The sequence below is a fragment of the Pseudomonas sp. MWU12-2020 genome, assembly GCF_023100605.1.
In the GTDB taxonomy this organism is placed as follows: Bacteria; Pseudomonadota; Gammaproteobacteria; order Pseudomonadales; family Pseudomonadaceae; genus Aquipseudomonas; species Aquipseudomonas fluorescens_H.
In genome coordinates this window covers 169,714-227,384 of record NZ_JALMEX010000007.1, presented here as the reverse complement: position 1 = coordinate 227,384, position 57,671 = coordinate 169,714, and the positions used below count along the sequence as shown (strand labels likewise).

Below are 57,671 nucleotides of genomic sequence, written 5' to 3'. Positions count from 1 at the left end.
AGGAAAAAGATATCCACACCCTGGTCGGCCGTGCGCGCAAGGCCTGGCTGGAATATTCGCCGATGCGTTTGCAGGCGGCCGATGGCGGTGGACGGATCTATCGCAAGCTCAGCTACGGGCCGATGCTCGACGTGTTCGTGCTCGACATGCGCAGTTATCGCGGGGCCAACGACGACAATCTCGGCGCGGCGAAACCGTTTCTGGGGCGTGAGCAGCTGGATTGGCTCAAGCGCGGCTTGAAGCACTCCAAGGCGCAGTGGAAGGTGATCGCCGCCGACATGCCGATCGGCCTCGGTGTGCCCGACGGTGAAGTCAGCCCGGGCGTGGCGCGCTGGGAGGCGGTGGCCAACGGCGATCCCGGCCCGGCTCAGGGGCGGGAGCTGGAAGTCGCCGAGTTGCTGGGTTTCCTGCGTGCGCAACAGGTGCGCAATTTCGTGTTTCTGACCGCCGATGTGCATTACTGCGCGGCGCATCACTATCACCCGGAGCGCGCGGCGTTTCAGGATTTCGAGCCGTTCTGGGAGTTTGTCGCCGGGCCGCTGAATGCCGGGAGCTTCGGGCCTAATCCGCTGGACAAGACCTTCGGCCCGGAAGTGGTATTCCAGAAGGCACCGCCGACGCAGAACGCTTCACCATTTGCCGGGTTTCAGTTCTTTGGCGAGGTGAATATCGAAGGGCAGAGCGGGGAGATGAGTGTGGTATTGCGGGATTTGAATGGGGTGGCGGTGTTTGAGCAGAAGCTGCAGCCCGTCTAGACGCTGCGGAACCTGTGGGAGCGGGCTTGCTCGCGAAGACGGTGTGTCAGCGAAGTTGATATCGACTGGCACGCTGCCTTCGCGAGCAAGCCCGCTCCCACAGGGGAATGATGGGTGTCAGTACACGTCGCGGCGGTAACGGCCCTGTTCGATCAGGCGCTCGACTTCGGCTGCACCCAACACGTCGTTGAGCACTTGATCGACGCCAGAGGCCATACCCTGCAGGCTGCCGCAGATGTAGATCACCGCACCGTCAGCCAGCCACTTTTTCAGCTCGTCAGCGGATTCGCGCAGGCGATCCTGGACGTAAATCTTTTGCGCCTGATCCCGTGAAAACGCCAGGTCCAGGCGCGCCAGATCGCCATTGATCAGCCACTCTTCCAGCTCCGCCCGGCAGAGGAAATCATGCTCGCGATTGCGCTCGCCAAACAGCAGCCAGTGGCGCTGCTGACCGTCGGCGATGCGCGCCTTGAGCAGGCTGCGCAGCCCGGCGAGGCCGGTGCCGTTGCCCAGCAGAATCATCGGCAGCGGTTCATTCGGCAGATGGAACCCGCTGTTGCGCCGCACGCGCAGGCTGATGCTGCCGCCAACCGGCGCATGCTCGGTCAGCCAGCCGGAAGCGATGCCCAGGCTGCCATCGGCGTGTTGTTCCTGACGCACGATCAGTTCCAGCACGCCGTCGGCGGCAATCGAGGCGATCGAGTATTCGCGCATCGCCAGCGGCACCATCGCATCCACCAGCGCCTGCGCATGCAGGCCGACCAGATGCGCACGATGTTCCGGCAACTGGCGGCTGGCGAGGGCGACTTCCAGCGGTTCTTCGAGGCCGTTGATCTTCACGGGTGTTTCGCCACGAATGCCGAGGCCGTCGAGGAAGTGCTCGATCGCCCACGCACAGTTGCGCGGCAGCACTTCCACCAGATCGCCGGCCAGCCAGCTGCTGGTGCTCGGCGCCTTCAGGCCCAACAGGTACACCGGCGAACCGCTGCTGTCCGGGTTCATCAGTTCGCGGCGCAGCAGTGTCCAGTTGTCGTAGCTCGGCGCTTGCCAGGTGTCGACCGGCGCTTGTCCGGTGATCAGGCCGAGTTGAGTCTGCCAGTGACGCAGGGCGTACGGATCGCCGTTGTCGACTTCGACCGGGGCGAACAGGGTCTTGCCGCCGTGTTCGCCGAGCCACTGATGCAGGCGTCGGGCGAAGCCGCAGAAGTGCGCGTACTGACGGTCGCCGAGTCCCAGCACCGCGTAGTTCAGGCCATCGATGTGCGCGGCGTTGCGCAGCACTTTGCGCTCGAAACCGCGCGCGCTGTCCGGTGCTTCGCCGTCGCCGAAGGTGCTGACCACGAACAGCGCGTGGTTCGATTCGCGCAGATCCTCTGCGCTGACATTCGCCAGCGGCTGCACCTTCACCGGCAACCCGGCGGCTTGCAGTTGCCCGGCGGTCTGCCAGGCCAGTTGTTCGGCAAAACCACTTTGGCTGGCAAAACCGATCAGCCATCCAGAGGCATTGCCGGTTGGTTGTTCAAGACCTTTGCGCGCGTCCTGAATCTGCTTTTTCTTGCGTCGGCGATCCAGATACAGCAGCCAGCCAGTGATGAAAAACAGCGGCATGCACACGGCGGCGAGGGTGATGATGATACGTCCGACGAGGCCGAAATAGCTGCCGACGTGCAGCGCGTAAATGCTGGTCAACAGCTGCGCCTTGAAGCTCTTGTCGGCGTAGCGATCAACGCGTTTGACGATGCCGGTGGCCGGGTCGAGGGTGATCTGGTTCAGCGCGCGATCATGCGGCGAGCTGTCGAGCAGATAGAACACGGTCGCCGGTTGCCCGGCCACTGGCGGCATGCGGATGTTGTAGGCCGACAAACCCGGGCCCGCGGCGCTGTAGATGCTGCTCCACATTGCCGCGTAATCGGCGGTCGGAGCCGGACCTTCCGGCGCCGGGCCGCGACCACCGCGCACGCGCTCGTTTTGCGGCGCGTCGGAAAGCAGTTTGGTCAGGCCCTTGTTGTACCACTCGTAGGACCACGACAACCCGGTCAAGGCCAGCAGCAGATACACCAGCAAACACCAGGTGCCGGCCACCGAGTGCAGGTCCCAGTTGAAGCTGCGGCCCTTTTTCTTCCAGTCGAGGGTCAGCCACACGCGCCAGCTGTTCCACTGTCGCGGCCAGCGCAGGTACAGCCCGGACAGGCAGAAGAACAACAGGATCAGGGTGCAGGCGCCGGTGATGTTGCGTCCAGTATCGCCCATGGCGAGGAAACGGTGCAGTTGCAGCATCAGGCCGAAGAAGTCCTGGCCCACCGCGTCGCCCATGAACTCGCCGGTGTAGGGATCGAAGTAGCGCATCTCGCCACGGCGTTCGCCTTTGGGCGGGGTGAAGTAGACGCGCGCCGCGTTGCCGCTGTCGGTCTCGACCCAGAGCATCCCGACTTTCTTGCCGGAGTTCGCTTCGATGTGCTCCACCAACTCGACCGGAGGCAGGACGCCAGCGACCTGTTTTTCCACCTGCAACACCGACGGGTTCAGCGCCCGCAGGATTTCGTCCTGGAACGAATAGGCGGCACCGGTAATGCCCATCAGGGCCAGCACCAGCCCGGCAGTGATGCCGAAAAACCAGTGCAACTGGAACAGGGTTTTCTTCAACACGTCGCTCGCCTTGTCCGTTCGAAAAATTGTCATCACGGCGCGCATTATGCCGTGGGTTGTCGAGAAGCGTTCTTCATTACGCACAAAGGCCCCGTTCAATGGAATGAACGGGGCCATGATCTTGTGGCGCATACCTTTGCAGGAGTGAGCCTGCTCGCGATAGCGGTGGATCAGTCAATCCATTCGCTGGCAGACACGACCTCATCGCGAGCAGGCGCACTCCTACAGGTTCTCCCACATTTACAGCGTTGGTCAGAAGTGGAAGTTGGCACTCAGCAATGCTGTCCGACCCGCCGCCACGTGGGCGTAGTGGGTCTGGAACACCTGGTCGAAATAACGCTTGTCGGTCAGGTTCTGCACGTTGAGTTGCAGGTCGACGTTCTTGGTCAGGGCATAGCTGGCCATGGCGTCGTAGCGCCAGTAGGACGGGATCTCCACCGAGTTGGCGACGTTGCCGAACTGCGAGTCGACGAAGGTGGCGCCGCCGCCAATGGTCAGTTTTTCCGGGATCAGGTCATAGGTCGACCACAGCGTGAAGTTGTTTCGCGGTGTGCTCGGCATGTGGTTGCCTTTGTCGGCGGCGAGCGTGGTCTTGACCACTTCGCTGTCCATGTAGGTGTAGCCGCCGAAGACTTTCCAGTTGCGTGTCAGCTTGCCGCTGTAGGTCAGTTCCAGACCATTGACGACCTGCTCGCCGTCGAGCACCTGGGTGGTGGCGCCGTCCGGATCGTCGATGCGTGCGTTGGTTTTCTCGGTGCGGAACAGCGCAGCGGTCAGCGACAGGTCGTCACCGAAGAAGTCCCACTTGGTGCCGATCTCGTAGTTGCGGTTTTTTTCCGGGTCCAGGTCGCTGTTGTTCGCCGCCAGTTCCAGGCTGCCGTTGCCGCTGGTTTCGCCGGCCGGGTTGCTGGAGGTGGAGTAGGCCGCGTAGACACTGCCATTAGGCAGCGGGTTGTAGACCACGCCGATCTGGTAGTTGAGCAGGTCGCTGGTGTTCTCGCGGGAGAAGTTGCCCGCCACCGCGCCGCGACCGCCGGTGCTGTAACCGCTGGATTCGGTCTGATAGTTGTCGTAGCGCAGGCCCAGGTTCAACGACCATTGCTCGTTGAACTTCAGGGTGTCGAACACGTAGGCCGCTGCGGTTTTGGTGTCGGTATCGGTGTATGCGGCACTGTCAGTGATTTTGCCCGCCCAATTATCCCCAGGGGTGGGCTTGTACAGGTTGGTGCAGTCGCCGGAGCGGAACAGCGCAGCGTTGCACGTGGTGCCGCTGGCGGACGAGGTCAGGACGTACGGCCGGTTGTGGGTGTCCTGATAGGAGAACTCCAGCCCGGTGACCAGACTGTGTTCGATGCCGGCCGTGTTGAATTTGGCGCTCAGGTCGGTCTGGTTGACCCAGCCGCTGGACGTCGAGTTGCGGCTCTTGGCGCCACGATAGACGCTGCCATTGGCCACGTTACCCTTGCTGTCGTCCGGGTTGCTGACGATGTAGTCCAAGGTCGAGCGCGACATGCGGAAGCTGTTGGAGACGGTCAGGTCATCGTTCAGGTCGTGTTCGATCTTGAAGGTGCCGCTGTCGTCGCTGGTCTGGCGATAGTCACGGCTGGTGAGGCCGTAGAAGTTGTCGCGGTTGACGTTGGCCGGTTTGTCGACGTGGTATTTGCTGCGATTCGAACTGGAGGTCAGCGGGATGCCGTAGTCCGGAATGTCGTCGGTTTCGTTGTGATAGTAACCGACGATTACCCGGGTATCGGTACCCAGGCCGAACGAGAAGGTCGGCGCCACGCCCCAGCGGCTGACGTCCACGCCATCACGTCCGGCAACGTTGGCTTCATGCTTCATCAGGTTCAGGCGGAAGGCCGAGGTGTCGGTCATCTGCTGGTTCAGGTCGAGCGTGGTGCGTTTGGTCTGGTCTGAACCCCAGGTGAAACCACCGTTGTAGAAACTGCCCAGTTTGGCGGTCTTGCTCACCAGGTTCAGGCTGCCACCGGTGGAGCCGGCGCCGGTGAAGGCCGAGCCTGGGCCCTTGCTGACTTCGACCGATTCCACGTCGAAGATTTCGCGACTTTGCGAGGCCGGGTCGCGCATGCCGTCGATGAACACGTCGCTTTCGGCATTGAAGCCACGAATGATTGGGCGGTCACCGGCCGGGTTGCCGCCTTCGCCGGCACCGAAGGTGATGCCGGGCGTCGTACGCAGCGCGTCGACCAGGCTGGTGGCGCCGGTGTCACGGATAACCTGCTGCGGGATGACGGTCACGCTTTTTGGCGTTTCGCGCAGCGGTGCAGTGTATTTCTTCGATTGCGATGCATCGGTTTTGTAGGAGGTGTCCTGCTGCTCGCCAACAACGCTGGTGGCATCCAGTGCAATCGCATTGCCAGAGGCTTTTTCATCGGTTAGCTGGGCTGCAAATACCATGTGCCCAGCGGAACCGGCAGTAATGGCGACACCAATGGCCGACGCCAGCAGACGTGGTGAACTGACCGGCAATTGTGCGTGTTGACGTGACATTTTTATTCCCCTCCCCAAGGATTTGAGGCGGCGGAATATAGGGTAAACAGGTATTCGTATCAATTGCGAAATATTGTTATTCGCGACGAATTTACATTCTTTACAGTTTGACCTTACGGTTTTTGCCGATTCATTCGTCACACGGGTTTTACACGGTCAATAAGAATCAATACCATTGGCACCCCTTTGCCATCAGGTACGTTCGTCATGCTGCTGCACATTCCCGGCCTGTTCGCCAAAGACGAAGTGCAGCGCATCCGCGAGGCGCTGGAGCAGGCTGACTGGGCCGATGGCAAGATCACCGCCGGTTATCAGTCGGCCAAGGCCAAGCACAATCTGCAACTGCCTGAAGGTCATCCACTGGCCAAGGAAGTCGGTGCGGCGATGCTCGAACGGCTGTGGAAAAACCCACTGTTCATGTCTGCCGCGCTGCCGCACAAAGTATTCCCGCCGTTACTCAACTGCTACACGGCGGGCGGCAGTTTCGATTTTCACATCGACAACGCTGTACGCCAGCCCAAGGGCAGCATCGAACGGGTGCGCACCGATCTCTCGGCCACGCTGTTTTTCAGCGAGCCCGAGGACTACGACGGTGGCGAGCTGGAGATCCAGGACACCTTCGGTACCCAGCGGGTGAAACTGCCCGCCGGCGACATGGTGCTGTACCCCGGCACCAGCCTGCACAAGGTCAATGCCGTCACGCGCGGTACGCGTTATGCGTCGTTCTTCTGGACGCAAAGTCTGGTACGCGAAGACAGCCAGCGCGCCTTGCTGTTCGAGATGGACGGGGCGATCCAGCAACTGACTCAAGACATGCCCGATCACCCGTCGCTGATCCGCCTCACCGGCACCTATCACAATCTGCTGCGGCGCTGGGTAGAGGTATGAGTTTTCAACTGCGGCGCGAGGAAGTGCTCGACGGTGCACAGCTCAGCGCCATGCTCGAAGAAAGTCCGGCCCGTGCCGCGCAGGCGATTCTGCTCGCGGCCGGTCAGGGCATTGTCGAAGCGCAGGCACTGCTCGGGCAGATCCTGCTCGACGGCCGTGGCATCGCTCAGGATCAACCGTTGGCGCTACGCTGGTTTGCTATCGCTGCCGGCCAGGGGCATTTAATGGCGCGCAACATGCTCGGTCGCTGCCATGAACATGGCTGGGGCTGTGCGGTGGATGCGGCGAGTGCCGCGCAGCATTATCGAATGGCCGCGGATGCCGGCCTGGACTGGGCGATGTACAACCTGGCCAATCTGCTCGCGACCGGGCGTGGTGTGGCGGTGGATCATGCTCAGGCGCTGGCGCTGTATCAGCGTGCCGCCGAAGCCGGCCACGCCAAATCGATGAACCTGCTGGGACGTTATCTGGAAGAGGGCCAGGCCTGCCAGGCCGATCCGGCAGCAGCGCACGACTGGTATCGACGTTCGGCCGAGGCCGGGGATTTTCGTGGGCAGTTCAGTCATGCCGCGATCCTGGCGGAAGCAGGGCGCCTCGATGACGCATTGCAATGGCTTGAGAAAGCCCTGGTGATCGGCAACATGAAATTCTTACAGGTCAGCAGCGAGTCGCTGCTGACGTCCGCGCATCCGCAGATGCGCGCCATGGGCGAGGCGTACCGCCAGCGTTTGTCGGTCCTCGCTGGCGGAGCGCCTGCCCTTCATCAGGCGTGAAAGGCAGGCGCGATCAATCAGCCACGCAACCAGCGTCCCTGCAGCGGATACAGATAATTGCGCAGGGCCTGGCTGTGCTCGAGCACTCGCTCGCCGCGCAGCAGGATATTGTCGTTGGGTGAAGCAGTGACAGCACTGAGAAACGCTGACAGCGCTTCGGTCAATTTGCCGGTTTCGCTGACATAGGTTTGCCGGTGGGGCAGGACCTTCTGAGTGTCAGTCAACTGACGGCTCTTGTCATCGTTGTCCCGCAGCTGTTTGGCCAGCGAGGCCACACGCTCCTCGCGCTGGTCGAGGCGCGTCTGCAGGATCTGTCGCGCTCTGAGCAGGTCCTTGTATTTGATCAACTCGTTGCCTTCGTCAAGAAACTTGGTGGCGACGAGCAGTCCAGCTTCCAGCGCCAGGGCTTCGGGGCTTTTGGGTTTGCCGCTGAACATCGCCTTGAGTTGCTCGAACAGCGGTTTGATTCGGTCGATGACTGTCAGTTTTTCAAACTCCGCAATGGCCAGATTCAGAACCGCCTCATCGTCTTTCAATTGAGCCAGCGGGATTTTCTCGGCGATGTATTCACGGTCCAGATCGACTTTGGCGGTGGCCAGTTCCTCGAGTCGGAAACGGTTGTTGCTGATGGCGATGCTCTGCACACCGAATACACCGTTGTGCAGTGACAAGTGCAGCGTGGTCATTTGATCGATACACAGCCTGATCAATCCTGTAACAGCCTGCGAATAAAGCTTGCGTGCGTTTGCAGCCTGAGGGGTGGATTCAGCCTCGCCGAGGCTGGCCAGGGCCTGCAGGTTCTCGCTCAGTTCGTCTGTCTCCAGTACAGAGATTGCCGTGGTGATGGCGTTGGCAGCCACGAGATCCAGATCGCTGATGGCGGTATTCAAGCTGAGCAATTCATCGCTCAGGGCTTTGATGTACAGATTGGCGGAGCCGATGATCGCCTGGTAACGAATCGCCTCGCGGCTTTCGTTAAGGCGGCCAAGATCGGGCAGGGCGTAAGCAATGGTTGTCATGGGAAATTATTCTCGCTTGGATGGATGGCGTTAGTCGAAAGCGCTGATAAGCAGGTTCGAGTTGTTCTGGACGGTTTTCCAGTTCTTGAGAACAACCTTGAAACTCGCGACAAAAGTTCTGAGGGTCAGGAATTCATGCATGCCCATTACTGTGTTTTGCGAGGCGTTGATGTACTGAGTAATTTCGCTCCACAGCTGCTCAAGTTGTGAGGTGCTATTGACGGCGCCCTCGACATAGATCGACATACTGCTCAAGCTCGACTGAAACTCCATGAGCGTGCCGGCAAGAATGTTTTTTTGCTTGACCTGCTCGGCCAGCAAATCTCGTTGCTCGATCAGCGGACGCAAGTGGATTGCCTGCTCCAGGTTGACGTGCCGATGCCAGGCGGGTCCGCCACCGGTGTAAACCACGATGGTGCCGAAGATGTAGTCGAAAAAATCAGCATTGGACTCTCTGGTCTTCTCGGCAATACGCTGCTCGGCAAGATCAATGGCGGCATTCAACTCGGTAAGCTGTCGGTTGATTTGCGCATCGCCGGCCAGTTTCAGTTTTTCGCCAATTCTGACGGCGACCTTGTCGTTGAGCTCCGCCTTGAAGTATTTCAGGCGCTCATTGATGTCCCGGCTGCTGAGCTTTTTGTCCTCGATCGACCGTGCAATGAACGCCAGTGATTCCTGGATGGAACCGAATCGGTTCTTTTCTTCCCGACCGATTTCCAGCGGCGGCAGACTGTTTATCTCTTCTTCACTCAGCGAGTTGATAGTGCCAATGAAGTTGATGTAGCCCGGCATGGTCACGATCGCGTCGATAATGTCCTGACCGAAACTTTCCAGGTCTTCCGAGAAGGTAGCGAGGCTGCCGGCCACGTGCCTCATCGAATATTCGATATCTGTCCAGGAATTGGCATTGTTAATCATCGTGTGATTGAGTTCGACAATGTCGGTTAACTCCAGACCGATGATGTCGGTGCGTTTTGTTTTCAATTGCCTTTCGACATCTTCGATATCGCGCGGCAATGCCTTGGCGGCGGAAATGTAGTTTTTTATTTTTCGAATGTCATCTTTGGTGATGAGCGGTTTTGAGATGGGTTGCACTTTCAATTCCTTTGAAGTGTTGTTTGAGTCCTTAGGTTAAATCCGGATTTGCTGTTGAGTACATGTATTGATTGTGACTTGTTGTTGGTTATGATTTGTCGTTTTTTGTAATTTTTTGCATGGGTGGCTGGTTGTCAGTCGCAAGACGATGTTTGTGTATTCAATTTTAATATTTGATTGGTTGCATGCGCTGGTTTTGTCGATCTAAGTTGAGGGGTGGCGTTGATTTGATTGCGCTCCGGATGAGCGCGCCAACGCTATAAGTGAATAATCAATATTAATATCCGAAGAAGACAAGGAGTCTCCGATGGAACAGAATTTAAATGACAAGATGGTTGAGGCCGCCGCGAAAGCCCCATTGCTTTTTGTGAACGCTTCGTTGGGTGAGGGCGAAGAATACAATCGGGACACCGGTCTCCATGTGACCAAAGAGCAAATAAACAATTTGAGGAGGTATGAGGCGCTAGGCTTGTCCCTGCCGATTCAATTGGACGACGTCATTGCCTATCTTAACTATGGATCCGGTGATGACGGTGGTGTGGGACGCACTGCTCGGGATTTTTTGCGAACTTTTACCACGACCTATCAGCATGCTCGACGCTGGTCGCCTCTGCGCGAGAAAATAATGCTGACGGGAAATGATCTGAAGATATTTGCTGGCAGCATCATCGGAACGGGTGATGCCATTGTTGAAGTGTATAACGATCTGAGGGCTTCTAAATATCTGGAAGAGCATGATATTACTACTGTTGAACAATATCTGAAGCTTCAACGGCAAATGCCAGGGCTACCAGATCTTGATCTTGCCCCTGGCGATATCGCCGATATTCGAAGTTATTTGAATGACTTGCTGTCAGCAATCAGGCTTTGTCATCAAAAAGCCGAACACGTACGCGGGGAACTGGATCGTTTCGGCACCGATATGCGAGAGTCTGTTCTGCCGGAAATCAAGCTGCGACTGGAGTTCGTTTCCAGGAATACGTACGCATCTGATATCAAAGAGTTGCAAGGTCAAATGGATCAGCGTTCCGCTGAGATTGATGAGCTGAACAAACAATATGAAAAGTTGGTTCAAGATGCGATCAGAGATGCGGCGGGTCTTAACATTGGTGGACTGGTCATGGCTATCTATCAGGGTGTCAAAGCTGAAAAAATACGCCGTGAACGTAATGCGTTGAAGCAACTGCAGCAGGCCGATAATCAAAAAATGGCCAGCAAGAACCAGACGCTGAGTTCGCTGAATAAAGTTCGTGATGATGTGCAAAACCTTAGTTACGTTGCGATCGAGGCCGATGTAGCAACCCAAAACCTCATGCTGGTTTGGAACGCGCTCGGTGATTATGTCATTGCCTCTATTAATAAAGTCAATGAAATCGACGAGTCCGTGACGTTGCGCGCTTTCAAGAATCAGATAATTCAAATCATCGCTCCGTGGGAGCAAATACAATCCAAGGCCGATCAGTTGTTGGCGGTGTTTGCGGAAGCCGATAAAGAATACCAAAACAATAATGTCGCGATTCGGAGTAGAGCTGCAATGCAAAATTTTTCGATCAATGCTGCAGAACCAGCGTTCAATATGCAAAAACTGCGCGAACACAATGCGTCCGTGCAGCAACTGAACACTACTGCGCAAATGCTCTTTGAGCAATTCGATTACATGCCCGGCACTGTCGGGGCCATGAACGGTGTGGCACTGGCTTTGAATAAGGCAACTTTTGAATTGCGCGATAAGGCGCAGAGACTAAGCATCAGTCTGGTGCTGTCCGAGAGGAATTTAAAATCCTATCAGGAAGAATTGAGTTCTCCGGAGGATGCGGAAGAGGTGCGCGAGGACATGGAGGTGGAGCTGAAAGATATTTTCGCTAAAGTCTCTGCGCAAACTCGAGACTTGAAAAATATCCACAACAGCATTGGCGCAGTCTATGACCGCAAGGCGTCGGCGGAGTGGATCGTCAAGCTGGAAGAAGAGCGTGTCAGTAACGAGGAACTCAAGACCCAATCCGAAGAGAAAATTGCAGCCTTCACTGCTGAGATAAAGTCTATTTCCGATGCGATTGATCTGATCACCAAGGCGGGTATCGAAAAAATTGGCCAGGAAGCCCAGTTATCGCTTGAAAATCTGAAGGCGTTGGGTCTGGCGCCTCCGCAAGTTCAAATCGCCATGTTAGCTATTGATACCCTGAAAAAATTGATTTCTGGTATTGGTGAGGCGATTTCTTATCTCAACATGCTGGCTGCGTACCGTCGACTCAGCGACAAAGCAGCTGAAATGCGCGCTCAGTTGCGCAGGCACCTCAACGATGGCACTCGGATTGTTGGGCGTATCGAACTGGTCACTACGCTGGACGAGCAGGACGACGAACGTTCGAAGTACGCCAATGAGTTTGCCAGCCTGATCAACTACTTTGATCTGCTCTCTACTGAGTTTACCCAGGACACTTCGGTGCCGGTGGACGGCCGCGCAGACTCTGCAATTGCCCGGATTGCCGAAGCCGTTAACGTTCTGAAATCAATTTCCCAATAACAAGGAGGTGAGGAAGTGGGCGAACCCTCGCCCACTTCCTGCACAGGAAATATGAATTCAGTGAGTTATGAGTTTTCGGCGCCGCAGCGCGAGGTGCTGAATCGCTATACCCGTTGGCTGGGTCTGTTGATACCGACCTACGACAGCACGCCAGTTGTATTTGAGGCGCGACGAAAAAGTGGTCATCAACGCGCAGACCTGTCCTGGGATACGCGCCTGAACCGCGTTAACTTTTATGAACAATATCTGCAAGGTAGCTGGGAGCGAATTAGAGACCTGCGGAGTTTGACCAGTCGGTATTTGAGTGACCTGGATACGTTTGGAGGTGAATCTTTGGAAATAACACAGAGAACATCGAAACGCGCACCTGTCAGTCAGGTTGACGTAACAAGTTACAGTCTGTATCGCTCGACGGACTGGGGACGGTCTCCACCGACCAGCCCCAGAGGATTGGTTCACCAGTTGGGTAATTGTTTCTGGAGCTTGAGCGGAGTAATCAATCCGATTGAGGGCCAGATTGACATGCTGGGCGAGGCATCATTTGGATTGAACGCGGCATTTATCAAGATAATGGGTTGGCAGTCGTGTGCCTGTCATCCACAACCGACTGTCGCGCAAGAGTTGTTCAGGAATTCTGCGACAACGCCTCCCTGGGACATTGCTTACTCTTCTTCAGACCCCACGATCAGGGCTGCCGAGTTTCAGGCCGATATCGCTAAACTCTTCAATGAGTTCGTACCGCTGAATATTCAGATGGGCGTGTTCCTCAGAAACGTATCTGAGCGTGCGAGAGGCTTGGGCACTGCCCTCACACAAACCGAAAATATGACCACCATGGGGCTGCTGAATTTCAAGATCGAATCGGCTCTGGAGGGCGCTGATGAGATTTTGCAGATGTTGACGCACTTCGAAAACTGGCTGAAAAAATAAAAAAGGCCCATTCAATGGGCCTTTTTTACTCTGAGGTGTCGATTACACGTAGAACGATTTCAGCGGCGGGAAGCCGTTGAATTCGACGGCGCTGTAACTGGTGGTGTACGCACCGGTCGACAGCCAGTACAGACGATCACCGATGGCCAGGTTCAGCGGCAGACCGTACTTGTAGTTCTCGTACATGATGTCGGCGCTGTCGCAGGTTGGGCCGGCGATGACAACTTCTTCCATCTCGCCTTTCTTCTCGGTCCAGATCGGGAACTTGATCGCTTCATCCATGGTTTCGATAAGGCCGGAGAACTTGCCCACATCGGTATACACCCAACGCTCGACGGCGGTGCGGGATTTACGTGCAACCAGTACCACTTCGCTGACCAGAATACCGGCGTTGGCAATCAGCGAACGGCCCGGTTCCAGAATGATTTCCGGCAGATCGTCACCGAAGTCTTCCTTGAGGAAACGGATGATCTCTTCGGCGTAGGTTTCCAGGCTGTTGGTGCGGGTGATGTAGTTGGCCGGGAAGCCACCGCCCATGTTGATCAGCTTCAGATGAATGCCGTCTTCTTCTTTCAGGCGTTCGAAGATCACTTTGACCTTGGCGATGGCCGCGTCCCAGACGCTGATATCACGCTGCTGCGAGCCCACGTGGAACGAGATGCCGTAAGGCACCAGGCCCAGGTCACGGGCGAGGATCAGCAGGTCCATGGCCATGTCGGTCTGGCAGCCGAACTTGCGCGACAGTGGCCAGTCTGCGGTGGTCGAGCCTTCGGTGAGGATACGCACATAGACTTTCGAACCCGGCGCAGCCTTGGCGATGTTGCGCAGGTCGGCTTCGGAGTCGGTGGCGTACAGGCGCACGCCCTTCTCGAAGAAGTAGCGGATGTCCTTGGATTTCTTGATGGTGTTGCCGTAGCTGATCTGGTCCGGGCTGACGCCACGGCTCAGCACTTTGTCCAGCTCATAGATGGAGGCGATGTCGAAGCTCGAGCCTTTCTCTTTGAGCAGGTCGATGATCTCGACGGCCGGGTTGGCCTTGACCGCGTAGTAGACCTTGGCAAATTCGAAACCGGCGCGCAGGTCATCGTAGGCCTGGCTGATCATCGCGGTGTCGATCACCACGAACGGGGTTTCCTGTTTGTCGGCGAACGCCTTCATTTTCTGAAAGGTTTCGCGCGCGAAATAGTCTTCGACCTGGATCGACATGCTGGGAACTCCTACTGGCAAACTAAGTTAATCAATGGGTGCAAATGAACGCCCTCCGTATCCCCACTTTGGTTCGCCTACTTCCCAAGGCATGTCGCCGAAAGCAAAAAGGCCATGGGCGTAACTGCCCTTGGCCTTGCTGTCTCGTCGTCAGTACTTGAGCCGGATGGATCGTTTCCAGCATGGACGTTCGGCGCGAACTTTAGGGCGTGAGGGGCCTGAGATCAACTAAAAATGTCGCGTTTTTGCACGCTTCTGACGTACGTCGCGGATATCACTCTTTGTAGCCGACCGAGATGACGGACAGATGTTCCCCGAGAATTTTCATGTGTTAAAAATACCTGCACGTTCGATGCTTTTGTCGGCTAAGTCGTGGGTAAGTGCGATAGGCGCAACATCGGCGACGTTGGCGGCGAGAGGAGGGTGTGAGGGGGATTTTGATAAAGGTGGCGGGTGGTTTAGCAGTGTCAGAACCCACCTCGGTGTTGATATTTTTTTCCAGCCTTTGCAAACACAGAAAAACCTGTGGTGAGGGAGCTTGCTCCCGCTGGACTGCGAAGCAGTCCCCCGCTTTTTTTGAAAAGAGGGGCCGCTGCGCGACCCAGCGGGAGCAAGCTCCCTCGCCACAGGTTAGATGTGCGACCTTTTAATCGATCAGGCGACCACGGCCTCAGCCGGCGAGACGATATTGGTCTTCATCCCGCGCGAACGCCCCGAGCTCAGGTAAGCCGCAATCGACTCCTGCGTCACCTCTCCCAGGAACACCCGCTCGGCATCCATCACCGGTAGCCACGAACGGTTGAACTCGTACATGCGCGACAACAGGATGCGCAGATGCTCGTCGTACGCCGCGGTGGCGTTGAACTCGCGCAGATACTGCGCGCAGGTGCCGGTCTGGCGATGCAGGTCGCGACGACGCACATAACCCAGCGCCTTGTTCTCGGCACAGGTGACCACCACGTAGCGGCGGTCATGTTCGTCCATCAATTCCAGCGCATCGGCCACCGGGGTTTCCGGACTGACCGATGGCGCGTTGTCGGCTGCATCTTCAGCCTTCACCAGCAGCAGACGCTTGAGGGTGCTGTCCTGGCCAACGAAGTTGCTGACAAAATCGTCTGCCGGATGCGCGAGCAGGGTGTCCGGATGGTCGATCTGCAGCAGTTTGCCGGCGCGGAAAATCGCGATCTTGTCGCCGAGTTTGATCGCTTCATCGATGTCGTGGCTGACCATGATCACGGTCTTGTTCAGCGCCCGCTGCATCTCGAAAAACTCGTTCTGGATCATCTCGCGGTTGATCGGGTCGACCGCACCGAACGGTTCGTCCATCAGCAACAGCGGCGCATCGGCGGCCAATGCGCGGATCACACCGATGCGCTGTTGCTGGCCACCGGACAGTTCACGCGGATAGCGGTGCAGATACTGTTTGGGTTCCAGTTTGATCATGCTCATCAGTTCGCGGGCGCGGTCGTGGCATTTCTGTTTGTCCCAGCCGAGCAGTTTCGGTACCACGACGATGTTCTCTTCGATGGTCATGTTGGGGAACAGGCCGATCTGCTGGATCACGTAGCCGATGTTGCGGCGCAGGGTCACTTCGTCGAGGTCGGTGGTGTCTTCGCCGTTGATCAGGATCTTGCCCGAGGTCGGCTTGATCAGGCGGTTGATCATTTTCAGCGTGGTGCTTTTGCCGCAACCCGATGGCCCGAGGAACACACAGATTTCGCCTTCATTGACGGTCAGGCTCACCGAGTCCACGGCTTTGACATCTTTGCCGTTGCTCTGGAAGGTCTTGCTGAGGTTTTGAAGTTCGATCATTTGAGGAGTCCTTTTGGAGTCAGCGTACGTTGCAGCCACTGCAGGAGAAGGTCGGCGAAGATCGCCAGAAGACTGACCAGCAGCGCGCCGACGATCAGCATCGACATGTCGCTGCGGCTGATGGAGGCGAGGATCAGCACACCGAGGCCACCGGCGCCGATGGTCGCGGCGATGGTCATCACACCGATGTTCATCACCACCGCGGTGCGCACCCCGGCGAGGATCACCGGCACCGCAATTGGCAGCTCGACCATGCGCAGGCGCTGGCCGAAGGTCATGCCGATGCCGCGTGCGGCTTCACGGATGCCCGGCTCGACGCCGGTCAGGGCGAGGTAGGTGTTACGCATGATCGGCAGCAGCGAATAAAGGAACACCGCGGTGATCGCTGGCATCGGCCCGAGGCCCTGGCCGAACTTGGAGTAGAACGGCAGCAGCAGGCCGAACAGCGCAATCGACGGCACGGTCAGCAGCACTGTGGCGCTGGCCTGCAAGGGACCGGCGAGGCTCGGGAAGCGCGTCATCAGAATGCCCAGCGGCACACCAATGAAAATCGCCAGCGTTACCGCGATGCCAACCAGGGTGATGTGCTGCCAGGTCAGGTGCATCACCTGCTGCCAGTCGAGGTGGGAAAAGGCGTTCAGAAATTCCATGACTTTTCCTCCTTAGTTGAGTGGGTGCTGGCGCAGAAAGTCGGCGGCCACTTTCGATGGGCTTTCGTGATCGACGTCGACCCGCGCGTTGAGCTGGCGCATGGTTTCGTCATCGAACAGTTCTGCCAGCGGCTTGAGTTGCTCGGCCAGTTGCGGGTGCGCATCAAGGTAGGCCTGACGCACCACCGGCGCGGCGGTGTAGTCGGGGAAGTAGTGCTTGTCGTCTTCCAGCAACTTCAGGCCGAAGGCATTCAGGCGGCCGTCGGTGGTGTAGACCAGACCGGCAAACACCTGGCCGTTGCGCAGCGCGGTGTAGACCAGCCCCGCGTCCATCTGCCGGATGTTCTTACGGGTGAGGTTCATGTCGTAGAGCTTGACCATGCCGTCGAGACCGTCGGAGCGGTTGGCGAACTCGGTGTCCAGCGCCACCAGATGATTAGTCTTGGCTTCATCGCGCAACACCTTGTTCAGGTCGCTGATGGTGTTGATCTGCGGGTACTCCTCGGCGACTTTTTTCGGCAGGGCGAGGGCGTAGGTGTTGCTGAATTTCGACGGGGTAAGCCAGACCAGGCCTTTTTTCGCGTCGAGTTCTTTGACTCGGGCGTAGGACTGTTCGCTGTCGAGTTTTTCGGTGACATGGTTGTAGGCCACCAGCGATACGCCGGTGTATTCCCAGAGCATGTCCAGTTGCCCGCTTTCGTGAGCGCTGCGGGCGAGGTTGCTGCCCAGACCGCCGGTGATCTGCGCGTCGTAACCTTTGCTGCGCAGGTATTGCGCGGTGATTTCCGCGAGCAGGGTCTGCTCGGTGAACACCCGGGCGCCGAGGCGAATCACCGGTTTTTCGGCGGCTTGGGCCAATCCTGCAAACAGCAGGAGGCAGCTCAAGATCAAGCTAAATCGTTTCATAAATATTCCTTCGCAAGAGCCTTAAGACGGGCGCAAACCGCGTTCCAGCCAGAGACGGCTGGCGAGGGTGACCACGCCATCGAGCAGCAATGCCAGCAGCGCGGTGCACGCGGCGCCGAGCAGCAGTTGCGGCTGATTGTTCAGGGCGATGCCGGGAAAGATCAGGCTGCCGAGGCTGTTGGCGCCGATCAGGAATGCCAGCGGCGCGGTGCCGACGTTGATCGCCAGGGCCACGCGCACGCCACCGATGATGATCGGCACGGCGTTGGGCAATTCAACTTTCCACAGCACCTGGCGCGGGGTCATGCCGATGCCGACGGCGGCTTCTTTCAGCGAACCCTGGACGTTTTTCAGGCCTTCGTAGGTGTTGCGCACAATCGGCAACAGGGAGGCGAGGAACAAAGCGAAGATTGCCGGGCCACTGCCGATGCCGAGAATCCCCAGGGCAATCGCCAGTACGGCCAGCGGTGGCACGGTGTTGCCGATATTGAAGATCTGCATGAAGCGTTCAGCGCGGCCGACCATGGTCGGGCGACTGAGGAAGATACCGGCGGGGATGCCCACGACAAGGGCGGCCAGCATTGAAGCGAGGACGAGAATCAGATGAGCTTGCAGGTAAAACAACAAATCGTCGCGGTAGTGTTCGATCGTGTTGATGCCGATCCAGTGGACCAGCAGGGCCAGGAGCGCGATAACCACCGCACCTCCCATCAGCCCTTTGCCATAGCGGATAGCCACAGGCGGACTCCTTTTCTTGTAGTCGGCGAACGCCGTCCCGAGTGGCATGCCATGCCTGGCTGCCGGGAATAAACGTTCGCGAGAAGCAGCTCCCTCAGCACCGGCAAAAAGCGGTCTGAAAGCGAGCCATGAGCGCAGCCTCGTCAGGCTAACTTGCTGATTTTTCAGCCCCTGACGAAATGTCGTAACAGGGGATGGACGTCTCCGTGCTTTAAAAGGTTCCCATCCGGGGCAGCATTTGGCCACCCTTAATGTGCTCAACGGTTCGGTTATTGCATCGAGTTGGGCTATAATCGCGGCCCTTTTTTGAATCACCGCCAGGCGATTTCCCATGACCAACCAGGCCGCCGAAGTCGCGAAACGCCGCACTTTCGCCATTATTTCCCACCCCGATGCCGGTAAAACCACGATCACCGAAAAGCTCCTGTTGATGGGCAAGGCGATTGCAGTGGCCGGCACGGTGAAATCCCGTAAATCCGATCGCCATGCGACATCCGACTGGATGGAGATGGAGAAGCAACGGGGTATTTCCATTACCACGTCGGTCATGCAGTTCCCGTATCGCGAACACATGATCAACCTGCTCGACACCCCGGGCCACGAAGACTTCTCCGAAGACACCTACCGCACCCTGACGGCGGTCGACTCGGCGCTGATGGTGCTCGACGGCGGTAAAGGCGTTGAGCCACGGACCATCGCGCTGATGGACGTCTGCCGTCTGCGTGACACGCCGATCGTCAGCTTCATCAACAAACTCGACCGCGACATCCGCGACCCGATCGAACTGCTCGACGAGATCGAAGCCGTCCTCAAGATCAAGGCTGCGCCGATCACTTGGCCGATCGGTTGCTACCGCGACTTCAAGGGCGTGTACCACCTCGCCGACGACTACATCATTGTCTACACCGCCGGTCACGGTCACGAACGCACCGAAACCAAGATCATCGAGAAACTCGACTCCGACGAGGCGCGCGCGCACCTGGGCGACGAGTACGATCGCTTCCTCGAACAGCTGGAATTGGTCCAGGGCGCCTGCCACGAGTTCAACCAGCAGGAGTTCCTCGACGGTCAACTGACCCCGGTGTTCTTCGGTACTGCATTGGGCAACTTTGGTGTCGACCACGTGCTTGATGCTGTGGTTGATTGGGCACCGCGTCCGCTGGCCCGTGTCGCCAACGAGCGCACCGTCGAGCCGGTGGAAGAGAAGTTCTCGGGCTTCATCTTCAAGATCCAGGCGAACATGGACCCGAAACACCGTGACCGCATCGCCTTCATGCGTATCTGCTCCGGCAAGTACGAGAAAGGCATGAAGATGCGCCACGTGCGTACCGGCAAGGACGTGCGCATCGGCGACGCCCTGACGTTCTTCTCCTCCGAGCGTGAACAGCTGGAAGAAGCGTACGCCGGCGACATCATCGGTCTGCATAACCACGGCACCATCCAGATCGGCGACACCTTCAGCGAAGGCGAAGTCCTTGGTTTCACCGGCATCCCGCACTTCGCCCCGGAACTGTTCCGTCGCGTGCGTTTGCGTGATCCGTTGAAGTCCAAGCAGTTGCGTCAGGGCCTGCAACAGCTGGCTGAAGAGGGCGCGACTCAGGTGTTCTTCCCGGAGCGTAGCAACGACATCATTCTTGGCGCCGTCGGTGTGCTGCAGTTTGATGTGGTCGCCAGCCGCTTGAAGGAGGAATACAAGGTTGAGTGCTCGTATGAGCCGATCACCGTTTACTCCGCGCGCTGGATTGAATGCAGCGACAAGAAGAAGCTTGAGGAGTTTTCCAACAAGGCTGTGGAGAACCTCGCACTGGATGGCGGTGGGCACCTGACCTACCTGGCGCCGACGCGGGTTAACCTGGCGTTGATGGAAGAGCGGTGGCCGGATGTGAAATTCCGTGCGACGCGTGAGCATCATTAAGCGTTGAGCTGAGTTGTCTGGAGCCCCTGAGGTGTAGGCCTTGGGGGCTTTTTTTTGGGCTTTGTCTTGGCGGCCTTTGGGCCGACCAGGCTTCGGGTGGTTTGGGTGTATATCCGTTTTTTTGGTGATGGCGGATTAGGGGTCCGCCCTTACGGCGGGTCACTTTTTCCAGACGCCGAAAAAGTAACCAAAAAGGCTTGCTCCTGCGTTCGGCCCGCTCGCTGGGGCTCGGGGTTCCTTCGCTCCGGGACCGATCCGGGGGCAGCGCCTACGGTTTGCTTCGCTGCACCTCCTCTCGCTGTGTTTGGCTGCGCCAAACGGTCGCTACGCTCCCACCCCCTGATCAATCCCTCCACTCAGCCTTCCGACGTCGCCCGTGGATCAAGATCAAGATCAAGAGCTTTCGGCGAGCTGACACTCGGCCATTTGAGTGGTGAAGAGCATGCGCTAGGCTTTTGCTTTCCTGTAGGAGCCAGCCTGCTGGCGATGGCGGCCTGACAGCCGACCAATCTCCAAAAGACCACACCCATCCCAATGTGGGAGCTGGCTTGCCAGCGATGGCGGCCTCCGAGCCGACCAATCTCCAACAGACCACACCCAATCTCACTGTGGGAGCGGGCTTGCTCGCGAAGGCGGTTTCACAACCGACCATTCTCCAACTGCCTGCACCCAATCCCACTGTAGGAGCCAGCCTGCTGGCGATGGCGGCCTGACAGCCGACCAATCTCCAACAGACCACACCCATCCCAATGTGGGAGCTGGCTTGCCAGCGATGGCGACCTGACAGCCGACCAATCTCCAACTGCCTGCACTCAATCCCACTGTAGGAGCCAGCCTGCTGGCGATGGCGGCCTCCGAGCCGACCAATCTCCAACAGACCACACCCAATCCCACTGTGGGAGCGGGCTTGCTCGCGAAGGCGGTTTCACAGCCGACCATTCTCCAACTGCCTGCACCCAATCCCACTGTAGGAGCTAGCCTGCTGGCGATGGCGGCCTGACAGCCGACCAATCTCCAACAGACCACACCCAATCCCACTGTGGGAGCGGGCTTGCTCGCGAAGGCGGTTTTACAACCGACTATTTTCTAATCGAACTGAGCGCCCGAAGGCTGCGATCTTTTGGACTCAAAAAAGCGAAGTCAAAAGATCGCAGCCTACGGCAGCTCCTGCAGGGATTGTAGGGCGACTCCGTATTTTGAGATCTCGATGTTCTTGAGCGCGACAAGCGGCGTGCTGACCGTTGGTGTTTCTGTCGACGGTGATCTGGACATTGGGTGAAGCTTTTTTCATGCCGCCGATGAATGTGCTGGTCATGCGGCACGCGCAGGGTGGCAAAAACGGCCAGTATTTTGGTCTGTTTTTCATGAGCTGGAGCGCCAGTGCATTGCTGTCCCCGGTATTCAGTGGGCAGTTGTATGGTCGCTTCGGCGGCCACAGGGTATGGCTTTCGAGCGCGACGCTGGCGCTTCTGACCCTGCCGTTGATCTGCCTTGCAACACGCTCATTGACCCAGGCCAAGGCGCTGGTCGCCACCAGGCATGCCACCTCGCTTAGCTGATTCGGTTATAGAGGTTATTCAGAAGTGATCTGCCAAACCGGGGCATTTCCGAGGTCTCGTTAGCGTCCTATCTGGTGAACCGGACTGATCGGAACTAGATTTCATTCAGCGCCGGATTGGCACCCCAGGCTTCAACCACGAAAGGATGGAAATGGCTATGAGCATTTTTCAACGCGTTGTGCTGTTGCTTAAGGTTTTGGTGATGTTGACGCTTGGCACCACGGCAGCGTGGGCGAGTTCCGCCACGCCACAACAAGGTTTTAATGCAGCCCACGGACAAGCCGGTGTGGTCATGCTGGCCAAGTCGGAATCCGAACCGGGTGATCAGGACCAGGGCGGCAGCAAGGACGATGACGACTCGACCACTGACGAGCCGGACACTGACGATGATGACGGCGACAGCCAGTCGTAAATCGCCGGCAAAAGAAAACCCCTTCTTCCCCGACTGATGCGCAATCGGAGGAGAAGGGGTTTGGTTAACACGTTATCTCCGGATAAACACGATCCCTGTAGGAGCTGCGGCACGCTGCGATCTTTTGATCTTGATGCTGAAAATCAACAGATCGCAGCCTCGTTTCACTCGACAGCTCCTACAGGTTTTGTGTCGGTCTTCGGTTTTGCTTACGCGGCGCCGTCGAGGAACTGCTCGGCGTAGTGGCAAGCCACCTGCCGATTGTCGAGCTGGCGCAAGGCCGGCTCTTCGCTGCTGCAACGTTCGGTCGCGTACGGGCAGCGCTTGTGGAACGCGCAGCCCGGTGGCGGGTTCAGCGGGTTGGGCAGTTCGCCGACGATCTTGATTTTCGGCTTGTCCGGATCCGGGTGGATCGTTGGCGTCGCCGACAACAAGGCTTGGGTGTACGGGTGCAGAGGACGGGTGTAGATGTCCTCTTTCGGGCCCATTTCCACCGGCCGGCCGAGGTACATCACCAGCACCGAATCAGCGACGTGACGCACCACTGCCAGGTTGTGCGAGATGAACACGTAGGCGGTGTTGAATTCCTGCTGCAGATCCATGAACAGGTTCAGCACCTGCGCCTGAATCGACACGTCCAGCGCCGAGGTCGGTTCATCCGCCACCAGCACTTTCGGTTGCAGCATCATCGCCCGTGCGAGGGCGATCCGCTGGCGCTGACCGCCGGAGAACATGTGCGGATAACGCTGGTAGTGCTCTGGACGCAAGCCGACCTGCTTCATCATCGCCTGGACTTTCTCGCGACGTTCGGTGGCCGACAGGTTGGTGTTGATCAGCAGCGGCTCGGCCAGTTGATCACCGATTTTCTGCCGTGGGTTCAACGACGCGTACGGGCTCTGGAACACCATCTGCACGTCTTTGCGCAGTTGCTTGCGCTGGGCCTTGTCGGCGCCGGCGACTTCCTGGCCGGCGATTTTCAGCGAGCCGGACGACGGCTCTTCGATCAGGGTCAGGGCACGGGCCAGGGTTGATTTGCCGCAGCCCGATTCGCCCACCACGGCGAGGGTCTTGCCGGCTTCCAGTTCGAACGACACACCGTTGAGGGCGCGCACGGTCGCGTGGCCCTTGAACAGGCCACGGGAGACTTCGTAGTGACGGGTCAGGTCGCGGGCGGTAAGTACGACGGCCATTACGCCACCTCCTGGTTCAGCGGGAAGAAGCAGCGCGCGAGGCTGTTGCTTTTCGGATCAAGGGCCGGACGCTGCGCGCGGCAGCTGTCCTGCACGTACGGGCAGCGCGGCGACAGCAGGCAACCCTGCGGACGGTCGTAGCGGCCCGGAACGATACCCGGCAGGGTCGACAGGCGTGAGGCGCCGAGGCTGTGTTCGGGAATCGCTTTGAGCAGCGCTTCGCTGTACGGGTGCGCCGGGATGTCGAACAGTTGCGGCACCTGACCGACTTCAACCGCTTGGCCGGCGTACATCACGCACACGCGCTGGGCGGTTTCAGCCACGACCGCGAGGTCGTGGGTGATCAGCACCAGGCCCATGTTCTGTTCTTTCTGCAACGCCAGCAGCAGATCCATGATCTGTGCCTGAATCGTCACGTCGAGTGCGGTGGTCGGCTCGTCGGCGATCAGCAGTTTTGGCTCGCCGGCAATCGCCATGGCAATCGCGACACGCTGGCTCATACCGCCGGACAGTTGGTGCGGGTAGGCGTCCATACGGCTGGCGGCGCCCGGGATTTCAACTTTTTCCAGCAGTTCGATGGCACGTTTGCGCGCTTGCTTGCCGGACATTTTCAGGTGCAGGCGCAGCACTTCTTCGATCTGGAAACCGACGGTGTAGCTCGGGTTGAGCGCGGTCATCGGGTCCTGGAACACCATCGCCAGGTCTTTGCCGACGATTTGCCGACGCTGACGATTGCTCAGCTTGAGCATGTCTTTGCCGTCAAAGCTCAGGGCATCGGCAGTGACGATCCCGGGGTGCTCGATCAGGCCCATCAGCGCCATCATGGTCACGGATTTACCCGAACCCGATTCGCCAACGATCGCCAGGACTTCGCCCTTGTCGACTTTCAGGTCGAGGCCGTCGACTACTGGAACGGCGTTCTTGTCGCCGAAGCGAACGTTGAGATTCTTGATTTCTAGCAGTGACATGGGAATCTCCTCAGGCGGCGTTCTTGAGTTTCGGGTCCAGCGCATCGCGCAGGCCGTCGCCCATCAAGTTGATTGCCAGCACGCTGAGCAAAATGGTCAAACCAGGCAGACTGACGACCCACCAGGCGCGTTCGATGTAGTCGCGGGCCGAGGCCAGCATGGTGCCCCATTCGGGGGTTGGCGGTTGTACGCCAAGGCCAAGGAAGCCCAGTGCCGCAGCATCGAGAATCGCAGAAGAGAAACTCAGGGTCGCCTGCACGATCAGTGGCGCCATGCAGTTGGGCAGCACGGTGATGAACATCAGGCGTGGCAGACCGGCACCGGCCAGGCGCGCGGCGGTCACGTAGTCGCGGTTCAGTTCGCCCATCACCGCAGCACGGGTCAGACGCACGTAGGACGGCAAGGACACCACAGCGATAGCGATCACGGTGTTGATCAGGCCAGGGCCGAGGATGGCGACGATCGCCACAGCCAGCAGCAGCGACGGCAGGGCCAGCATGATGTCCATCAGACGCATGATGGTCGGGCCGATCATTTTCGGGAAGAAACCGGCGAACAGACCCAGCAGGATTCCCGGGATCAGCGACATCACCACCGACGACAGACCGATCAGCAGCGACAGGCGCGAACCCTGGATCAGGCGCGACAGCAGGTCACGCCCCAGTTCATCGGTACCGAGCAGGAACTGCATCTGCCCGCCTTCAAGCCAGGCCGGTGGCGTCAGCAGGAAGTCACGGTATTGCTCGCTCGGGTTATGCGGCGCGACCCACGGCGCGAAGATCGCGCAGAAAATCACCAGCAGCATGAACAGCAGGCCGGCAACCGCGCCCTTGTTCTTGGAGAAGGCTTGCCAGAATTCTTTGTACGGCGACGGGTACAGCAGGCTTTGATCCGCGCTTGGGGCGGCATTGGCTACTGAGGATGTTGGAGTGCTCATGGTATGGACCTCAGCGCTGATGACGGATGCGTGGGTTGGCAAAGCCGTAGAGGATGTCCACTACGAAGTTGACCAGAATCACCAGGCAGGCGATTAACAGGATGCCGTTTTGCACAACCGGGTAGTCCCGGGCGCCGATGGCTTCGATCAGCCATTTACCGATGCCGGGCCAGGAGAAGATGGTTTCGGTCAGGACTGCACCGGCCAGCAGGGTGCCGACTTGCAGACCGACCACGGTCAGCACCGGAATCAGCGCGTTGCGCAGGCCGTGCACGAACACCACGCGCGCCGGCGACAGGCCTTTGGCCCGGGCGGTACGGATGTAGTCTTCGCGCAGCACTTCCAGCATCGACGAACGGGTCATCCGCGCGATCACCGCCAGCGGAATGGTGCCGAGCACGATGGCCGGCAGGATCAGGTGATGCAGGGCATCGAGGAACGCGCCCATGTCATCGGCCAGCAGCGTGTCGATCAGCATGAAACCGGTGCGCGGCTCGATGTCGTAGAGCAGGTCGATCCGTCCGGAGACCGGGGTCCAGCCCAGGCTCACCGAGAAAAACATGATCAGGATCAGGCCCCACCAGAAGATCGGCATCGAATACCCCGCCAGGGAGATGCCCATCACCCCGTGGTCGAACAGGGATCCTCGCTTGAGGGCCGCAATCACCCCGGCCAGCAGGCCCAGGATGCCGGCGAACAGCAGGGCGGCCATGGACAGTTCCAGGGTCGCCGGGAAGAGAGAGGTGAACTCGGTCCATACGCTTTCACGCGTACGCAGGGATTCGCCGAGATCGCCGTGGGCCAGTTTGCCGATGTAGTCCAGATACTGGGCATACAGCGGTTTGTTCAGACCTAGGCGTTCCATTGCCTGAGCGTGCATTTCGGGGTCGACCCGACGTTCGCCCATCATCACTTCCACGGGGTCGCCAGGAATCATGCGAATCAACGCGAAAGTCAGCAGGGTGATGCCGAAAAACGTGGGGATCAACAACCCCAGTCGGCGGGCAATAAAACTAAACATCTTGTGTGGTACCTCATCAGCCGGTTAGGCGTGCCCGGCGACCCTGGGGTCAGGGAGGCCGGGAGTTTCTTATCTACTTCACCTGGGTGGTGGCGAAGTTATTAGTGGTGAGAGGGCTGATGTGATAACCCTCTACGTTGTTGCGCATTGCGGTAAACATACGGGTGTGGGCCATGCTGATCCACGGTTGGTCCTGATTAAACAGCACCTGGGCCTGCTCGTAGAGTTTGGCGCGTTCGGCCGGATCTACTTTAGCCCGTGCTTCGTCGAGCAGTGCCTGGAATTTCTCGTTGCACCAGCGAGCGTAGTTTTCGCCGTTCTTGGCCGCTTCGCAACTGAGCATAGGCGTCAGGAAGTTATCCGGGTCGCCGTTGTCGCCCGCCCATCCGGCCGACACCATGTCGTGCTCGCCGGCCTTGGCGCGTTTGAGCATTTCGCCCCACTCCATGACGCGGATGTCGATCTTGATCCCGACTTTCGCCAGGTCAGCCTGCATCATCTGCGCGCCGAGCATCGGGTTCGGGTTGGTCGGGCCACCACCGTTACGGGTAAACAGGGTAAACACGGTGCCTTCCGGAACCCCGGCTTCCTTGAGCAGGGCGCGCGCCTTGTCGAGGTCACGTGGCGGGTTCTTCAGGTCGTGGTTGTAGCCCAGCAGCGTCGGCGGGTACGGGTTGACCGCGACCGAGGCGTTGCCTTTGCCGAAGAGCGCGTTGACGTAGGCTTCCTTGTCGAAGGCGATGTCGATCGCTTTGCGCACTCGCACGTCGCTGATGTATTTGTGCTGGGTGTTCATGGCGATGTACGAGACGGTCATCGCGTCCATCTCGTCGACCTTCAGGTTGCTGTCTTTCTTGATGCTCGGGATGTCATCCGGCTTCGGATACAGCGCGATCTGGCACTCGTTGGCCTTGAGTTTCTGCAGACGCACGTTGTTGTCGGTGGCGATCGCCAGAATCAGCGCGTCGGCCGGGGCCTTGCCACGGAAGTAGTCCGGGTTGGCCTTGAAGCGTACCTGGGCGTCCTTGGCGTAGCGCTGGAAGATGAACGGTCCGGTACCGATCGGCTTGCTGTTCAGGTCGGCAGTTTTGCCAGACTTGAGCAACTGGTCGGCGTATTCGGCCGGGTAGATCGAGGAGAACGCCATGGCGATGTCGGCCAGGAACGGCGCTTCGCGGCGGGTCAGGGTGAACTTGACCGTGTTGTCGTCGATTTTCTCTACGCTTTTGAGCAGTTCCTTGAAGCCCATGCTTTCAAAGTACGGGAAGCCCACGCTCGACAGTTTGTGCCACGGGTGATTCGGGTCCAGCTGGCGCTGGAAGCTCCAGACCACGTCGTCGGCGTTCATGTCGCGGGTCGGCTTGAAATATTCGGTGGTGTGAAACTTGACGCCTTTGCGCAGGTGGAACGTGTAGGTCAGGCCGTCGTCACTGATGTCCCAGGACTCGGCGAGCGCCGGGATCACTTCGGTGGTGCCGGGCTTGAAGTCGGCCAGACGGTTGAAGATCGTTTCGGCCACCGCATCGGCAGTGACTGCAGTTGTGTACTGGACCATATCGAAGCCTTCCGGGCTGGCTTCGGTGCAGACCACCAAGGGTTTGGCCGAGACGCCGATGGCGGCGCTCAACAACGCGGCAGCGACGGCCGCACGTAGGGGAAGCATTTTCATCGATAACCCTCTGCAATCGGTTGAAGACAAAAAACCGAACGGCCGACTCGTCATGAGTCAGCCGTCGGTCGGTGGTTTTTACAGGATGTTGAATGGAATCGTGGTCACGAGACGGAACTCGTTGATGTTGCCGTCAGCCTGGTGCTCGCTCGCGCGGTGAGTGGTGTAAGTCGCGCGAATCGCGGTGGCCTTCAGAGGGCCACTCTGCACGGCGTAAGAGGCGCCGATGCCGTATTCGTAGTGGCTTTCGCCGTCCATCAGGCTCAGGTCGCCGCGCTTGGCGCCCGGATCGGTGTAGGCGGTGCCGGTGTAGTGAGTACCGTCGATGCCCCAGCCGCGAGCCTGGTAGATGTTGAACTTCAGGCCTGGGACGCCGTATTCGGCCATGTTGATGCCATAGGCGATCTGGAAGGATTTCTCGTTCGGGCCGTTGAAGTCCGACAGCAGGGAGTTGGCCAGGTAGATGCCGTTGGTTTCGTGCAGGTAGTCGAAGTACTCGTCACCGTTCACTTGCTGGTACGAGAAGGTCAGGCTGTGCGCCTGGTGGGTCAGGCCGAACGACAGCGAGTAGGTGTCGTTGTCGATTTTGCCCATCAGTTTTTTGCCTTCATCTACGGTCTTGTAGTAGTTCAGACCGGTGGTCAGGCTCAGCACCTGGCTGTCACCCAGTTCATGGGTGCCGCCGAAGTAGTACTGGTTCCAGAAGTCTTCGACGTTGGCCACGTAGAGGCTGGTTTTCAGGCTTTTGAGCGGCTGATAGTTGACGCCGGCGGTGTAGACCTTGTCGGTTTCCGCGCCGTTGGCACCGTATTCGCTGCGGAACTTCGACAGGCTTTGCTCGGTACGAGGCGAGACGCGGTCGAAACCGGCCAGGTCGAACGACAGGTTGTTGAATTCTTCGCTGTGCAGGCTGATACCTTCGAAGCTCGAAGGCAGCGGACGGTTGCCGATGACGTCGACGATCGGGGTGCTGAAATTCTGGCGGCCTGCGGTCAGCGTAGTGTTGGAAACACGGAACTTGACGTTGGCCAGACCCAGTTTGCTCCACTGGTCGACAGCGTCACCGTCGGAGTGCGCCAGGGTACGGTTGGAACCGCCGGCGATGTCCTTGCGGTCACGGTCGAGAGCGATGGCGTTGTAGGCCGCGACTTCGGTGCTGACGCCAACGGTGCCTTGGGTGAAGCCCGAGGTGTAGTTGACGATTGTGCCTTGAACCCAGTTGATACGACGTGCGGTCGGTGTTTTGACCACGGGCGAAGTGTTCTTGTCACTGTTTTTCACGTAGCTGAAGGTGTCATCGCGACGCTTCAGTTCGTTGGCATACCAGTTACGCGTGGTGCCGCCCAGACTTTGTCCATCGACAAAGCCTTTGGCCTCGCTTTGGGCGCTGCTGCCGGCCAGAGTGGTCGGTACGAATTCCTGACTAACAGGTTCCGCATACGCCGTAGCGGTGATGCTGCTGATGGCCAAAGCCAGTATCGCAGTGCTGCTCAGTTTCATGGGTGAAGCTCCTTTACTTTCTTTTTATGCCGGCTTTTTTGGGTTGGCCGGTTATTGGTTTAGAACTCATTCACACATCGCAAACGTTTGCAAAAGGCCTGATTGGCGAATTTCGGCAAAGCGCTTGCGTGAGGGGGATAGACAGCCCCCTCAGCGTTGCGGCTAATCGGTTGGGTTAATCGATACTGACGCCCGAGAACACATTGCGACCGAAGGGGCTGACCTTGAAGCCTTCAACCCTGGCGCTTAACGGCTGGTTGACCGTCGAGTGGGCGACAGGCGTGATCGGCACTTGCTGCTTGAGCAACTGCTGCGCCTGTTTGTAGAGCACGGTGCGCTGGTCGCGGTCGGTGACGACCTTGGCCTCTTTGATCAGCTTGTCGTAAGCCGGGTCGCACCACATGGAGTAGTTGTTGCCGCCAATCGCGTCGCAGCTGTACAGGGTGCCCAGCCAGTTGTCCGGGTCACCGTTGTCGCCGGTCCAGCCGATCAGGCTGATGTCGTGCTCGCCATTCTTGGTGCGCTTGATGTACTCGCCCCATTCGTAGCTGACGATCTTCACTTTCAGACCGATCTTGGCCCAGTCAGCCTGGAGCATTTCGGCCATCAATTTGGCATTCGGGTTGTACGGACGCTGTACCGGCATCGCCCACAGGGTGATCTCGGTGCCTTCCTTGACGCCGGCAGCCTTGAGCAACTCGCGGGCTTTTTCCGGGTTGTAGGCGGCGTCCTTGATGCTGTCGTCGTAGGACCACTGGGTCGGCGGCATGGCGTTGACCGCCAGCTGTCCGGCGCCTTGATAAACGGCGTTGAGAATCCCTTGTTTATTCACCGCCATGTCCAGCGCCTGCCGCACTTCGAGCTGGTCGAACGGTTTGTGACGGACGTTGTAGGCGATGTAGCCGAGGTTGAAACCGGGCTTGGAAATCAGCTGCAGTTTTGGATCGTTCTTCAGCGCTTCAACATCAGCCGGGCGCGGATGCAGGGTGATCTGGCATTCGCCGGCCTTGAGTTTCTGCACGCGTACCGAGGCGTCGGTGTTGATCGCGAAAATCAGGTTCTTCAGCTTGACCCGGCTCGGGTCCCAGTAATGCTCGTTGCCGGTGTAACGGATGTTCGAGTCTTTCTGATAGCTCTTGAACACGAACGGCCCGGTGCCGACCGGCTTCTGGTTGATGTCGCTCGGCTTGCCTTCGGCCAGCAGCTTGTCGGCGTATTCGGCGGACAGGATGGCAGCGAAGCTCATGGCGATGTTCTGGATGAACGCGGCGTCGACGCTGTTGAGCGTGAACTCCACGGTCAGCGGCCCGGCCTTTTCGACCTTGGCGATGTTCTTGTTCAGGCTCATCCCGTTGAAGTACGGGAACTCGGTCGGATAAGCCTTACGGAATGGCTGCGCGGGATCGAGCATGCGGTTAAACGTGAACAGCACGTCGTCGGCGTTGAAATCGCGCGTCGGTTTGAAGTACGGCGTTGTATGAAACTTCACACCTTCACGCAGGTGAAAGGTGTACTTGAGACCATCCTCGGAAATATCCCACTTGGTTGCCAGACCCGGTACGACGTTGGTCGCGCCTTTTTCGAACTCGACCAGACGGTTGTACAGCGGCTCGGCGGCGTCGTTATCGGTTGCCGTCGTGTATTGCGCGGTATCGAAACCCGCCGGGCTGCCTTCGGAGCAGAACACCAGACTGTCGCTGGCGGCGTAACTGGCCGACGTGACGGCCAACAGGCCGGCGCCCAGCAATGCGGAAAAAACCAAGGTATGGCGCATGACGCTCCCTCTTTTTTTAGTGTTGTTCAATGCACCGCGATCCCGTCCAGGGAAGTTGAGGTTGCATTGAGCTCAATCCAGTATGTACAGCAAGCCGGTGGCCCACACAGAAACTGGTCAGAGCCCGACGGTAGGGGCCGTGGGTCTGGCAGTAAATGCGTAATTGCCTGAAAACTCGTAGGAAAAGTCGACGCGTCCTCTGCCGCTGCAGTCATCCGCAGCGGAATTGGCTGTAGGCAAATTCCTGACTTCCCGGCAGCGAAAGCAACGGCGACGTCATGAACGCCGCCGTTGCAATGGCTTAATTGCTGACGCTGACGCCGTAGAAGGAATTCAAGCCGAATGGGCTGATCTTGAAATCCTGCACGTTGGCGCGCATGGGTTGGAACACCGTCGAGTGAGCGATAGGTGTGTATGGAACAGCATCTTTAAGGACGTGTTGCGCCTGTTTGTACAGTTCGGTGCGCTTGGCCTGGTCGGTGGTGCGTTTGGCATCCTTGACGAGACCGTCGTACTTCTTGTCGCACCACTTGGAGAAGTTGTTGCCGTTGAGCGAGTCGCAGCCGAACAGCACGTTCAGCCAGTTGTCCGGATCACCATTGTCACCGCTCCAGCCAATCAGCATGGCCTGGTTCTCGCCACCTTTGGAACGCTTGATGTACTCGCCCCACTCGTAGCTGGTGATCTTCACGTTCAGGCCGATCTTCTTCCAGTCGGACTGGAGCATTTCAGCCATCAGCTTGGCGTTCGGGTTGTACGGACGCTGAACCGGCATCGCCCACAGAACGATCTCGGTACCTTCCTTGACGCCAGCTTCCTTGAGCAGTTGCTTGGCTTTTTCAGGATCGTACTTGGCGTCCTTGATGGTGGTGTCGTAGGACCACTGGGTCGGCGGCATGGCATTGACGGCCAGTTGGCCGGCGCCCTGGTAAACCGAATCGATGATCTGCGGCTTGTTCACCGCCATGTCCAGCGCCTGACGCACACGCAGGTCAGCCAGCGGGTTAGGCTCGTTGCTGCCCTTGACCTTGTCCATCACGTTGTAGGCGATGTAGCCCAGGTTGAAACCGGCCTGGTCAGGCATCTTCAGGGTCTTGTCGGCCTTGAGCGCCGCGAGATCCGCCGGACGCGGGAACAGGGTGACCTGGCACTCGTTCTTTTTCAGCTTCTGAATACGTACCGACGGGTCGGTGGTGATGGCGAAGATCAGGTTGTCGATCTTCACGTCTTCAGGCTTCCAGTAGTCCTTGTTCCCGGTGTAGCGGATGTTGGAGTCTTTCTGGTAACTCTTGAACACGAACGGGCCGGTGCCGATCGGCTTCTGGTTGATGTCGGCAGCCTTGCCTTCCTTGAGCAGCTGGGCAGCGTACTCGGCGGACTGGATCGAGGCGAAGCTCATGGCCATGTTCTGGATGAACGCGGCGTCGACTTCTTTCAGGGTGAACTTGACGGTGTGGTCGTCGACTTTATCGATCTTGGTGATGTTGGTATCCATCCCCATGTCGGTGAAGTACGGGAATTCGGTCGGGTACGCCTTACGGAACGGATCATCCTTGTTAATCATGCGATTGAAGGTGAACAGCACGTCGTCGGCGTTGAACTCACGAGTCGGCTTGAAATACGGGGTGGTGTGGAACTTGACGCCTTCACGCAGGTGGAAGGTGTAGTTCAGGCCGTCCGGGGAAATGTCCCAACTGGTGGCCAGGCCAGGAACAACAGCGGTACCGCCGCGCTCGAACTGGCTCAGACGGTTGAACATGGTTTCTGCTGAGGCGTCGAAGTCGGTTCCGGTGGTGTACTGGCCCGGGTCGAAACCGGCCGGGCTCCCTTCGGAGCAGAACACCAGGTTAGTCGCAGCGGATGCGAATGGTGCGGAGGCTAACAAGCCTGCGCCGACTAAAAACGGAATGACCGCGTGTTTAAGCATGTTGGCCTCATGATTTGTTGTCATTTTTTAATATTGAGGTACGACCTCGTGAGTCGTGCCTGCGGATACTTATGCAGGGGCCATACCCAATGCAAGATCCAGAGCGACTGCCGGCCTCAAAGCGTGGCACGAACGTACCTTAATGTCGCATTTGTATAAGAGTTGACGCATTTGACCGTTTGCGGCCGTTTTTTACGGTGCAAACGAAGCCCCAAAACGGTGCGCTGGTCACGTTGTGTGCGCCGCTCTGGGGCTCGGTGTTACTTATTTATACCCACGCCGTAGAAGGGCGTCAGGCCGAACGGGCTGATCTTGAAGCCGGTCACTTCTTTGCGCAGCGGCTGGAACACGGTCGAGTTGGCAATCGGGGTGATCGGCACCTGCTGTTTAAGGATCAGTTGCGCCTGTTGATACAGTTTTACCCGTTGCGCCTTGTCGGTGGTCACCTTGGCCTGCTGCACCAGTTTGTCGTAGGCCGGATCGCACCACTTGGCGTAGTTACTGCCCTTGACCGCCGCGCAGCTGTAGAGCACGCCGAGCCAGTTGTCCGGGTCACCGTTGTCACCTGTCCAACCATAGATCATGGCGTCGTGTTCGCCATTTTTCGCGCGCTTGATGTACTCGCCCCATTCATAGCTGACGATGTTGGCCTTGATCCCGATCTTCTCCCAATCCTGCTGGATCATCTGCGCCGACATCCGCGCGTTCGGGTTGGAGGCGCGCTGCACGGTCATCGCCCACAGGTTGATGGTGGTGCCCGGTGCAACCCCGGCTTCTTTGAGTAGCGCCTTGGCTTTCACCGGGTCGTACGGCGCGTCCTTGATGTTCGGGTCATACGACCACTGCGCTGGCGGCAAGGCGTTCTGCGCCAGTTGGCCGGCACTCTGGTAGACGGCTTTGATGATCGCCGGTTTGTCGATGGCCATGTCCAGCGCCTGTCGCACCTTGAGCTGATCCAGTGGCGGGTGAGTGGTGTTGTAGGCGAGGAAGCCGAGGTTGAAACCGGCCTGCTTCAGTACGCGCAGGTTCGGGTCTTGTTCCATCACTTCGATGTCCGCCGGGCGCGGATAGCCGCTGACCTGGCATTCGCCGGTCTTGAGTTTTTGCAGGCGTACGGCTGCGTCGGGGGTGATCGAGAAGATCAGGTTGTCGATTTTTACGTCTTCGGGTTTCCAGTAGGCCTTGTTCGCGGCGTAGCGGATTTGTGAGTCTTTCTGGTAGCGCTTGAACACGAACGGGCCGGTGCCCACCGGTTTCTGGTTGAGGTCGGCGGCTTTGCCTTCCTTTAATAGCTGGGCAGCGTATTCGGCCGATTGCACCGAGGCGAAGCTCATGGCGAGGTTTTGCACGAACGCGGCGTCGACGTTGTTGAGGTTGAAGCGCACGGTCTGCTCGTCGAGTTTTTCCACCGATTTGATCGTGGTGTTCAGGCCCATGTCGGTGAAGTACGGGGACTCGGCGGGGTAGGCCTTGCGAAAGGCGTTGTCCGGGTCGAGCAGGCGCTGGAAGGTGAACAGCACGTCGTCGGCGTTGAAATCGCGGGTGGGTTTGAAGTAGTCGGTGGTGTGGAATTTTACGTTTTGGCGCAGGTGGAAGGTGTACTGGAGGCCGTCCGAGCTTACGTCCCAGTTTGTTGCCAGGCCGGGTTCGACTTCGGTGCCGCCGCGTTTGAATTGGGTGAGGCGGTTGAAGACGGTTTCGGCTGAGGCGTCGAAGTCGGTGCCGCTGGTGTATTGGCTGGGGTCGAAGCCTGCGGGGCTGGCTTCGGAGCAGTAGACCAGGGTGGTGGCTGCGTTGGCTATGGGGGCTATGGCTGTTAGTGCGAGGGTGATTAGTAGTGGCTTGAGGGTGAATCTTTCCATGGAGTCCCCGGGATTTGGAGGTGGTTGTTTTTTCAGGTTAGCGGGGATTTGGGTGTGTTCGGAAATATCGTTTTTTCTGTTGAGATGTCTATCTCGGTATATGTGGCGGCTTTCGTCGAGTACATATCCGTTGCTGCGGTAACGGCTGCTTAGGGTTCCGCCCTGACGGCGGGTCACTTTGGCAAAAGCCCCAAAGTAACCAAAGGGCTTTACCCTGACGTTCGGCCCTCGCCTAGGCTCGGGTTCCTTCGCTCCGGGATTCATCCGGGGGCAGCGCCTACGGTTTGCTTCGCTGCACCTCCTCTCGCTGTGTTTGGCTGCGCCAAACGGTCGCTGCGCTCCCACCCCCGGATAAACCCCTCCACTCAGCCTGCCGACGGGCCCTCAGATCAAAAGCGGTACTCGAGCTAACGCTCATCGTGTGAGTGGTGAAAAGCGGGTGCGGCGACTGGCTAAGTGATGACGGCCTGACAGCCGACCAATCTCTAACTGCCTGCACGCCATCCACTGTGGGAGCGGGCTTGCTCGCGAAGAGGCCCGTCCAGTCACCCAATAACCTTGGCCTGTTTAAAGTCGTTTCAAATAACCAGAACCTTCCCACAAGGTTTTCAGGTTGTCCCTCGGACGTCAGCTCTCTAGCCTTGAACTGTCGCTGAAAACTCAGCGATCGGGCGTGAGAACCCGGCAGTTCATAGTCATTCAGTGCCCATACCCGCATAATTGCCGCCGGCCAATACGCTGTATGCAATTACGTTATGGCGGCTCTGTGCGGGCAGACTTTTGTCTGGCCGGGTGCCTATGACCGGTTTCTCACCCCGCACATAGCTGCCACCTCTTCGTCGTGTGAGAAACGGCTTGAGGTGGTCCAACGTCATAGGTGAAATGCATGTCCAAGCCTGTCCCCGATCCACCCCCAGAAACAACCCCACTCTCCGAAGCCCTCCACGCCGAAGACCTCGCGAAAAACCGCGAAGCGATCAAACGCGCCCTCGATTTCTACCTCAGCCCCGAAGCCGCAAAACCGCGTACGCCCAGTTCGATGTTCCTCGTCCATCCGGGCATCGATACGGAAAGTCTGCTGGCGCATGCCTGTGAATCCCTAGCCTCGGCCAATACCATGGCCAGTGATTTCGCCGATCAGCTCAGTCGCCCGCAGCGCAATACGGCGCTGGCGATTCAGCAGATCATCATGCTGGCTGAACTGGCGGTGAACCGGGCGCTGGATCGGGTGGATCCGCAAGCCTGAGACCGCGTTATCGTTCTTCGCGAGCAGGCTCGCTCCCACAGGGGAACGCATTCCAAATTGTAGGAGTGAGCCTGCTCGCGATGGCGGCGGAACATTCACCACAAAATCCAGGCACAAAAAAACCGGCGATCATCCTCTGATCGCCGGCTTCTCATTCAGCCCACATCAACTCACTGCATCAGCACTTCAATCGAGCCATCGGCGGTCAGGCTGACCTGGCTGGTGCCGGCTTCAACTTCAGGTGTCACCGGTGCCGAATCCGCCATGCCGGCGGCTTTCATCATCATCGGGGCGCGCATGTACGGTTGTGGGTAGCCGTTGCTGTTGAGGTTCAGGTTGACGATTTTGTAGCCCTTGCCGCCCAGTGCATCGGTGGCCAGTTGCGCGCGGGCCTTGAAGGCGCTGACGGCTTCTTTCAGCAACTTGTCTTCGCTGGCCTTGCGGGTCGGCTCGGCGATGGCGAAGTCCATGCCGCCCATTTTCAGGTCGGTCAGCAGTTCGCCGGTGAGTTTGGACAGGGCGGCGAAGTCGGCGCTTTCCAGGCGCAGTTCGGCGCGTTCACGCCAGCCGGTGATTTTCTGGCCCTTGGTGTCGTAGATCGGGTAGCTGTTGCGGCTGCCCTGGCGCAGGGTGATGTCTTTGACTTGCTTGGCCTGGGCCAGTGCCTTGTTCATGGTGGTGCTGACGTCGGCGGCGAGTTTGGCCGGGTCGGTGTTTTGCTCTTCGGTGTAGAGCGTCACGATCATCAGGTCGCGGGCCACTTCCTGGCTGACTTCGGCGCGCAGGGAGATCTGGTTGTAGTGCAGCTCATCGGCGGCCAGCGCCGGAAGGCTGGCGACGCTGCCGACGGTCAGGGCGAGAAGGGCGGCGCTGCGGCGAAATGTGTGCATGAAAGCTCCTTGATGAGGGCGCAGGTGCTGGATCGGGGGGGCCTGCGTGAAACCATCAGACTCTAGCTTTTATGATCCGGTTCGCCCAGTTACAACTTCTATACAGATGGCCGGGATCACCGCAGATCCTGAGTCGAGTGCGCTCTTGTGGCGAGGGAGCTTGCTCCCGCTGGACTGCGAAGCAGTCCCAAAACCGGCAACCGTGATCTGCCAGAATACTGGAGATACCGGATTTACGACTGCTTCGCAGCCGAGTGGGAGCAAGCTCCCTCGCCACAGTTGATCTGTGGCAGCCATGCGGGGTAGACCAATTTTTCGGCAACGCCATGTGGTCATTTGCCGCACTTTCGCCTCTCAAAGCCGTGGCTTGGTTATACTCCGTGCGATCCGCCTGGAGCGCTCATCAGGAGAGCTCATGCTCGCCCCCGTACAACTGACTTCCGCCACTCGCCAGAACCTCTGGCGGCTGACTTTCATCCGCACCCTGGTGCTCGCCGCGCAGGCCGGCTCCGTAGGCCTGGCCTACTGGCTGCAACTGCTGCCGTTGCCGTGGGTGCAACTGGCGATGACCCTTGGCTGCTCGATTCTGCTGTGTGTGTTCACCGCCGTGCGCCTGCGTACTTCATGGCCGGTGACTGAACTCGAATACGCCCTGCAACTGGCCTGCGATCTGGTGATCCACAGTGCGTTGCTGTATTTCTCCGGCGGTTCGACCAACCCGTTCGTTTCCTATTATCTGGTGCCGCTGACCATCGCGGCGGTGACGCTGCCGTGGCGTTATTCGGTGATTCTGTCGGGTATCGCGCTGGCGCTGTACACCGTGATGCTCACGCGTTTCTATCCGTTGGAAACCCTGCCGGTGGCTCGCGAGAACCTGCAGATCTACGGCATGTGGCTGAGCTTCGCGCTGGCCGCTGCGGTGATCACCTTCTTCGCTGCGCGCATGGCTGAAGAGCTGCGTCGTCAGGAAGAGTTGCGGGCGATTCGCCGCGAAGAAGGCCTGCGCGATCAGCAGTTGCTGGCTGTCGCCACCCAGGCTGCGGGCGCCGCACATGAACTCGGCACGCCGCTGGCGACCATGAGCGTGTTGCTCAAGGAGATGCAGCAGGATCATCCCGACGCGATGTTGCAGGACGATCTGAAGGTGCTGCAGGATCAGGTCAAACTGTGCAAAGAGACCCTGCAGCAATTGGTGCGCGCCGCCGAGGCCAACCGCCGTATGGCCGTGGAGATGCAGGACGTCACCCAATGGCTCGACGAAGCGCTGAACCGCTGGCACCTGATGCGTCCGGAGGCCAGTTACCGTTTCCAGCGTCTCGGCCAGGGCACGGTGCCGCGCATGGCGCCGCCGCCGGATCTGACCCAGGCGCTGCTCAACCTGCTGAACAATGCCGCCGACGCTTGCCCGGAAAACCTCCAGGTCACCCTGGACTGGGACGCGGAAACCGTGACCATCAGTATTCGTGACCACGGCGCCGGTGTGCCGCTGGCCATCGCCGAGCAGATCGGCAAACCGTTTTTTACCACCAAGGGCAAAGGTTTCGGCCTGGGCCTGTTTTTGAGCAAGGCCAGCGTGACACGCGCCGGCGGCTCAGTGAAACTCTATAGTCATGAGGAAGGCGGCACGCTCACCGAGCTGCGTCTGCCCCACGGCGCCCGAGGAGACCAACATGAGTGACGAAATCCAAGTCGAAGGCGAAGAACTGCCGCATTTGCTGCTGGTCGACGACGACGCGACCTTCACCCGAGTGATGGCCCGTGCCATGGCCCGTCGTGGCTTTCGCGTCAGCACCGCCGGTTCCGCCGAGGAAGGCCTGACCATCGCCCAGGCCGACCTGCCGGACTACGCCGCGCTCGACCTGAAAATGGACGGCGACTCCGGCCTGGTGCTGCTGCCCAAGCTGCTGGAGCTGGACCCGGAAATGCGCGTGGTGATCCTCACCGGTTATTCGAGCATTGCCACCGCGGTCGAAGCGATCAAGCGCGGCGCCTGCAACTACCTGTGCAAACCGGCCGACGCCGACGACGTACTGGCCGCGCTGCTCTCCGAGCACGCCGACCTCGACAGCCTGGTGCCGGAAAACCCGATGTCGGTTGACCGTCTGCAGTGGGAGCACATCCAGCGTGTGCTGACCGAGCACGAAGGCAACATCTCCGCCACTGCCCGCGCCCTGGGCATGCACCGCCGCACCCTGCAGCGCAAACTGCAGAAGCGTCCGGTTCGTCGCTGAACCTGCGCTGAACGGCCATCGCCAGCTCTCGCGATAACGCGCGCCGATCAACTATGATCGGTGCGTGTCTGTTCTTTTCTTTATCGAGCCTTTTCCATGAATCAGAACGCTGAATATTCCGCGGTCAACGATGCTGTGCGCGGGCAGTTTTTTCGCAAGGTGTGGGGAATCATCACGCCTTATTGGCGCAGCGAAGAGAAAGGCAAGGCCTGGACGTTGCTGATTGCGGTGATCGCACTCTCGCTGCTGAGTGTGGGCATCTCGGTGTGGTTCAACACCTGGTACAAGGACTTCTACAACGCGTTGCAAAAGAAGGATGAAGCGGCGTTCTGGCAGCTTATTCTGTATTTCTGTGCGATTGCGGCGGTGGCGATTATCGGTGCTGTGTACAGGCTTTATCTGACCCAGATGCTGACGATTCGCTGGCGGGCCTGGCTCACCGAAAAGCATTTCTCCCGTTGGCTCGCCGACAAGAATTACTACCAGCTGGAGCAGGGCGGTTACACCGACAACCCGGACCAGCGGATTTCCGAAGACCTCAACAACTTCACCTCCAATACCCTTGAGCTGGGGATCGGCCTGCTGCGCAATATCGTCAGCCTGGTGTCGTTCTCGATCATTTTGTGGGGCGTGTCGGGCAGCATCGAAGTCTATGGCATCACCATTCCCGGCTACATGTTCTGGTGCGTGCTGGTCTACGCCGTGGTGGGCAGCTGGCTGACGCACTTGATCGGTCGTCGCTTGATCGGCCTGAACAACCAACAACAACGCTTTGAAGCCGACCTGCGTTTTTCCATGGTGCGGATTCGCGAAAATGCTGAGAGCATTGCGTTGTACAACGGCGAACCGAATGAAAATCGTCGCTTGAGCGGCCGTTTCGGCAATGTCTGGCACAACTTCTGGGACATCATGAAAGTGTCCAAGCGCCTGACATTCTTCACCGCCGGTTACAGCCAGGCGGCCATCATCTTCCCGTTCATCGTGGCCTCGCCGCGTTACCTCGCCGGCAAGATCGAGCTCGGTGAACTGATGCAGATCAGCTCGGCATTCGGCAACGTCCAGGAGAGCTTCAGCTGGTTCATCAGCGCTTACCAGAGCCTCGCGTCCTGGCGCGCCACCTGTGATCGTCTGCTGAGTTTCCGGCAGGCCATGACCGATAACGAACAGCGCACCCCGGCCATCGACGTGCAGAATCAGGGCCGTGAGTTGAAAGTGCACAACCTCGGTCTGGATCTGGCCGATGGCCGTCACCTGCTGACGAATGCCGACATGACTGTCGAACCGGGTGACCGGGTGATGCTCAGCGGCCGCTCCGGCAGCGGTAAATCGACCTTGCTGCGGGCGATGGGGCACTTGTGGCCGGCGGGCCACGGCAACATCCGCTTGCCGGCGGCGCGTTATCTGTTCCTGCCGCAGAAACCGTATCTGCCGATCGGCACCCTGCGCGAGGCGTTGAGTTATCCACAACCGGGCGACACCTACGCGCCGGAGCGCTACGTCGAGGTGCTGGAAATCTGCCGTCTGCCGCATCTGGTCGCTCGTCTGGATGAAGCCAATCACTGGCAGCGCATGCTGTCACCGGGTGAACAGCAACGTCTGGCCTTCGCCCGCGCCATGCTGTACACACCGCAATGGCTGTATATGGACGAAGCGACGTCGGCGATGGATGAAGAGGATGAAGCGACGCTGTATCAGGCGCTGATCGATCAATTGCCGGGGCTGAGCATCGTCAGTGTCGGCCACCGCAGCAGCCTCAAACGCTTCCATCCACGCCATGTGCGCATCGACAGCGGGCATCTGGTGGAGCAGGCCGTGACCGCCTGATCACCACCATTACCCTGTGGGAGCGGGCTTGCTCGCGAAGGCGTCCATTCAGTCGACAAATCGGTTGCCTGACACACCGCCTTCGCGAGCAAGCCCGCTCCCACAGGGGGTACGCGTGGTAAGTGATCGTACAACCCGCCTGCGCTATGATGCCCACCAAGCCGAAATTTCGAGACAAGACGTAGACCATGGAAAACCCGATCGACACCCCACGCCTCCCGCGCAAGCGCCGCAGCCTCGCCCAGGAGCTGGTGACGGTGCTGACCGAGCAGATCCGCGACGGTCTGCTCAAGCGCGGCGACAAGCTGCCCACCGAGTCGGCGATCATGCAGGAACATGGCGTCAGCCGCACCGTGGTGCGTGAGGCGATTTCCCGCTTGCAGGCCGCTGGCCAGGTGGAAACCCGCCATGGCATCGGCACGTTTGTGCTGGACACCCCGAGCCCGAGCGGTTTTCGCATCGACCCGGCGACGGTTGTCACGTTGCGTGATGTGCTGGCGATTCTCGAATTGCGCATCAGCCTGGAAGTGGAGTCCGCCGGCCTCGCCGCGCAACGCCGCAGCCCCGAACAACTTGCAACCATGCGCGCCGCCCTCGATGCGCTGAACGACAGCGTGGCCCACGCCAGCGATGCGGTGGCCTCGGACTTCGCTTTCCATCTGGAAATCGCCCTGTCCACCGGCAACCGCTACTTCACCGACATCATGACCCACCTGGGCACCAGCATCATTCCGCGTACGCGGCTGAATTCTGCGCGCCTGGCCCATGACGATCAGCAGCACTACATGAACCGCCTGAGCCGGGAACACGAGGAAATCTACGAAGCGATTGCCCGCCAGGATGCCGATGCGGCGCGGGCGGCGATGCGTCTGCATTTGACCAACAGCCGCGAGAGACTGCGCCAGGCCCATGAAGAGGCGCAGGCGCAGGGGTGAAAGGTTACAGCTCCAGTTTAATGTGCAGAGTCGGTGATTTCTCAGGCGCCTGATTGAGACGTTTAGTGATGTAGTGGAGATCGGCAGTCGCTTCGGGAGTCAGTTTCTTTTCAAAAACATCTTTGGGGATTGAGAAAGTGATTTGCATTCCTAACTCGGGCGCAGTCAGTACGTGATGGTCTTGCCACGTGTTACCGGAGGTGGTCACGACATAAAAAGTAATTTCGTCACCGACAGATGCATGAGGGTAGGGCGGCACTTCTCCGTGGGCATCTCCCGTCAGTTTGCCAACATAAAGTTTTCCGTCTTCTGCTTCCCTGAGACTTGGCGCAGCCAAAGCTTTAGCTTGTGCAGTCATGATCAAACTCCGTTTCAATATCCATCAAACCGTTCAAGGCACGCTGATTACGGCGTTACCTGGCAGAGCCGGTTCGTTAACTCCTTGAACATTGAAGCCGGAAGCGGATTACGCCGGCACCTGTAAGAAATACCAGTCTCGACGAACGGTCGTAATCACTCGAGGTTTGCGCTATCGGAAAAACTGCCATCGCGAGCAAGCCCGCGCCCACTCTGGAATGCATTTCAACTGTGGGAGCGGGCTTGCTCGCGAAGGGGCCCGTGAATTCAGCGCGGCAATATCGAGCGATCCACCCTCACCGCCAGTTTCGCTTTACCCGGCTTGGCAGCAAACGCCACCTCGCCTGATTGATCCACAACCCCCCGCGCAATCGGCTTGCCATCGGCCAGCAACTCCAGCGGCGCACCTTGCAGCGATTGCCCCGACGCCAGTTCCAGTTTCAATTTGATCGTCATGCCCATTCTCCTTAATTGACGTTGCCGCTCGGGTGATAGTCCTTGAGCAGCAGGTAGGTGCTCCAGCCCCACCAGTTGTCGACGGTGGCGGTATCGTTGAGGTTGTTCACATCTTTGCGGCGCAAGACTTTGCCGCCCTCGACGCGGAACAGCGGCGCGAAGTTATTGGAAATATTCAGCACCGCCGTCAGGTCGGGCACGCGTTGCAGTGCGGCGAATGTGGACGGGGCGGGCAGCGTGCCGCTCAAGTAAGCGGCAAACACCTCATCCGCCGAGGCCTGCACCGCCAGATTGACCTGGGTGCGGTTGTCCGCGTCGCTGGCTTCGAAGTAGCGCTTGTCGCCGTATGCGCGCCATTGATCGCCATGGGCGTTACCCACCTTGAGGCCGAATTTGCTGTCCTCGTCGTGCATGAAACGGGTGATCAGTGAACCCAGATCGCTCGGGGTCACCACCGCGGCAAGCTCCTTGCGCGGTACTCGCAAGTGGCCGGATGAGAACAGGTCGGTGAGGAAGTGGTCGGCAAACGCGTTCATCGCGTAGGCGCGCTCCAGTTGCTGTTTATCCTGACTGGCGCGGGCGGCGATGGCGGTTTGCAGGGCGGCGGTGTGACCGGCGATATAGGCCAGTCTCGCCCATTCGCCGAAGTGGTCGGCGTTGTTCGCCGCCAGTTTCAGATAACGCCCGAGCGGGATCAGCGCGGAGACGAAACTGCCGCCACCAGTGATCTTGTTCCACTCTTCGGACAACGTATCTCCCAGTGCGTCGTAGGCTTCGTGCGCCGGTTTACCGTCCTGGATCGCTTGTTTAACCGCGTCGATCTCTTTTTGCATGACCGCGAGAATCTGCGTGGCCTCGGCGCGCGAGGCCGGCAGTATTGCGAGGGAGTCGAAGGCGGCATTGAACCGGTTCAGGCGATCGGCCGGGGTCGCACCTTCGTTGATCGGTCGATCAACCACGCCGTAGAAATCACCGCCCAGCGCCAGCACCTGACCATAGGTGAGCGCGAGGCCGTTGGGCAGGTGCAACGGCACGTTTTGCGCGCGGATCGGTTCAGCGTTTTCAGCAAGGCGCAGCAGGGTGTTGTTGCCGATGGCCGTGTGTTCGCCACCTTCGAAGCGCAGTTTGGGCTTGCCTTTGAGGGTGTTGCCGGGCAGGGCGCTTAGCGGTTCGACATCGCTGTGGGCGTCGGCGATGTGCAACACCAGATGCGGATTGTCGGCGCTGAAGTGGATGCCGTTTTCCGTGAAAAGATCATCGAAACGAGCGATCAGCGGTTTGGGTCTTTCCTGTGGTTTTGGGTGCGGTCCGGACATTTCTTGCTCCTTGATATGCCGTCGGTGGATTTATTTTTAACTGTATGGATATACAGTCTAATCGAGCCTAGACCAGATTTTTCCTACGTCAAGAAGGGATCTTGTCCGACAAAAAGCGTGGGGCAACGATGAAATGCAGTTGACGGTTGTCTTTTAGGTTGTACGATGACCTACAACTTCAGCGCTGGCTGAATCATAAAACTCACAAAAAATGTTGCTACCCAGGGTGTTCGAAAAATGAATCCACAAGAACTGAAGTCCATCCTCTCCGCCGGTCTGTTGTCGTTCCCGGTCACCGATTTCAACGCCCAGGGCGATTTCAACCCCGCCAGCTATATCAAGCGTCTGGAATGGCTGGCCCCGTATGGCGCTTCGGCACTGTTCGCCGCCGGTGGCACCGGTGAGTTCTTCTCCCTGGCAGCCAGCGAATACTCGGAAATCATCAAGACCGCGGTCGACACCTGCGCCACCAGCGTGCCGATTCTGGCCGGTGTCGGCGGTTCGACCCGTCAAGCCATCGAGTACGCTCAGGAAGCCGAGCGTCTGGGCGCCAAAGGCCTGTTGCTGCTGCCGCATTACCTGACCGAAGCCAGCCAGGACGGCGTCGCCGCCCACGTTGAAGCCGTGTGCAAATCGGTGAACATCGGCGTGGTGGTCTACAACCGCAACGTCTGCCGCCTGACCGCGCCACTGCTGGAACGTCTGGCCGAGCGCTGCCCGAACCTGATCGGCTACAAGGACGGTCTGGGCGATATCGAGTTGATGGTGTCGATCCGTCGTCGCCTCGGCGATCGCTTCAGCTACCTCGGCGGCCTGCCGACCGCTGAAGTCTACGCCGCCGCCTACAAGGCGCTGGGCGTGCCGGTTTACTCGTCGGCGGTGTTCAACTTCATTCCGAAAACCGCGATGGATTTCTACCACGCGATTGCCCGCGACGATCACGCCACCGTCGGCAAGATCATCGACGACTTCTTCCTGCCGTACCTCGACATCCGCAACCGCAAAGCCGGTTACGCCGTGAGCATCGTCAAGGCCGGGGCCAAGATTGCCGGCTATGACGCAGGCCCGGTACGGGCGCCGCTGACCGACCTGACCGGCGAAGAATTCGAAATGCTCGCCGCACTGATCGACAAGCAAGGCGCGCAATAAACACCGACCCACAAGGCCGCTGAGCAATCAGCGGCTTTTGCGTAGAGAGGAGAATTTTCTGTGGCTGATTCCAAGCGTTACGACAACTACATCAACGGTGAATGGGTCGCCGGTGCCGATTACTCGGCGAACATCAACCCGTCCGAGTTGAGCGACACCATCGGCGACTACGCCAAGGCTGACCTGACTCAGGTTCACGCCGCCATCGATGCCGCCCGTGCCGCGTTCCCGGCGTGGTCGACGTCCGGTATTCAGGCCCGTCACGATGCGCTGGATAAAGTCGGCACGGAAATCCTCGCCCGTCGCGAAGAACTCGGCACCCTGCTGGCCCGGGAAGAGGGCAAGACCCTGCCCGAAGCCATCGGCGAAGTGACCCGCGCCGGCAACATCTTCAAGTTCTTCGCCGGTGAATGTCTGCGGCTGTCCGGCGACTACGTGCCGTCGGTGCGCCCGGGCGTCAACGTCGAAGTGACCCGCGAAGCCCTCGGCGTGGTCGGTCTGATCACCCCGTGGAACTTCCCGATTGCCATCCCTGCATGGAAGATCGCCCCGGCCCTGGCCTACGGCAACTGCGTGGTCTTGAAACCGGCGGACCTGGTGCCGGGCTGCGCCTGGGCGCTGGCGGAAATCATCTCCCGCGCAGGCTTCCCGGCCGGCGTGTTCAACCTGGTGATGGGCAGCGGCCGGGTAGTCGGCGAAGCGCTGGTCAACAGCCCGAAAGTCGATGGCATCAGCTTCACCGGTTCGGTCGGCGTGGGTCGGCAGATCGCCGTTAATTGCGTGTCGCGCCAAGCCAAGGTGCAGCTGGAAATGGGTGGCAAGAACCCGCAGATCATTCTCGACGACGCCGACCTCAAACAAGCGGTCGAGCTGTCGGTGCAGAGCGCGTTCTACTCCACCGGCCAGCGTTGCACGGCGTCGAGCCGCTTGATCGTCACCGCCGGGATTCACGACAAATTCGTCGAGGCGATGGCCGAACGCATGAAGTCGATCAAGGTCGGCCACGCGCTGAAATCTGGCACTGACATCGGTCCGGTGGTGTCGCAGGCGCAGCTGGAACAGGACCTGAAGTACATCGACATCGGCCAGAGCGAAGGTGCACGTCTGGTCAGCGGTGGTGGTCTGGTGACCTGCGACACCGAAGGCTATTTCCTCGCGCCAACGCTGTTTGCCGACAGCGAAGCGTCGATGCGCATCAGCCGTGAAGAGATCTTCGGCCCGGTGGCCAACATCGTTCGCGTGGCCGATTACGAGGCGGCGCTGGCGATGGCCAACGACACCGAGTTCGGCCTGTCCGCCGGTATCGCCACCACCTCGCTGAAGTACGCCAACCACTTCAAGCGTCATTCGCAAGCCGGGATGGTCATGGTCAACCTGCCGACCGCCGGTGTCGATTATCACGTTCCGTTCGGTGGCCGTAAGGGTTCATCCTATGGCTCACGTGAGCAAGGCCGCTATGCACAAGAGTTCTACACGGTCGTGAAGACCAGCTACATCGGTTCCTGAAGGAACATGCGGTGTCGACCCTGACACCGCACCCCTGTAGGAGCTGCCGAAGGCTGCGATCTTTTGATCCTGATCTTCAAAGCAAGATCAAAAGATCGCAGCCTGCGGCAGCTCCTACAGGGAATACATGCAGCACAACAGATTCACCCGCGCATAAAAATAATCAGTGGGAGTACATCTACATGCAACCGTCCAAGCCGACTCACGTCCGCTATTTGATCCTGCTCATGTTGTTCCTGGTGACCACGATCAACTACGCCGACCGCGCGACCATCGCCATCGCCGGTTCCAGCCTGCAAAAAGACCTCGGCATCGACGCGGTCACTCTCGGTTATATCTTCTCCGCCTTCGGTTGGGCCTACGTGGCCGGGCAGATCCCCGGTGGCTGGCTGCTCGATCGCTTCGGCTCGAAAAAAGTCTATGCCCTGAGCATCTTCTGCTGGTCGCTGTTCACCGTGCTGCAGGGCTTTGTCGGTGAGTTCGGCATGTCCACGGCGATTGTTGCGCTGTTCATGCTGCGCTTTCTGGTGGGCCTGGCCGAAGCGCCGTCGTTCCCCGGCAACGCTCGAATTGTCGCTGCGTGGTTCCCGACTGCTGAACGTGGCACCGCTTCGGCGATTTTCAACTCGGCGCAATACTTCGCCACGGTGCTGTTCGCGCCGCTGATGGGCTGGATTGTCTATACCTTTGGCTGGGAACACGTGTTCATCGTCATGGGCGGTTTCGGCATTGTCTTCTCGCTGATCTGGCTCAAGGTTATCCACAGCCCGCGCCAGCACCCGATGGCCAACGACGCCGAAGTGCAGTTCATCGCCGACAACGGCGGCATGGTCGACATGGATCAGAAGCAAGGCAAAAAGTCGGACGGGCCGAAGTGGGATTACATCCGCCAGTTGCTGACCAACCGCATGATGCTCGGCGTTTACCTGGGCCAGTACTGCATCAATGGCATCACTTATTTCTTCCTGACCTGGTTCCCGGTGTACCTGGTGCAGGAGCGCGGCATGACCATTCTCAAGGCGGGTTTCATCGCCTCGTTGCCGGCGATCTGCGGCTTCATCGGCGGCGTACTCGGCGGGGTGATTTCCGATTACCTGCTGCGCAAAGGGCATTCGCTGACCTTCGCCCGCAAGGCACCGATCATCGGCGGTCTGCTGGTGTCGAGCAGCATCGTCGCCTGCAATTACGTGGACATCGAATGGATGGTGGTCGGCTTCATGGCCCTGGCGTTCTTCGGCAAAGGCGTGGGTGCGCTGGGCTGGGCAGTGGTCTCCGACACTTCGCCGAAACAGATCGCCGGCCTCAGTGGTGGCTTGTTCAACATGTTCGGCAACATCGCGTCGATCACCACACCGATCGTGATTGGCTACATCATCAGCTCCACCGGTTCGTTCAAGTGGGCACTGGTGTTCGTCGGCGCCAACGCACTGGTCGCGGTGTTCAGCTACCTGGTGATCGTCGGTCCGATCAAACGTGTGGTGCTCAAAGAGCCGCCAACCAACGGTGGTTCTGAAATCACCGGCAAATTGTCTCAAGCGCATTCCTGAGGAGCGGCGTCATGCAGTTGATTGAACATTCCGACTCGCCGCGCTACATCCGCCTGCACGAGCGGGACAACGTAGTGATTGTGGTCAACGACCAGGGCGTACCGGCCGGCACCGAATTCCCGGACGGTCTGGTGACCGTGGATTTTGTGCCGCAGAGCCACAAGGTCACCCTCGAAGACATTCCCGAGGGCGGTCAGGTGATTCGCTACGGTCAGACCATCGGCTACGCGTTGCAGCCGATTCCACGCGGCAGTTGGGTCAAGGAAGATCAACTGCGCATGCCGACCGCGCCGCCGCTGGACAGCCTGCCGCTGTCCACCGAAGTACCGGCCGCACAGGCCCCGCTGGAAGGTTTCACCTTTGAGGGTTACCGCAACGCCGACGGCACCGTCGGTACGCGCAATATTCTCGGGATCACCACCACGGTGCAGTGCGTGACCGGTGTGCTCGATCACGCGGTGAAACGCATCAAGGACGAACTGCTGCCGAAGTACCCGCAAGTCGATGACGTGGTGGCGCTGACCCACAGTTACGGTTGTGGCGTGGCGATCACCGCCACCGATGCGTACATCCCGATCCGCACCGTGCGCAATCTGGCACGCAACCCGAACCTCGGCGGCGAAGCGTTGGTGATCAGCCTCGGCTGCGAGAAATTGCAGGCCGGGCAGGTGATGCACGAGGACGATGCCTCGGTAGATCTCAGCGAGCCGTGGCTGTATCGCTTGCAGGATTCCAGCCACGGTTTTACCGAGATGATCGAGCAGATCATGGCGCTGGCTGAAGTCCGTCTGAAGAAGCTCGACCAGCGCCGTCGCGAAACCGTGCCGGCCTCCGAGCTGATCCTCGGCATGCAGTGCGGCGGCAGCGATGCGTTCTCCGGAATCACCGCCAACCCGGCGCTGGGGTATGCCTCGGATCTGCTGCTGCGCGCAGGAGCGACGGTGATGTTTTCCGAAGTCACCGAAGTGCGCGATGCGATCTATCTGCTGACCTCCCGTGCCGAGACCAAGACCGTGGCGCAGGAACTGGTGCGCGAGATGGACTGGTACGACCGCTATCTGGCCAAGGGCGAAGCGGACCGCAGCGCCAACACCACGCCGGGTAACAAGAAGGGCGGGTTGTCGAACATTGTCGAGAAGTCCCTGGGTTCGATCGTCAAATCCGGCAGCAGCGCGATCAACGGCGTGCTCGGCCCGGGCGAGCGTTTCAAGCGCAAGGGCCTGATCTTCTGCGCGACGCCGGCGAGTGATTTTGTCTGCGGCACGCTGCAACTGGCGGCGGGGATGAACCTGCATGTGTTCACCACCGGGCGTGGCACGCCGTATGGCCTGGCGATGGCGCCGGTGGTCAAGGTCTCGACCCGGACCGAACTGGCGCAGCGCTGGCCGGATCTGATCGACATCGATGCCGGGCGGATTGCTACCGGGCGCGCGACCATCGAGGAATTGGGCTGGGAGTTGTTCCACTACTACCTGGATGTGGCGAGCGGCAAGCAGCAGACCTGGGCGGAGAAGCACAAGCTGCATAACGACATCACCTTGTTCAATCCGGCGCCGATTACCTGATGGTTTGTGAGGCAAAAGCTACCCTCACCCCAACCCTCTCCCGGAGGGAGAGGGGGCCGATCTGCGAATATTTTAGTAATACACCGACCTGAAAATGCTTTGCCGAATCCATAGTCGACTCGGTATTGCAGGTCGATGTATGACGCACCACACCTCAGTCAGTCCCCTCTCCCTCCGGGAGAGGGTTAGGGTGAGGGGCTTTTCAAGCTTTTGGCTTATCATTAAGCCCTGACGACGCTCACCCAAAGGCTCCCCCCGGCATGCTGGCAATCTTCCTCGACACCCTGAATATCACCGCGCCGGTGTTCGCCATGCTGTTCCTCGGGGTGTTGCTCAAGCGTATCGAGTGGATCAACGACAACTTTATCCACACGGCCTCGGCGCTGGTGTTCAACGTGAGCATGCCGGCGCTGCTGTTTCTGGGGATTCTGCATGCGGATCTGCACGCCGCGCTGCAACCGGCGCTGCTGATCTATTTTGCGCTCGCCACGCTGGCGAGTTTTGCCCTGGCCTGGGGCTGGGCGATCATCAAGTGCCCGCGTGAAGATCGCGGCATCTACACCCAGGGCGCGTTTCGCGGTAACAACGGGGTGATTGGTCTGGCGCTGGCGGCGAGCATGTACGGCGACTACGGGATTTCCCTCGGGGCGATTCTCGCGGCGCTGGTGATCCTGTTCTACAACACGCTGTCGACCATCGTGCTCGCGGTGTACAGCCCGGTGATCAAGTCCGATCCGTGGAGCATCTGCAAAAGCGTGTTCAGCAATCCGTTGATCATCAGCGTGATCGCGGCGGCGCCGTTTGCCTGGTTCAAGCTCAGTCTGCCGGGCTGGCTGGAAACTTCCGGGCAGTATCTGGCACAAACCACCTTGCCGTTGGCGCTGATCTGCATTGGCGGCACGTTGTCACTGGCGGCGCTGCGCAAGAGCGGCAGCATGGCGCTGAGTTCGAGCCTGGTGAAGATGATCGGCCTGCCGCTGCTGGCGACGCTCGGCGCGTGGCTGTGGGGTTTTCGGGGGGCGGAACTGGGGATTCTGTTTCTGTACTTCGGCAGCCCGACGGCGGCAGCCAGTTTCGTCATGGCCCGCGCGGCGCAGGGCAATCATGAGCTCGCGGCGGCGATTATTGTCATGACCACGCTGATGGCGGCGGTGACCACCAATATCGGGATCTTTCTGTTGCAGTGGGGTGGGTGGATCTAGCCTGAGACTCGGGTTGCTCCCGCGGGCCTCTTCGCGAGCAAGCCCGCTCCCACAGGTATTTGTGTTGTTAATCAGATTTCAACAACACCAAAGAACCCTGTGGGAGCGGGCTTGCTCGCGAAGGCGTCAGATCAGACTTCCCGACTTCCAGTGCATCACTCAGGTTTCTGGTAACTGTCGATCACTTCCTGCGCCGCCCGAAACGCATCAATCGCCGCCGGCACCCCGGCGTACACCGCGCAATGCAGCAACGCTTCACGAATCTCCTCGACCGTGCAGCCATTGTTCAGCGCACCCCGCACGTGGCCCTTCAATTCCTGCGGACACTTCAACGCGGTCAGCGCGGCGAGGGTGATCAGGCTGCGGGTTTTCAGTGGCAGACCTTCGCGATTCCACACGCCGCCCCAGGCGTGCTCATTGACGAATTCCTGCAACGGCTGAGTGAATTCGGTGGCGTTGCCCAGCGCGCGATCAACGAACGCATCGCCCATTACCTGACGGCGGATTTCAACCCCGGTTTTCTGCGAATCGGTCATGGCACATCCCTCTTGTGGTGTTGGCGGCGCCAGGCGCGTACGGACGTGAACAACAGGAACGCCAGCAGCGTCGGCAGCACGTAAAACAGCATCAGCTTTTCCAGTTTGCCGGCCAGCGGCATGCCGGTGGTGAACGACACCACGTGCAGCCCGTAAGCCAGGTACAAACCGAGCAGTAACAAACCTTCGGCACGGGTCACACGGTAGCCGGAATAGAACACTGGCAGGCACAGCGCGGCGACGCCGAGCATCACCGGCAAGTCGAAATCCAGCGCGTTGGGCGAGACCGACAACGGCGTCGGCGCGATCAACGCAGTGATACCGAGCACTCCCAGCAGATTGAACAGGTTGGCGCCGATCACGTTGCCCACGGCGATATCGCGTTGCCCGCGCAGTGCCGCTATCAATGAGGTGGCGAGTTCCGGCAGCGAGGTGCCGACCGCGACCACGGTCAGGCCGATCACCCGCTCGGAGAAGCCCAGATCGGTCGCCACCGCCACGGCGGCGCGGAGCAGCAAATGCCCGGCGAACACCAGCAGCGCCAGCCCGACAGCGATCATCAGCAGACTGCTGAACCACGGCGCCTTCGGGGTTTGCGGCACTTCCGAATGCGGGCGCGCCGAGTGCCGCGACTGGCGCAGCAGCAAGCCCAGATACAACGCCAGCACGGCGAGCAGCAGGACGCCGTCGAAGCGGCTGATCTGTTCATTCCAGGCGAGGACGAACACCAGCAGACTGGCGCCGATCATCAGCGGAATATCCAGACGCACCAGTTGTCGCGAAACCCGTAACGGAATGATCAGTGCCGACAGGCCGAGGGTCACGAGGATGTTGAAGATGCTGCTGCCGATCACGCTGCCGACGGCGATGTCGGGATTGTGCGCGAGGGTCGCTTGCAGGCTGACTGCCATCTGCGGGGCACTGCTGCCGAGGGCGACGATGGTCAGGCCGATGATCAGTGGTCGCACATGCAAGCGTGCGGCGAGACGCACGGCGGCGCGCACCATCAGTTCGGCGCCGAGGATCAGCAGTACCAGGCCACTGAGCAGTTCGATCACGTTGATCAGCGGTAAATCGGCTAGCGCGAAAATGGCGGGTGCTCCATCAGTCGTCGAGGGCCTGCACGCGAACCCGTGCCGTACCGCTGCCGAGCATACCGAGTTGTTCGGCGGCTTCGCGTGAAACATCAATCAGACGGCCACGGGTATGCGGTCCGCGGTCGTTGATGCGCACCACGCAGGATTTGTCATTTTTCAGGTTGGTGACCTTCACTCGCGTACCGAATGGCAGTTGGCGATGGGCGGCGGTCAGGGAATGCTGGTTGAACGCTTCGCCGCTGGCGGTGCGTTTACCGTGGTGCTGGGCGCCGTAGTAGGAGGCGACCCCGGTCTGGTCGTAACCGTGCGGGTCGATGATGTCGTTGCTGGCGCAACCGGCGAGCAAGGAGAGCAGGGCGCAGGCGCCGAGCAGGCGTTTCATTCGAAAGCTCCACAAAACAAATGTGGAAACAACCCAATGTGGAGATCAGCTTCTGTGGCGAGGGGATTTATCCCCGATGGGGCGCGCAGCACCCCCAAATTCCAGATACAGAAGAATTGGGGCCGCTTCGCAGCCCATCGGGGATAAATCCCCTCACCACAAAACCCCTTCAGCCATGGATTGTTCCCACAGGGGATGGAGCCAGGCTTCAGGTCTGGCCCCATTTGCATCAGCCTTCGAGCTTGCTTTTCAGCAGTTCGTTCACTTGCTGCGGGTTGGCCTTGCCTTTCGAAGCCTTCATGGCCTGACCGACGAAGAAGCCGAACATCTTGCCGCGTTTGGCTTCATCTGCCGCGCGGTATTGCTCGACCTGCTCGGCGTTGGCCGCGAGCATTTCGTCCAGCACCGCCGAGATGGCGCCGGTGTCGGTCACTTGCTTGAGACCGCGCTTGTCGATGATCTCGTCTGCCGTGCCTTCGCCGTTGGCCATCGCTTCGAACACCACTTTGGCGATCTTGCCGGAGATGGTGTTGTCCTTGATGCGCTGCAGCATGCCGCCCAACAGTTCAGCAGACACCGGCGACTCGTCGATGTCCAGGCCTTGCTTGTTGAGCAGGCTGCCCAACTCGACCATCACCCAGTTCGCCGCCAGTTTGGCGTCGCCGCCGATGGCGGCGACTTTCTCGAAGTAGTCCGCTTGCTCACGGCTGGTGGCCAGCACGTTGGCGTCGTAGGCCGACAGACCGAACTGGCTCTGGAAGCGCTCGCGTTTTTGCGGTGGCAATTCCGGCAGGGTGGCACGCACCTCGCCGAGGAACGACTCTTCGATGACCACTGGCAGCAGGTCCGGGTCGGGGAAGTAACGGTAGTCGTTGGCTTCCTCTTTGGAGCGCATCGGACGGGTCTCGTCCTTGTTCGGATCGTACAGACGGGTCTGCTGGATCACTTTGCCGCCGTCTTCGATCAGCTCGATCTGACGCTGGATCTCGGAGTTGATCGCCTTCTCGATGAAGCGGAACGAGTTGACGTTCTTGATCTCGCAGCGGGTGCCGAACTCGACCTGGCCTTTCGGACGTACCGACACGTTGCAGTCGCAACGCAGCGAACCTTCGGCCATGTTGCCGTCGCAGATGCCCAGGTAACGCACCAGCGCGTGGATCGCCTTGACGTAAGCCACGGCTTCCTTGGCACTGCGCATGTCAGGCTCGGAAACGATTTCCAGCAGAGGCGTGCCGGCACGGTTCAGGTCGATGCCGGTGGCGCCGTTGAATTCTTCGTGCAGGCTCTTGCCGGCGTCTTCTTCCAGGTGCGCGCGGGTGATGCCGACACGTTTGACGGTGCCGTCTTCCAGCGCGATGTCCAGGTGGCCCTTGCCGACGATCGGCAATTCCATCTGGCTGATCTGGTAGCCCTTCGGCAGATCCGGGTAGAAGTAGTTTTTGCGGGCGAACACGTTGTGCTGACCGATCTCGGCGTCAATCGCCAGACCGAACATCACCGCCATGCGCACCGCTTCCTGGTTCAGCACCGGCAATACGCCGGGCATGCCCAGGTCGATCAGGCTGGCCTGGGTGTTCGGCTCGGAGCCGAACTGGGTGGAACTACCGGAAAAGATTTTCGACCGGGTAGTGAGCTGAGTGTGAATCTCCAGCCCGATCACGACTTCCCATTGCATGTGTGTCTCCTCAGAAGCCGGTTGGGGTGCGGGTGTGCCAGTCAGTGTTCAACTGATACTGATGGGCAACGTTCAACAGGCGACCTTCCTGGAAATACGGCGCAAGCAACTGCACGCCCACCGGCAGACCGTCGACAAAACCGGCCGGCATCGACAGGCCCGGCAGGCCCGCGAGGTTGGCGGTGATGGTGTAGACGTCTTCCAGATAGGCAGCGACCGGGTCGCTGTTCTTGGCGCCGAGTTTCCAGGCCGGGTTCGGCGTGGTCGGGCCGAGGATGATGTCGACTTCATTAAAGGCCGCCATGAAGTCGTTCTTCACCAGGCGACGGATCTTCTGCGCTTTCAGGTAGTAGGCGTCGTAGTAACCGGCGGACAGCGCGTAGGCACCGACCATGATCCGGCGCTGCACTTCCGGCCCGAAGCCTTCGCCACGCGAGCGCTTGTACAGGTCGATCAGGTTTTCCGGGTTCTCGCAGCGATGGCCGAAACGCACGCCGTCGAAACGCGACAGGTTCGAGGAAGCTTCGGCCGGGGCGATCACGTAGTACGCAGGAATCGCGTGCTGCATGTTCGGCAGGCTGATTTCCTTGATCACGGCACCGAGCTTCTGCAGCTCTTTGATGCTGTTCTGGATCAGGTCGGCGATGCGCGGGTCGAGACCGGCGCTGAAGTATTCCTTCGGCACGCCGATGCGCAGGCCCTGCAGCGAAGTGTTGAGGCTGGCGGAGTAATCCGGAACCGGCTCATCGATGCTGGTGGAGTCGTTCTGATCGAACCCGGCCATACCTTGCAACAAAATCGCGCAGTCTTCGGCAGTGCGCGCCAACGGGCCGCCCTGATCGAGGCTGGAGGCGTAAGCGATCATGCCCCAGCGCGAAACACGACCGTAGGTCGGTTTCAGGCCGGTGAGGTTGGTGAATGCAGCTGGCTGACGAATCGAACCACCGGTGTCGGTGGCCGTGGCCGCCGGCAACAGGCGAGCGGCAACTGCCGCTGCCGAACCACCGGACGAACCGCCCGGCACGTGTTCCAGGTTCCACGGGTTTTTCACCGCGCCGTACCAGCTCGACTCGTTGGCCGAACCCATGGCGAATTCGTCCATGTTGGTCTTGCCCAGCGTCACGGCACCGGCAGCGGCCAGTTTCGCGACCACGGTGGCGTCGTACGGGGCCTTGAAGTTGTCGAGCATCTTCGAGCCGCAGCTGGTGCGGATGCCCTGGGTGCAGAACAGGTCCTTGTGGGCGATCGGCGCACCGAGCAGGGCGCCGCTCTCACCGTTGGCCCGGCGTGCATCGGCGGCTTTCGCCTGCTCGAGTGCCAGCTCTTCGGTGAGGCTGATGAAACTGTTGAGCTGCGGATCGAGCTGGGTAATACGCGCCAGCAGGACTTTGGTCAGCTCTTCGGAGGAAAACTTTTTATCGGCGAGACCGCGGGCGATCTCGGCCAGAGTCATTTGATGCATTGCAGGCTCTTTCCCTTTAGTCGATGACTTTCGGAACCAGATACAGGCCGTTTTCGACCGCTGGTGCGATGGACTGATAGGCCTCGCGGTGATTGGTCTCGGTCACGACGTCGGCGCGCAGGCGCTGACTGGCTTCCAGCGGGTGGGCCAAAGGCTCGATACCGTCGGTATCAACGGCCTGCATTTCGTCGACCAGCCCGAGAATGCTGTTGAGGGCGGAAGTAATGTGCGGAAGATCGGCATCATTCAGGCCAAGGCAGGCCAGATGTGCGATTTTTTCCACGTCGGAGCGTTCTAGCGCCATCGGGATTCTCCAGTGGAAAACAGAACGGACGGCGTCCGTGTGTTAGATTGTCGGAACACTACCGCACTTCTACGGTCATAAGGCCGCGATTGTGGGGCTTGGTGCACAGAAAAGCGGCCAATTTAACATATTGGCGCCTTGCCCAAAATCCCTGTCGTTGTTAGAGTTTGCCGCACTTTTTTACCCACGCGTTGCCTAGGGTCCCTTTCCCATGTTCAAGAAACTGCGTGGCATGTTTTCCAGCGATCTTTCCATTGACCTGGGCACTGCCAACACCCTTATTTACGTGCGCGAGCGCGGTATCGTCCTGAATGAGCCATCGGTTGTGGCCATTCGGACACACGGTAACCAGAAAAGTGTCGTAGCTGTCGGCACCGAAGCCAAGCGCATGCTCGGTCGTACGCCGGGCAACATTGCTGCCATTCGTCCGATGAAGGACGGCGTGATCGCCGACTTCAGCGTCTGCGAAAAGATGCTGCAATACTTTATCAACAAGGTTCACGAAAACAGCTTTCTGCAGCCCAGCCCTCGTGTGCTGATCTGCGTTCCATGCAAATCCACCCAGGTCGAGCGTCGTGCCATCCGTGAATCGGCCCTTGGTGCCGGTGCCCGTGAAGTGTTCCTGATCGAAGAGCCAATGGCTGCTGCGATCGGTGCCGGCCTGCCGGTTGAAGAAGCACGCGGTTCGATGGTCGTCGATATCGGTGGTGGTACCACTGAAATCGCGCTGATCTCCCTGAACGGTGTGGTCTACGCCGAATCCGTCCGCGTCGGCGGCGACCGCTTCGACGAAGCGATCATCAC

Annotated in this window: 46 protein-coding genes and 2 pseudogenes (2 of these 48 only partly in view); 20 read left to right on the top strand and 28 right to left on the bottom strand. The window is 59.3% G+C overall.

Features of this window, described 5'->3' with window-relative positions:
• A protein-coding gene (locus M0814_RS17990; protein ID WP_103486516.1) for an alkaline phosphatase D family protein crosses the window boundary here: on the top strand, positions 1-755 show its final stretch. 787 nt of this gene lie to the left of the window's left edge; 755 of the gene's 1,542 nt are visible here — the last part of the coding sequence; its start codon lies off the left edge, out of view; its stop codon occupies positions 753-755.
• 117 nt (positions 756-872) lie between these two features.
• Here M0814_RS17990 and M0814_RS17985 read toward each other — a convergent pair whose 3' ends face one another.
• Together M0814_RS17985 and M0814_RS17980 are read right to left on the bottom strand one after the other, a co-directional pair.
• On the bottom strand, positions 873-3,401 hold the full coding sequence (locus tag M0814_RS17985) for a sulfite reductase flavoprotein subunit alpha (RefSeq protein WP_103486525.1): 2,529 nt from the start codon (positions 3,399-3,401) through the stop codon (positions 873-875).
• A 252-nt stretch (positions 3,402-3,653) separates the two neighbouring features.
• Complete coding sequence (locus M0814_RS17980) at positions 3,654-5,912, bottom strand: TonB-dependent siderophore receptor (protein WP_103486517.1); 2,259 nt, start codon at positions 5,910-5,912, stop codon at positions 3,654-3,656.
• Between the two features lie 207 nt (positions 5,913-6,119).
• Between M0814_RS17980 and M0814_RS17975 the strand changes: the two genes are divergently transcribed.
• Both M0814_RS17975 and M0814_RS17970 read left to right on the top strand, forming a co-directional pair.
• Positions 6,120-6,800, top strand: a complete 681-nt coding sequence (locus M0814_RS17975; protein ID WP_103486518.1) for a Fe2+-dependent dioxygenase — start codon at positions 6,120-6,122, stop codon at positions 6,798-6,800.
• Entirely contained in the window at positions 6,797-7,573 is a 777-nt protein-coding gene (locus M0814_RS17970; protein ID WP_103486519.1) for a tetratricopeptide repeat protein, read from the top strand. The genes M0814_RS17975 and M0814_RS17970 overlap by 4 nt, the downstream gene beginning before the upstream one ends.
• Positions 7,574-7,590: 17 nt before the next feature.
• On the opposite strand, the gene M0814_RS17965 is transcribed toward M0814_RS17970, so the two are convergent.
• Positions 7,591-8,592 (bottom strand): alpha-xenorhabdolysin family binary toxin subunit B, encoded by a 1,002-nt coding sequence (locus M0814_RS17965; RefSeq protein WP_103486520.1) that lies wholly within the window; start codon positions 8,590-8,592, stop codon positions 7,591-7,593.
• 30 nt (positions 8,593-8,622) lie between these two features.
• The gene (locus M0814_RS17960) at positions 8,623-9,687 is read right to left on the bottom strand and encodes an alpha-xenorhabdolysin family binary toxin subunit A (protein ID WP_103486521.1); all 1,065 of its coding nucleotides are present in this window, start codon (positions 9,685-9,687) and stop codon (positions 8,623-8,625) included.
• A gap of 307 nt (positions 9,688-9,994) precedes the next feature.
• Here M0814_RS17960 and M0814_RS17955 point away from each other — a divergent pair, with 307 nt between their 5' ends.
• Together M0814_RS17955 and M0814_RS17950 are read left to right on the top strand one after the other, a co-directional pair.
• A complete protein-coding gene (locus M0814_RS17955; RefSeq protein ID WP_103486522.1) occupies positions 9,995-12,211 on the top strand; it encodes an alpha-xenorhabdolysin family binary toxin subunit A in 2,217 nt (738 codons plus the stop codon).
• A gap of 15 nt (positions 12,212-12,226) precedes the next feature.
• On the top strand, positions 12,227-13,141 hold the full coding sequence (locus M0814_RS17950; RefSeq protein ID WP_146774703.1) for a hypothetical protein: 915 nt from the start codon (positions 12,227-12,229) through the stop codon (positions 13,139-13,141).
• 42 nt (positions 13,142-13,183) lie between these two features.
• Here M0814_RS17950 and M0814_RS17945 read toward each other — a convergent pair whose 3' ends face one another.
• From M0814_RS17945 to M0814_RS17925, 5 genes are all read right to left on the bottom strand, one after another.
• Positions 13,184-14,347 (bottom strand): type III PLP-dependent enzyme, encoded by a 1,164-nt coding sequence (locus M0814_RS17945; RefSeq protein WP_003221589.1) that lies wholly within the window; start codon positions 14,345-14,347, stop codon positions 13,184-13,186.
• A 654-nt stretch (positions 14,348-15,001) separates the two neighbouring features.
• Positions 15,002-16,159: an ABC transporter ATP-binding protein gene (locus M0814_RS17940; RefSeq protein ID WP_003221591.1), complete on the bottom strand. Its 1,158-nt coding sequence runs from the start codon at positions 16,157-16,159 to the stop codon at positions 15,002-15,004.
• The gene (locus M0814_RS17935; protein WP_003221593.1) at positions 16,156-16,809 is read right to left on the bottom strand and encodes an ABC transporter permease; all 654 of its coding nucleotides are present in this window, start codon (positions 16,807-16,809) and stop codon (positions 16,156-16,158) included. Before M0814_RS17935 ends, M0814_RS17940 begins: the two co-directional genes overlap by 4 nt.
• Before the next feature lie 12 nt (positions 16,810-16,821).
• The gene (locus tag M0814_RS17930) at positions 16,822-17,715 is read right to left on the bottom strand and encodes a glycine betaine ABC transporter substrate-binding protein (RefSeq protein WP_103486524.1); all 894 of its coding nucleotides are present in this window, start codon (positions 17,713-17,715) and stop codon (positions 16,822-16,824) included.
• A 21-nt stretch (positions 17,716-17,736) separates the two neighbouring features.
• Positions 17,737-18,426 (bottom strand): ABC transporter permease, encoded by a 690-nt coding sequence (locus tag M0814_RS17925; protein WP_177327464.1) that lies wholly within the window; start codon positions 18,424-18,426, stop codon positions 17,737-17,739.
• 358 nt (positions 18,427-18,784) lie between these two features.
• Between M0814_RS17925 and M0814_RS17920 the strand changes: the two genes are divergently transcribed.
• The 3 genes and pseudogenes from M0814_RS17920 to M0814_RS17910 all read left to right on the top strand — a co-directional run bounded on the left by M0814_RS17920 (position 18,785) and on the right by M0814_RS17910 (position 22,339).
• Positions 18,785-20,368, top strand: coding sequence for a peptide chain release factor 3 (locus M0814_RS17920; protein WP_027610807.1), 1,584 nt, complete (start codon positions 18,785-18,787; stop codon positions 20,366-20,368).
• Between the two features lie 1,250 nt (positions 20,369-21,618).
• Positions 21,619-21,927, top strand: a pseudogene (locus tag M0814_RS17915) (MFS transporter); the annotation flags it as partial.
• Positions 21,928-22,084: 157 nt separating this feature from the next.
• A complete protein-coding gene (locus M0814_RS17910) occupies positions 22,085-22,339 on the top strand; it encodes a hypothetical protein (RefSeq protein ID WP_045122291.1) in 255 nt (84 codons plus the stop codon).
• 209 nt (positions 22,340-22,548) lie between these two features.
• Here the strand turns inward: M0814_RS17910 and M0814_RS17905 are convergent, their stop codons facing one another.
• The 9 genes from M0814_RS17905 to M0814_RS17865 form a co-directional block, all read right to left on the bottom strand.
• Complete coding sequence (locus tag M0814_RS17905) at positions 22,549-23,529, bottom strand: peptide ABC transporter ATP-binding protein (protein ID WP_103485765.1); 981 nt, start codon at positions 23,527-23,529, stop codon at positions 22,549-22,551.
• A complete protein-coding gene (locus M0814_RS17900; protein WP_103485766.1) occupies positions 23,529-24,497 on the bottom strand; it encodes an ABC transporter ATP-binding protein in 969 nt (322 codons plus the stop codon). Before M0814_RS17900 ends, M0814_RS17905 begins: the two co-directional genes overlap by 1 nt.
• Before the next feature lie 10 nt (positions 24,498-24,507).
• The gene (locus tag M0814_RS17895; protein WP_064585947.1) at positions 24,508-25,434 is read right to left on the bottom strand and encodes an ABC transporter permease subunit; all 927 of its coding nucleotides are present in this window, start codon (positions 25,432-25,434) and stop codon (positions 24,508-24,510) included.
• A 10-nt stretch (positions 25,435-25,444) separates the two neighbouring features.
• On the bottom strand, positions 25,445-26,455 hold the full coding sequence (locus tag M0814_RS17890) for an ABC transporter permease subunit (RefSeq protein ID WP_003221609.1): 1,011 nt from the start codon (positions 26,453-26,455) through the stop codon (positions 25,445-25,447).
• Positions 26,456-26,528: 73 nt separating this feature from the next.
• The gene (locus M0814_RS17885; RefSeq protein ID WP_103485767.1) at positions 26,529-28,124 is read right to left on the bottom strand and encodes an ABC transporter substrate-binding protein; all 1,596 of its coding nucleotides are present in this window, start codon (positions 28,122-28,124) and stop codon (positions 26,529-26,531) included.
• A 78-nt stretch (positions 28,125-28,202) separates the two neighbouring features.
• Entirely contained in the window at positions 28,203-29,624 is a 1,422-nt protein-coding gene (locus tag M0814_RS17880) for an OprD family porin (RefSeq protein ID WP_103485768.1), read from the bottom strand.
• Positions 29,625-29,799: 175 nt separating this feature from the next.
• Positions 29,800-31,398: an ABC transporter substrate-binding protein gene (locus M0814_RS17875; protein WP_103485769.1), complete on the bottom strand. Its 1,599-nt coding sequence runs from the start codon at positions 31,396-31,398 to the stop codon at positions 29,800-29,802.
• Positions 31,399-31,699: 301 nt separating this feature from the next.
• Positions 31,700-33,325: an ABC transporter substrate-binding protein gene (locus M0814_RS17870; protein ID WP_103485770.1), complete on the bottom strand. Its 1,626-nt coding sequence runs from the start codon at positions 33,323-33,325 to the stop codon at positions 31,700-31,702.
• Between the two features lie 260 nt (positions 33,326-33,585).
• Positions 33,586-35,187 (bottom strand): ABC transporter substrate-binding protein, encoded by a 1,602-nt coding sequence (locus tag M0814_RS17865; RefSeq protein ID WP_103485771.1) that lies wholly within the window; start codon positions 35,185-35,187, stop codon positions 33,586-33,588.
• Positions 35,188-36,073: 886 nt separating this feature from the next.
• Here M0814_RS17865 and M0814_RS17860 point away from each other — a divergent pair.
• On the top strand, positions 36,074-36,433 hold the full coding sequence (locus M0814_RS17860; RefSeq protein WP_103485924.1) for a DUF6124 family protein: 360 nt from the start codon (positions 36,074-36,076) through the stop codon (positions 36,431-36,433).
• Between the two features lie 170 nt (positions 36,434-36,603).
• Here the strand turns inward: M0814_RS17860 and M0814_RS17855 are convergent, their stop codons facing one another.
• Positions 36,604-37,323, bottom strand: coding sequence for an SIMPL domain-containing protein (locus M0814_RS17855; protein WP_003221624.1), 720 nt, complete (start codon positions 37,321-37,323; stop codon positions 36,604-36,606).
• A 415-nt stretch (positions 37,324-37,738) separates the two neighbouring features.
• Between M0814_RS17855 and M0814_RS17850 the strand changes: the two genes are divergently transcribed.
• From M0814_RS17850 to M0814_RS17830, 5 genes and pseudogenes are all read left to right on the top strand, one after another.
• Positions 37,739-39,001, top strand: coding sequence for an ATP-binding protein (locus M0814_RS17850; RefSeq protein WP_027610820.1), 1,263 nt, complete (start codon positions 37,739-37,741; stop codon positions 38,999-39,001).
• Positions 38,994-39,554, top strand: coding sequence for a response regulator transcription factor (locus tag M0814_RS17845; protein WP_003221630.1), 561 nt, complete (start codon positions 38,994-38,996; stop codon positions 39,552-39,554). The genes M0814_RS17850 and M0814_RS17845 overlap by 8 nt, the downstream gene beginning before the upstream one ends.
• A gap of 96 nt (positions 39,555-39,650) precedes the next feature.
• Complete coding sequence (locus tag M0814_RS17840; RefSeq protein ID WP_103485925.1) at positions 39,651-41,378, top strand: ABC transporter ATP-binding protein/permease; 1,728 nt, start codon at positions 39,651-39,653, stop codon at positions 41,376-41,378.
• A gap of 16 nt (positions 41,379-41,394) precedes the next feature.
• Positions 41,395-41,484, top strand: a pseudogene (locus M0814_RS29180) (metal ABC transporter ATP-binding protein); the annotation flags it as partial.
• Between the two features lie 82 nt (positions 41,485-41,566).
• Entirely contained in the window at positions 41,567-42,313 is a 747-nt protein-coding gene (locus M0814_RS17830) for a FadR/GntR family transcriptional regulator (RefSeq protein ID WP_103485926.1), read from the top strand.
• 4 nt (positions 42,314-42,317) lie between these two features.
• Here M0814_RS17830 and M0814_RS17825 read toward each other — a convergent pair whose 3' ends face one another.
• The 3 genes from M0814_RS17825 to M0814_RS17815 all read right to left on the bottom strand — a co-directional run bounded on the left by M0814_RS17825 (position 42,318) and on the right by M0814_RS17815 (position 44,442).
• Positions 42,318-42,671: a hypothetical protein gene (locus tag M0814_RS17825; RefSeq protein WP_103485927.1), complete on the bottom strand. Its 354-nt coding sequence runs from the start codon at positions 42,669-42,671 to the stop codon at positions 42,318-42,320.
• Between the two features lie 266 nt (positions 42,672-42,937).
• A complete protein-coding gene (locus tag M0814_RS17820) occupies positions 42,938-43,126 on the bottom strand; it encodes a hypothetical protein (RefSeq protein ID WP_103485928.1) in 189 nt (62 codons plus the stop codon).
• Positions 43,127-43,137: 11 nt separating this feature from the next.
• Positions 43,138-44,442 carry a phospholipase gene (locus tag M0814_RS17815; protein ID WP_103485929.1) on the bottom strand — a complete coding sequence of 435 codons (1,305 nt, stop codon included), beginning with the start codon at positions 44,440-44,442 and terminating at the stop codon, positions 43,138-43,140.
• Between the two features lie 237 nt (positions 44,443-44,679).
• Here M0814_RS17815 and kdgD point away from each other — a divergent pair, with 237 nt between their 5' ends.
• From kdgD to M0814_RS17790, 5 genes are all read left to right on the top strand, one after another.
• Positions 44,680-45,591 carry a 5-dehydro-4-deoxyglucarate dehydratase gene (gene kdgD, locus M0814_RS17810; protein ID WP_103485930.1) on the top strand — a complete coding sequence of 304 codons (912 nt, stop codon included), beginning with the start codon at positions 44,680-44,682 and terminating at the stop codon, positions 45,589-45,591.
• 60 nt (positions 45,592-45,651) lie between these two features.
• Positions 45,652-47,097, top strand: coding sequence for an aldehyde dehydrogenase family protein (locus tag M0814_RS17805; RefSeq protein WP_103485931.1), 1,446 nt, complete (start codon positions 45,652-45,654; stop codon positions 47,095-47,097).
• Positions 47,098-47,279: 182 nt separating this feature from the next.
• On the top strand, positions 47,280-48,644 hold the full coding sequence (locus M0814_RS17800) for an MFS transporter (protein WP_003221643.1): 1,365 nt from the start codon (positions 47,280-47,282) through the stop codon (positions 48,642-48,644).
• 11 nt (positions 48,645-48,655) lie between these two features.
• Positions 48,656-50,209: a galactarate dehydratase gene (gene garD / locus M0814_RS17795; RefSeq protein WP_103485932.1), complete on the top strand. Its 1,554-nt coding sequence runs from the start codon at positions 48,656-48,658 to the stop codon at positions 50,207-50,209.
• 260 nt (positions 50,210-50,469) lie between these two features.
• On the top strand, positions 50,470-51,411 hold the full coding sequence (locus M0814_RS17790) for an AEC family transporter (RefSeq protein WP_103485933.1): 942 nt from the start codon (positions 50,470-50,472) through the stop codon (positions 51,409-51,411).
• A 155-nt stretch (positions 51,412-51,566) separates the two neighbouring features.
• Here M0814_RS17790 and M0814_RS17785 read toward each other — a convergent pair whose 3' ends face one another.
• From M0814_RS17785 to gatC, 6 genes are all read right to left on the bottom strand, one after another.
• A complete protein-coding gene (locus M0814_RS17785) occupies positions 51,567-51,947 on the bottom strand; it encodes a carboxymuconolactone decarboxylase family protein (RefSeq protein WP_103485934.1) in 381 nt (126 codons plus the stop codon).
• On the bottom strand, positions 51,944-53,005 hold the full coding sequence (locus M0814_RS17780; protein WP_103485935.1) for a calcium/sodium antiporter: 1,062 nt from the start codon (positions 53,003-53,005) through the stop codon (positions 51,944-51,946). Before M0814_RS17780 ends, M0814_RS17785 begins: the two co-directional genes overlap by 4 nt.
• 46 nt (positions 53,006-53,051) lie before the next feature.
• A complete protein-coding gene (locus M0814_RS17775) occupies positions 53,052-53,426 on the bottom strand; it encodes a septal ring lytic transglycosylase RlpA family protein (RefSeq protein WP_003221651.1) in 375 nt (124 codons plus the stop codon).
• A gap of 229 nt (positions 53,427-53,655) precedes the next feature.
• Positions 53,656-55,101, bottom strand: a complete 1,446-nt coding sequence (gene gatB, locus M0814_RS17770; RefSeq protein WP_003221653.1) for an Asp-tRNA(Asn)/Glu-tRNA(Gln) amidotransferase subunit GatB — start codon at positions 55,099-55,101, stop codon at positions 53,656-53,658.
• 10 nt (positions 55,102-55,111) lie between these two features.
• Positions 55,112-56,563 (bottom strand): Asp-tRNA(Asn)/Glu-tRNA(Gln) amidotransferase subunit GatA, encoded by a 1,452-nt coding sequence (gene gatA / locus M0814_RS17765; RefSeq protein WP_003221655.1) that lies wholly within the window; start codon positions 56,561-56,563, stop codon positions 55,112-55,114.
• Positions 56,564-56,579: 16 nt separating this feature from the next.
• Positions 56,580-56,867, bottom strand: a complete 288-nt coding sequence (gene gatC, locus M0814_RS17760) for an Asp-tRNA(Asn)/Glu-tRNA(Gln) amidotransferase subunit GatC (RefSeq protein WP_003221657.1) — start codon at positions 56,865-56,867, stop codon at positions 56,580-56,582.
• Between the two features lie 211 nt (positions 56,868-57,078).
• Here gatC and mreB point away from each other — a divergent pair, with 211 nt between their 5' ends.
• Positions 57,079-57,671, top strand: the 5' portion of a protein-coding gene (gene mreB, locus M0814_RS17755; RefSeq protein WP_002555108.1) for a rod shape-determining protein MreB. Its footprint extends 445 nt past the window's final position; the window shows 593 of its 1,038 coding nt (coding positions 1-593); it begins with the start codon at positions 57,079-57,081; its stop codon lies off the right edge, out of view.

Coding starts and splice junctions, on each gene's coding strand:
- M0814_RS17980 (WP_103486517.1), bottom strand. CDS start 5,912: ATGTCACGTCAACACGCACAATTGCCGGTCAGTTCACCACGTCTGCTG.
- M0814_RS17975 (WP_103486518.1), top strand. CDS start 6,120: ATGCTGCTGCACATTCCCGGCCTGTTCGCCAAAGACGAAGTGCAGCGC.
- M0814_RS17970 (WP_103486519.1), top strand. CDS start 6,797: ATGAGTTTTCAACTGCGGCGCGAGGAAGTGCTCGACGGTGCACAGCTC.
- M0814_RS17965 (WP_103486520.1), bottom strand. CDS start 8,592: ATGACAACCATTGCTTACGCCCTGCCCGATCTTGGCCGCCTTAACGAA.
- M0814_RS17955 (WP_103486522.1), top strand. CDS start 9,995: ATGGAACAGAATTTAAATGACAAGATGGTTGAGGCCGCCGCGAAAGCC.
- M0814_RS17945 (WP_003221589.1), bottom strand. CDS start 14,347: ATGTCGATCCAGGTCGAAGACTATTTCGCGCGCGAAACCTTTCAGAAA.
- M0814_RS17940 (WP_003221591.1), bottom strand. CDS start 16,159: ATGATCGAACTTCAAAACCTCAGCAAGACCTTCCAGAGCAACGGCAAA.
- M0814_RS17935 (WP_003221593.1), bottom strand. CDS start 16,809: ATGGAATTTCTGAACGCCTTTTCCCACCTCGACTGGCAGCAGGTGATG.
- M0814_RS17930 (WP_103486524.1), bottom strand. CDS start 17,715: ATGAAACGATTTAGCTTGATCTTGAGCTGCCTCCTGCTGTTTGCAGGA.
- M0814_RS17925 (WP_177327464.1), bottom strand. CDS start 18,426: ATGGGAGGTGCGGTGGTTATCGCGCTCCTGGCCCTGCTGGTCCACTGG.
- M0814_RS17920 (WP_027610807.1), top strand. CDS start 18,785: ATGACCAACCAGGCCGCCGAAGTCGCGAAACGCCGCACTTTCGCCATT.
- M0814_RS17910 (WP_045122291.1), top strand. CDS start 22,085: ATGAGCATTTTTCAACGCGTTGTGCTGTTGCTTAAGGTTTTGGTGATG.
- M0814_RS17905 (WP_103485765.1), bottom strand. CDS start 23,529: ATGGCCGTCGTACTTACCGCCCGCGACCTGACCCGTCACTACGAAGTC.
- M0814_RS17900 (WP_103485766.1), bottom strand. CDS start 24,497: ATGTCACTGCTAGAAATCAAGAATCTCAACGTTCGCTTCGGCGACAAG.
- M0814_RS17895 (WP_064585947.1), bottom strand. CDS start 25,434: ATGAGCACTCCAACATCCTCAGTAGCCAATGCCGCCCCAAGCGCGGAT.
- M0814_RS17890 (WP_003221609.1), bottom strand. CDS start 26,455: ATGTTTAGTTTTATTGCCCGCCGACTGGGGTTGTTGATCCCCACGTTT.
- M0814_RS17885 (WP_103485767.1), bottom strand. CDS start 28,124: ATGAAAATGCTTCCCCTACGTGCGGCCGTCGCTGCCGCGTTGTTGAGC.
- M0814_RS17880 (WP_103485768.1), bottom strand. CDS start 29,624: ATGAAACTGAGCAGCACTGCGATACTGGCTTTGGCCATCAGCAGCATC.
- M0814_RS17875 (WP_103485769.1), bottom strand. CDS start 31,398: ATGCGCCATACCTTGGTTTTTTCCGCATTGCTGGGCGCCGGCCTGTTG.
- M0814_RS17870 (WP_103485770.1), bottom strand. CDS start 33,325: ATGCTTAAACACGCGGTCATTCCGTTTTTAGTCGGCGCAGGCTTGTTA.
- M0814_RS17865 (WP_103485771.1), bottom strand. CDS start 35,187: ATGGAAAGATTCACCCTCAAGCCACTACTAATCACCCTCGCACTAACA.
- M0814_RS17860 (WP_103485924.1), top strand. CDS start 36,074: ATGTCCAAGCCTGTCCCCGATCCACCCCCAGAAACAACCCCACTCTCC.
- M0814_RS17855 (WP_003221624.1), bottom strand. CDS start 37,323: ATGCACACATTTCGCCGCAGCGCCGCCCTTCTCGCCCTGACCGTCGGC.
- M0814_RS17850 (WP_027610820.1), top strand. CDS start 37,739: ATGCTCGCCCCCGTACAACTGACTTCCGCCACTCGCCAGAACCTCTGG.
- M0814_RS17845 (WP_003221630.1), top strand. CDS start 38,994: ATGAGTGACGAAATCCAAGTCGAAGGCGAAGAACTGCCGCATTTGCTG.
- M0814_RS17840 (WP_103485925.1), top strand. CDS start 39,651: ATGAATCAGAACGCTGAATATTCCGCGGTCAACGATGCTGTGCGCGGG.
- M0814_RS17830 (WP_103485926.1), top strand. CDS start 41,567: ATGGAAAACCCGATCGACACCCCACGCCTCCCGCGCAAGCGCCGCAGC.
- M0814_RS17825 (WP_103485927.1), bottom strand. CDS start 42,671: ATGACTGCACAAGCTAAAGCTTTGGCTGCGCCAAGTCTCAGGGAAGCA.
- M0814_RS17820 (WP_103485928.1), bottom strand. CDS start 43,126: ATGACGATCAAATTGAAACTGGAACTGGCGTCGGGGCAATCGCTGCAA.
- M0814_RS17815 (WP_103485929.1), bottom strand. CDS start 44,442: ATGTCCGGACCGCACCCAAAACCACAGGAAAGACCCAAACCGCTGATC.
- kdgD (WP_103485930.1), top strand. CDS start 44,680: ATGAATCCACAAGAACTGAAGTCCATCCTCTCCGCCGGTCTGTTGTCG.
- M0814_RS17800 (WP_003221643.1), top strand. CDS start 47,280: ATGCAACCGTCCAAGCCGACTCACGTCCGCTATTTGATCCTGCTCATG.
- garD (WP_103485932.1), top strand. CDS start 48,656: ATGCAGTTGATTGAACATTCCGACTCGCCGCGCTACATCCGCCTGCAC.
- M0814_RS17790 (WP_103485933.1), top strand. CDS start 50,470: ATGCTGGCAATCTTCCTCGACACCCTGAATATCACCGCGCCGGTGTTC.
- M0814_RS17785 (WP_103485934.1), bottom strand. CDS start 51,947: ATGACCGATTCGCAGAAAACCGGGGTTGAAATCCGCCGTCAGGTAATG.
- M0814_RS17775 (WP_003221651.1), bottom strand. CDS start 53,426: ATGAAACGCCTGCTCGGCGCCTGCGCCCTGCTCTCCTTGCTCGCCGGT.
- gatB (WP_003221653.1), bottom strand. CDS start 55,101: ATGCAATGGGAAGTCGTGATCGGGCTGGAGATTCACACTCAGCTCACT.
- gatA (WP_003221655.1), bottom strand. CDS start 56,563: ATGCATCAAATGACTCTGGCCGAGATCGCCCGCGGTCTCGCCGATAAA.
- gatC (WP_003221657.1), bottom strand. CDS start 56,867: ATGGCGCTAGAACGCTCCGACGTGGAAAAAATCGCACATCTGGCCTGC.